Here is a 51,861-nt window from a genome sequence, read left to right as displayed (position 1 = left end):
ATTAAGAAGAAAATCTAAGCCAGTAATAGGGCTTAAATATTAATATACGAGGAGGTTTAATAATGTCTGAAACTATTGGTAGTCGTATTAAAGAGGTTCGTAAATCTTTAAAAATGAAACAAAATGAACTTGCAGATGCTGTCGGTGTAAACTACACAATGATTTCGCTATATGAATCAAATAAACGTGAACCTAGTAGGGAAACGGTAGAAAATATAGCTCGTGTTACAAACGTTTCCGCTGATTATATTATGGGGCTTTCAAAGCATAAAACTTTTGATGAAGAAACATCAAAAAAAATAACAGATGATGTTGAAGATATCATGAAACGTATTAATCAGCTTCCTGCTGATAAACGAAGCAAAATTATAAATATGATCAATGATCTATAAAAAAAGAACTTGGCAGATTAACTTCCACCAAGTTCTTTTTTTATTTTGATTATTTTTTCAATTGCATCTTGATCTCCTTTATATGCAAGTTCAACTAACTCACTTATTTTTTCTTTAACATCTACTCCTACTGTTTTTAGCATCAAAACCCCTCCTTTTTATATTGGTAAAAATTTACGGTTGTTTTTTTGTACATGCACATATAATCAACCAAGCCTAGAAAGCACGAAAGACGTCGCCATTTGGCAACGTCTCCCATTTATTCCTATTAAACTCAAGATCCTCCGGGTTCTGAGCTCATATATTGTACATATTCGTTATTTGTTTGCTTACTAACAGCTTGGTCTTTCTCCAATACCCCTGTGTTTAATACTAGTGCGAACGCACCGACAACACTTAACAATAGTATACCAACTTTTCTCATACTCTCTCGACCTCTCCCTGCTTATTTTTTAACAATTGAATTGTACGTCGTACCGCTTTAGCATAATGGTAGTTTGCAACCCGCTCAAAGCGTATAAGAGCCTTTTCCAAGCCCTCTAAATCTTCATTTATCCTAGCAATGTAGTAATCAGTAAACGGTGAACTACCACGTTCTTTAACTAAATTATATATCATTTCTAACCCTTTTTCCTTATCTTCATACAATCCTATATAGTAACCTAATTCTGAAGTATCAATGTAATCGAAATTAATTTTGTCTAAATTAAAACCAAATTCGATATATAAGTAATTTAGCGTAGTATTAAAAGCTTTATACTTTCTGCTTTCGCGAGATACTCCATGTTTATCTAGGTAGGCGATACTATCCGAAATCCACTTCTCAGCAAGGAATTTGTCATCAAACATATAACTTTCGCCAATGCAACACATACTAGTCGTATAAATTAGTGGGACATTGTTAGCCTCTTTTAGTAACTTTTCACATTTTTGACGACATAATTCTAAATTATCATCAAACAAATTAACATATGCCATCCTTTCATCGAAAAACATTGTTAACCAATTGTTTATAAAGTTATCATGAACCTCAATTAGATTTTTTTCCACCTTATCCATATACGGATTCATCGCTCTTATATTGAAGGTGTCATGCATAGACAAAGCGTATAATATATTGATTACTACTTGGAGTTCTGCATCACTTGAGAATAACTGTTCATCCATATCTTCAATTAATGGTTGTCCTTTTTTTATGTTTTGATTACGTTTATTGAATAACTCATACACTCGAATATATTTATTTAATAAACGATCTCCTTGATGGATTTTCACCAAATCTGCTATTACATCATACTCACCAGTACCTTGACAATAAACCAAAGATTTACGAACATTAAGATCATTTTGAGAAAGTTTAATAAATTTCCGTATCACTTCTTGCCGTTCTTCTAAATTTTCATAGACAACATCCATAATTTTCATAAATGCGTCTAATTTCATTTCAGCTGTTTTACCAGTTACAATTCCGTCAGTAATAACAGAACGATCCACACCGACTTTCTTTGCCAATGGACGAACCTTAAATCCTTTATCATCCATATCTTGCTTTATCTTCTTCATTAGTTCTTTCATCAAATTGTGCTTAAATTCTTTTTGTAGATGTTTTTTAGAATTTTTTATCGTCCTTTCTTTTAACTCCTTCACAAACTTACTTCCCCCTTCTCCGAACATAAACTTTCCATCCTAACAATTTTTTCAATAAGGAACATTGCGTAAATGTGATATACTAAGATGGACTCATACGAGGCAAGTGTTTCCTAAGTGCTAGTTAGGGAACGGTTCGAGAGGAGGTGTGAGAGTCCCTCTCAAACACGCTTCTATGGGTCTCTATTTATGTTCAATAATATTATTTTGTTAATTTCATAAACTTTCGAAACTGCAAATTCTCTTCCATAATTGGATATACGCACCCAATATAACACAATTATCTTTAAAATAATTATCTTTTTTGATTTTTTCAACAATTGTTTCTCTAAAATGACAATTGTTTCCCATTCCCCCATTGTTTTGCTATTATATTTTAATTTTAAGGGTGAAAAACCAGCCATTATGAAAAATTAAAACCCATCCAATCATTGATTTCTGTCTATTCCCCAAAAATCCCCTTCTATTTTTTATCAATATTAACGGATAGCACTATATGATAATATAAAAGTATCCTTTCTGTTTTAATCAATATGATGGTTTAATAATAATTGAGTTCCCTTACTCTTCTGTTATTAAAAGTAAGATGGTTTAATTTCGTAGACATCCTTATTTGGATGTCTTTTTTTGTGTTTTATAGAAACTGCAATAATGCAATTTTGCATAATCACAAAAAAATACACCATGTACATAATAGAAGTAGTACAATAAAAAATGTGGATACATTCTATAAAGCAGATTCTCTTATTATTAAGAGCGTAATATGTCAATTGCACTAGTGACATAGCGTTTATCTAAATATTTACCTCGCTTCTTTTTTATTGTGTGTGCTAACAATCTGGATTTAAAGATGATTCTGTTTTATAGGGTGTGTTTACATCCCAATAAAAGAGGTACACCTCTATTTATTTAAAGAAATATTAAGCTGAAAGAAACGGCCCTTTCATATTGATTGTGCCTTTTCTTTTTTTATACACGCTGATATACTATCCATACAAGGACCTTTAGCTCAGTTGGTCAGAGCAGACGGCTCATAACCGTCCGGTCATAGGTTCAAATCCTATAAGGTCCATTTGGTTTTTAAACGTCATATGTTATAATCGAATTTCCATCACAAAACGTCTTAGTTGCTTCAAACTTCTAAGACTAGAATCCGTTGCATATTGTAGCGGATTCTTTTTATTGGACTGACTCCTTTTATTAACAAATGGCATAACATAAAATTAGCCGTTTACCAATTGTTATTTCTTCAAACTTAAATCCATTATTAAGATGTTCTCATTGGGACATCTTTTCTTTTGGTAACAAACAAGCTATAATCTATTCAATAAATTGAATTATCACTCTTTATATAAAGGAGGAACCCCTATGGTGATCTATAAAGATGACAAACGAGGTACATATTTCTTCGTAGTAAGAGTCCGTCAGTTTGATGGGACAACCAAGCAAGTAAAACGTCGTGGGTTTAAAACAAAAAAAGAAGCACGTGAAGCAGAAGCTAAAATGTTAGTTGAAAAAGAATCAAACTCCAATCTAACTTTTGAGCACGTTGCAGATAGTTATTTTAATTGGTATACGCAAAGGAGGAAACAATCTTCAATAAATACCATAAAAAATGCCATCTACAATCATTTAATGAAAGAATTTGGAAAAATGAAAATTGACTGTATCACACCTAGACATGTAATGGACTATCAAAACAAAATGATCAATGAATATTCTGCGGAATATTTAAAAAAATTCCACACTACACTCTCAGCAATATTTAATTTTGGAATAAAATTTCATGGTTTAACAACCAATCCAGCAAGAATTGCTGGAAATTTTCAAAAAGAATCAAAGAAAAGAATTAACTTTTGGGAATTCGAAGAATTTAAACAGTTTATCAGTGTGGTAGATGAGCCCATGTATAAAGCATTCTTTTCAACTCTTTATTATAGTGGAGCAAGAAAAGGCGAACTACTAGCTTTAACTTGGGAAGATATAAATTTCGAAGAAAAGACCATTAACATTCACAAAACTAAATACAATCGTCAAGTTACAGAACCAAAAACTAAAGCTTCTAATCGAATTATTATGTTACCTAACTTTGTAATGAATTTATTAAGAGGTATAAAAAAAGATGCTGCACTAACAGCACCAGTTAAAAATGATTATGTTGTTTTTGGTGAATTCTATGATAGTCTCGCCACAACTTCATTACATAAAAAATTCAACAACTATCTAAAGATTGCTATGGTTAAAGAGATTGTAATGCATGAGTTTAGACATTCTCATGCTTCTTATCTAATAAATAAAGGTGTTAGCCCGCTGGTTGTAGCCCAGCGATTAGGGCATTCTGATGTAGCAACAACTTTAAATACTTATAGCCATTTGTATCCTTCGAAGCAAGCAGAAGTAGTTGCGTTTATGGAAAAAGATTTGCTATAATTGTTACCAAACCGTTACCGATTAACTATAAACCGTTGATATTATAACTTTAGAAAAGACCCTGTTCGTCAATTCCTTTTCTATCTGTCTTATTTCACGCCTAATTTTTCTTTCACTTTCGCTGGAAGCTCGTCTTTCTTTACTTCTTCCCAAGCTGATACACCTTTTTTATCTGAGTGATATACGCGTAGGAATGCTTCTTTACGAAGATTTTTTTGAGCTGTAAATTCTAATTCTTTCTCTTTACCGTCTTTATCAAAGCCAGTCAACTTATATTCATAATCTTTAAATTTTTGACCATTATCAGCTTTACTATGAACTTCTTTTCCATCTACTGTAATTTGAACGTAGTACTCATCTTTACCCATACGGTTTAAATCACAACCAACTAACAAGCTTGCGAATACAACTAAAATACTAAATAGTGCAATGTATCTTTTCATTTCCTTCACCTCATATGTTTTTTCTTATATTCTTATCTTAAAGCCCAGAGCTTAAAGAAGAAATTCAAAAACATGACATGAACATTACACTTTTGTAAGATAATAATTATTTCTTCACTTTAGAAATTGTCATTCCATCACCAATTGGAACGAGTACAGATTCTAAATGCGGGTGGTTTGCTATCATTTCATTAAACTTCTTCATAACTTCTGTATAACGTTTTTGTTTCACACTCTCATCAGCTACACTACCGCCAATAACGTCTTTCACGCCAATTTCGCCACTTATCACGTAATTTCCTTATACCGTTTATTACGCCTTCTATTATGCCCTCAATTATAATCTCTATTACAAGATATCTTACTAAATTAATAATAGGTTTAATTACGTATCTCCTTATGAATTCAAGAATATCCTCCACCATATTTCCCTCCTTTTTTCAAAAAGGAAACTGCTACTCCTCCGCGTCCTTTTACGTCCAATTACAATTGCTGCCCTACTGCGGTATATATCAACAAAAATAATACGACAACAACATCCACAATAACGCTATTGAATTTGGAAGAAACTTCGGTAAATACTAATACTATAACATGGCTAAGAGAATTATTTTTCCACCTATATTCGGAGATGCTCCCAAAAACTTTATAAAATCAAAGACAACTTTACTACAACTCTTCCCGTAACTAATTTATTATCGTGGTAAACCGTCTTCCACTACATCCGTAACAGTTCCATTCGGTTCAAAGATTACACGTAATGATCCTTCTCCACCATAACCAGTATAGTCATATACTGAATAAGATTTATATTTCTCAATCACATGTGGCTGTCCAATTGTAGCTTTTACCTGATTCGCGGGCATACCTTTTTTTATTTTCAAATATTGATTGTAACTTACTGCTGCCGAATTGTTATTTACATCTTTATACCACGGTACACGATCGTTTTTTTCTTCATATTCCTTTACAGGCTCTTCAATACGTTTCGTAGATACCCGATTCTCCTTACCTTTATCTTTATCTGTATCCTTTATAGCAGTACGTTCAATATTCACAACGTAACCATATGTATTTAATTCAACCATAATTTCATATGTACCATCCGTATCTTTTTCAGTATAAAATACGCGTTTTTCATTGTTATTATAATGTTTTATATTCTCACCACCGTAGTCAATCGTATTAAGAATATCCGTATACGTCATACCTTCCTCAATTTTTTGAGATTCATCATGAGAAATATAACGCTTCTGTGATGATGAAGCGTCCTCATTTTTAATACTTTCACGTTTACTCGTAGTCATAGGTGTTTTCTTCTGATCTTTTAGTACGTCACCTTCCGCCTTCGCTGGTTGCTTTGCTCCTACTTTTGTTAATACGTCTGTATCGCTAGAACAAGCTCCCAAAATCGATACTGTAGTCAACGCCATCCCTACTATAAGCACTCTCTTAAATGACTTCACTCTAATCCCCCCGGTATTTTTTAATATCTAGTAATCAACGTATTTTAATTAATACGGAACTATTCAGTTCTATACAATTTGCTATAGCCTTCTCTCTCATACACCTTTTTTATATAAAGTGAAACTTTAATCAGCCCTCACCAATCATCTTCGTTACAAATATTAACATTAAATATAACTAATAAATAGTATATTTCTGCTATTCATTTACATTTCTGTTGCATAATATTTTCCGAAACGAACAATATGAAACTCGAATTAACAATACTTATCATGAATTACATATATAATAATATTAAAATTTAATTTAAAAGTCACTTTGCATGTATTTTCTGTTTTAACGCCAAAAGAAAAGACCTTTCTAACGATTTTATTCTATCGTTAAAAAGGTCTTTCCTATTTTGGCTAAAAACTTAGCACTCTTCTGGCCTACCAGCATTCGTCGCTGTACGGAAAGATGATCCAAATCTGCATGATGCGATTGCGTTTAGATAATCAATCGTGAATTATGCGTTCAATTTAAAGCAGGTTAAAAAATAATAATTCCTTATTCAATTAACATATGCATTAGTTTAACAGCCTAATGCTGCTGTACCAAATGATAGTTTAGTTTTCAATATGTGAAAAGGGATTTCTAAATGATGAATTGAATATATATTTATTGTTTACGCGTTTTTGAGAGGTTCCTTTATGGGAGATAAGCTTTACTATATTCCTGTACTTCGCACAGTTCTATAATAACTAATAGTGATGCTGTGACGTGATTTTCTATTAGTGAGATAAAGTATTTTTCAATTCATTTATTATAAATTGCAACTCTCGTCCTCCAGAATTATTTCTTTTGGGTGAAAGTTTTTTTATGATATAAGTTTCATTCTGTCTTAATTTAAAGTTTTCGGGAGGAGAAATGATATGAACCCTATTTTATTAGATGTTCCGTTACAAATAGAAACAGACAGACTCATTCTTCGAGCACCACTTCAAGCTGGTGAAGGGGATATAGTACAACAAGCTATTAAAGATTCCATTAATGAATTAAAGCAATGGTTGTCTTTATTTCAGTCCATTCCTACTGTTGAAGAAACGGAAATTCTTCTGAGAAATGCACATATAGATTTTTTGAAAAGAGAAAGCTTTCGCTATCTTATCTATCATAAAGAGACGAATGATTTTGTTGGAACAGCTAGCCTTCATCGAATTGATTGGAAGGTTTCTAAATGTGAAATTGGATACTGGATTAACACGCAATTTAGTGGCAGTGGATATATGACAGAAACAGTAAGTGCGTTAACAAACCTTGGATTTCAGTTATTCAAATTTAGAAGGATTGAAATACGATGTGAATGTAATAACACGAAAAGTCGTGCACTCCCTGAAAAACTAGGCTTTGAACTTGAAGAGATATTACGTAATGAAGATTTTTCAGCTGACGGCAAACAACTAACTGATACTTGCATCTATGCAAAAATAAAGTGAAATATTGATTAGCCTTGGTAATCGGGCTTTTACGGCAAAAGAAAAGACCTCCTTAACGATTTTATTCCATCGCTAAAAAGGTCTTTTTCTATTTCGGCTAAAAACTTAGCACTCTTCTGGCTTACCAGCATTCGTCGCTGTACGGAAAGATGATCCACATCCGCATGATGCGATTGCGTTTGGATTGTCGATTGTGAATCCGCCACCAAGCATAGATTGTTTATAATCAATTTTTACTCCTTTAACAATTGGAGCACTTTCTGTATCGATAACAAATTCAACACCGAAAAACTCAAGAACTGTGTCGTCTTCTTTTGGTTCTACTTCAAATCCTAAGCCGTAAGAAAGGCCAGTACATCCGCCGCCATGTACAGCAAGGCGCACGTACTTCTCTCCATCTTCAGCATCTTTTAACATATCTTTAATTTGAAAAGCTGCTTGTTCTGTTACTTCAATCATGAAATACACCATCCTTTCTGTTCTCATTCTATTATACATCTTTACGCTTCTATCTTGTACTCATACACTCCGCGGCAAATTACTTCCGCAGGTCCTTTCATTAACACGTTTCCTTCTTCTGTCCACGCAATCATTAAATCGCCGCCAGCTAAATGAACGGTAATTTCTTTACCACGTTCCATCTTCCCATTCAAAATAGCAGCTACAACGGCAGCGCATGCCCCTGTTCCGCAAGCTTGCGTTACACCTGAACCACGTTCCCAAACGCGGAAATTCATTTCTTCATCGTTTAAAATCTCGATAAATTCAACATTCACTCGCTCTGGGAACATTTCATGTGTCTCAAGAACTGGACCAAGTGTTGTAAGAGGTGCCTTCTCTACATCCTCAACAAAAATAACCGCGTGCGGGTTCCCCATTGAAACAGCCGTAAATGCATAACGATGATTATTATATAAGAAGTTTTCACGAATAAATGGTGTTTCACCTTCACCGAGCATCGGTATTTCTGCACGTGTTAGACGCGGTGCTCCCATATCAATTTTCGCTAATGTCACGAAACCATCTTCTACTGTTACTTCAGCCGTTACAATACCAGCTAACGTTTCAATTGTGAAAACTGTTTCTTCTACTAGTTTATGCTCATACGCATATTTCGCTACGCAGCGCAAACCATTACCACAGCTCTTTCCTTCTGATCCGTCATTATTAAACATACGCATTTTCACCGGAGCTACATCAGACGGACAAATTAAAATCATTCCGTCTGCTCCAATACCAGTATTAATATTTGAAACCTTTTCCGCCACAAGAGCTAAATCTTCTTCAGGAATTTGTTCTTCAAACATATTTACATATATATAACTATTGCCAAGACCATGCATTTTTGTAAAAGAAAATTGGCTCATTTATATTCACTCCAAAAATAATTTATTATTTTAAGTATAGAATGCATGCTTTTAGAACACAATATGAATGTCCCCCGTTTCTCATATTTGACAACGTTTGGCGATGAGCCACTCTTACACACATTGTGTAAGAAAAAAGCCCTTCTAAAAAGGGCCTTTTTTTATTTATCTATAGTATTAAACTACCCTCGAAAATAACGTTTTATCTAAAATAAAATGAAAAAGGCGTTGCTCATTCGCAACACCTTAAAACATTGGATTTTCATCCAAATACTCATATACGTTATTAACAAGCTCTTCTACTGTTGCACCTTGTACAACTTCACCATTTACAAGTGCAAACGGTCCTTCAAAACAAATACCACAATACCCTAGACAACCATACTCCATTACATCTAAATTTGGATCTTTTTCTAATTTTTCTAGAGCTGCTTGTGAACCACTTGCAAGGTTACCTACACAAAATTCAATTAATGGTTTAATCAAAATTCTCCCCCCTGTACTACAAAACAAATTACCTTCTGACTTCATCTATAAGAAGAAAACTAAGCTGTCTCTTGTTGTTTTCGTTATACATCCTAAACTATTTAGTTACTTCACTATTTCACTTCAAAGTAGATGATTTTATTTTATATAACATGCTACTTGCAATGAAATAGTAACTAAAAAGGTAAAACAGTTTACTTTACTTTTCTTCTTATTGTACAACAGAGTATTCATTCATGCATTGTTATTTGTTCACAAATTCGATATAATTTGATTGAGTAAAGTCAAAATATTTTATTAATATAAAATTTTATGATTAGGGGATATTTCAACAGAAAAGGGGTAATCCATCATGAAACACCTCGTAATACTAGGTGGCGGCTACGGTGGAATGAGAATTCTACAAAGGCTACTTCCAAGCAACCAACTTCCAGATGATGTACAAGTGACATTAATCGACAAAGTACCATATCATTGCTTCAAAACTGAATATTATGCATTAGTTGCGGGTACTATTTCAGAAACGCATATTCGTATACCGTTTCCTGAGCACCCACGCCTCAATATTCAATACGGCACAATAACAAATATTGATCTCGAAGAAAAAGCGGTTCATCTCGATGGCGGCGAAGCAATCCAATATGATGATTTAATTATCGGACTTGGCTGTGAAGATAAATATCATAACGTTCCTGGGGCGAAGGAATATACACATAGTCTACAATCAATTGAACAAACACGTAAAACATATGAACAATTAAATAGTCTAGAACCAAATGCAACAGTAGCTGTCGTTGGTGCTGGCTTAAGTGGTGTAGAAGTTGCAAGTGAACTTCGCGAAAGCCGTTCTGATTTAAAAATCTATTTATTTGATCGAAAAGATAGAATTTTATTCCCGTATCCAGAGAAATTAAGTAGATACGTAGAAGAATGGTTCGTAAAACATAAAGTTAATATTATAAGAAACTCTAACATTACAAAAGTGGAACCAAATATTGTGTATAACCACGATGAACCACTTGAATGTGATGCAATCGTCTGGACAGCTGGTATTCAAGCAAATGAAGTTGTTCGAAACCTTCCAGTTGAACAAGATGGTAGCGGACGGGTTGTCTTAACGAAATATCACAATATTCCAAACAACGAGCACGTTTACGTTGTAGGAGATTGCGCAGCACTTCCACATGCACCATCTGCCCAACTTGCTGAAGGTCAAGGAGAACAAATTGTCCAAATATTATTAAAACGTTGGAATAATGAACCACTCCCTGATGAACTACCTGTTATTAAATTAAAAGGTGTTCTAGGATCTCTTGGTAAGAAGCATGGATTCGGTTTACTCGCAAATCAACCGTTAATGGGACGTGTACCGAGATTATTAAAATCCGGGCTTCTTTGGATGTACAAATATCATAAAGGTTAATACTTTACAGGCTGTCTACTATGTAGGCAGCTTCTTTGCATCAGTTTTTAAAAATTATCAGACACATCTTTCTCAATATGTATAATGATTTATTTTTCATTTTTATATTAAAAACTATTGATAAACAGTGTATGCTATTTGTAAGTTGTTTTATTATTTCCTTGAAGACCGAATTCATTCGGTCTTATTTTTTATGTTATAAATACTTTTGTAGGAGGCATTACATTCCACTTATGAACTTATCGAAACTAAACAATCGAATAGAAGCGAAAAAGAAAGAGTTAATCTATCTCGTTGAACGATACGGATTCACTCATGATAAAGTGATTTCTTTCAGCCAAGAATTAGATCGTTTACTTAACTTATTAATAAAACTCAAGACGAAGAAAAAACGTTGTTCGTTATAACCATTTCCCCCTCTTTTTTTGATACGATATAACTAGAATCAGAAAGGAGCGATTTATGTTTATATTAAAAGAGGTTATATATAAAGATATACTACACATTCCTTATTTACAGATTCAAAAAGAAAAGATCACTTGCATTATCGGTGAAAGCGGAAGCGGAAAAAGCACATTGCTTCGCATGTTAAACGATTTACAATCTCCAACATCTGGCACAATTGAATATAACGGAAAGTTAATTTCTGATTATCCGTCTATTCAATTACGTCGTGACGTAGTTATGCTTGGGCAAACTCCACCTCTTTTTGATGGAACCGTTAAAGAAAATCTATTAATGGGACTTCGTCTTTCTGAAAAACCATTTCCAAATGATGATGCCCTGCGGAGCGCACTACAAACCGTTAGCTTAGACAAGCAATTAAAAGATAGCGCCTCCTCATTATCCGGCGGTGAAAAACAAAGACTTGCCTTTGCACGTATCGTACTTATGGATCCGCCTGTCTATTTATTAGATGAACCAACTTCAGCATTAGACAGTGATACAGAACGCCGCGTTATGAAACAATTTACTGAACTAGCACGAAAAAAGAAAAAAACAATTATCTTCATCACACACTCACAACAACTTCCAGAAGAAATTGCAGACGACATTATTGAGATTAGTAAAGCAAACGGTGCAACTAGAAAGGAAGTGCTCTCTGTTGAAGGGCGTTATTGAACTCCAAATTTGGCAACTTGCAGCTGCCTATATTTTTATTCTTATTTTAATTGGACTTGTAAAATTAAAAGGAATACCTCGCGAAAAACAAATCGCGCTCGCAACATTCCGTATGACCATTCAGCTCGTACTTGTTGCATATGTCCTTACATACGTATTTGAAAACAGTAATCCATTTTATACAATTGCTCTCATTACTTCTATTACTACCTTTGCAATTTTTAATATTTATAAACGAGTTAACATCCCGATGTCTAAAGAATTAAAACGAGTAGCCGCCCTTTCCATGGTCGCCGGATCAATTGGGCCACTTCTACTATTTATCTTCGTTATTATCGGTCATGACCCTTGGTATGCTCCGCAATATATCGTCCCTATTACAGGAATGTTAGTTGGGAATGCCATGACTGGTGTTTCTCTCGGCGCAAATACGTTCTTAAACAATATGAAGTCGCAAAGAGGTCAAATTGAAGGTGCACTTATGCTCGGAGCAACACCGAAAGAAGCTGCTGCTCCGCTCATTCGAGACGCTTTTGATTCTGCTATTTTACCAACAATTAATTCTATGGTCGGAATGGGGATTATAAGCTTACCAGGCATGATGACTGGTCAAATATTATCCGGTGTATCACCATTCACAGCCATTCAATATCAAATCGCCATCATACTCGGTATTTCTGGAAGTACTGCCTTTGCTGTCATTATCTTTTTACAGCTTGGATATAAAACGTTCTTTAATAAGCGATGTCAGTTGAAAGAAATTGAATATGGTGCACGGTGAATCGTGCGTAGTTCACGATGAATGAAATTATATTAACGATTTTTTCAATATATCTATCATAACTTGCAATATATCAACGATTTTTCAAATATATCTATCATAACTCAGAATATATCAACGATTTTGTACGAAATATCGATTTACCGACAAAAAGTGACATAATAAAAAGAGGAGGCTATTCGCCTCCTCTTTTTATTGTCTTACGCCTTCTTAACGAACTGTGATTTTAACTTCATAGCTCCGAAACCGTCGATTTTACAATCGATATCGTGATCGCCATCAACTAGACGGATACTTTTTACTTTCGTACCGATCTTCACAACTGAAGAAGTTCCTTTTACTTTTAAGTCTTTAATAACAGTAACTGCATCGCCATCTTGAAGAACGTTTCCGTTCGCATCTTTTACAACTTTTGCACCATCATTATTTTCAGCTTCTGCGTCTTGGCCCCACTCATGAGCACATTCTGGACATACGAAAAGAACGCCATCCTCATACGTATATTCTGAATTACATTTTGGACAATTTGGTAAAGTAGCCATAAATTCATTTCCTCCGTTCATTATTTATACGTAAAAATCAAAATTGATGTTTACATCTCGATAAATAAAATTTGTATAGCATTTCTTTATAGTGCCATAGTCTCACGTTATTGACAAGCCTACCTCAAATTCTCATTTTTTATTGTATTTTACAAAATTTCAATTCGTATGCCTTTTTTCTATTTGTTCTTCTACTAATTTTAAAAATCTTCGTTGTGCATTTTTACTTTTTACGAGCAATCGAACTCTTAACTTACTTTGTAAATATGAGCGAACTTTGTAGTTCGTAATAAATAAATTTCGATACTTTTCGTCTTCATATATGATTCGAAACCATTCATACTGCTGCAAGTAAAGTATGTTAGCATCAATCTTTTTCGTGTGTAAACCCGTACTTAAACTAATAGATCCTATTAGAGCTTCTATTAATGCTGAAATTATTTCTCTTCCCCTAATAAATAAAAGAAGAACCTTCACAAGATTCTTCTTTTCAAAATGAACGAGTTCCCTCTAGAAACCCCAATTATTTTCTTCAATGTAAATTTGATATTCTTCTACTTCTTCTTCACTTAACTTCTTATTATTTTCATATACCTCTTGCCACTCGAAATAATCTTCATCGAAATAAACAGCAAATTTAATTTTCACGTTTTTCTTCTCTGTATAATCATAACCAGTAAACTCTACTACATCATAATCTTTTTCTTTCTTCACAAACTTCCAGGTTGGATTATCAGTCATAATCTCTAAAGTAACCCCTTCACCAGTTGAACGAACAACGTTTTTAATATTCGGCTCAGTTGGTAAAAGAGAAAGTCCGAGCATAGCTCCGCCAAACACAATCCCGACTATAACTTGTAAACCAATCATACCAGCTACACTAACGCCGCCCTTTGATTGTAAGAAATACGCCTTCTCATGATCAGACGCATCTTCTCCCTTACGAAAAACACGAACAGCATGCTTATAATATAAACGGTTTCCTTGCCATCCAGTAAATATCATCATTCCTAATTGAAGAGCTAAACTAAATGTTACATAAATCCCCTCTGGAATATCTATAAAAGGGGTTATAACTATACTAGGTATAGCCAATAACGCAAATATAATAAATAACTTATACATTTTACGATAAGCTAACCAAAAGGTTGGGAAGAAAAAGGCTACCCAATTCCACGTATTCCCTTGCGCAGGGTTTTCTACTTTACCCCACTTAAAATCATAATAAGCTGTATTCTTTTGAACAACTTTATGTAATTCTTGTGGAGAAATCGTTTCTTGTAAAACAGTGTCCTTCACGTACATCATCCTTTTCTTATTTCTATATACATTTATTGTATATGCACAAAATAAAGGAATCTAACAAAAAGTACACATATTTCATAAAAATGAACGGAAATCGAATATATTCCGACAATTATCCGTTTCTTATTTCATTTTACTTTTAAATATATTAGAATACTTATGAATGATACGTTTAATACACTAAGTTAATCATTTTGTATATTTGATAATAAAAATGTTTCACATGAAACTATTTATATTTTGTATTACCTTGCCTCTACACAATGAGTGTAAAGCCCTTTCTACTTACTACAAAATACGAAAGACGCCCTTTTCAAAAAGGCGTCTTTTTATAGTTGAAAATTCAATAATAAATAAAACGAATTATTTAATAAATGAATCCCAATTGGAACGAGTAAATTCTTCGTTTTCTTATATGTGTATGCTAAACATATACCCATACCAAAAATATATAAAATACTACCTACTGTAAGGGGATGGCCAAAAGTAAATATGAAAGCACTTATAACGGCACTAGTAAGTGCAGAAAAGCGCTGGGATAATTTCGTAAAAAACATCCCCCGAAATAAAAGTTCTTCCCAAATCGGTGCAAAAATGGTGAGCACAACTACGTATAAAATGATTTCACTTTTAGTAGGCTTTATTACTATACTAGACTCGTCCACACCAATCCCATGTGGTAAAACTAAATTTAATATTGCAAGATATATAAGCATTACAATCGCTGTCATTACTATCATTACATAGTGTTTAAAATTATTGAATTGTAATGATTTTATTAAATGTAAGCAGCAATTTCTTGCCGGTGCATACATTACGATAATCATACAAAACGTGAAAGGTGGAATAAGATGATCTACATACCATGGATATAAGGAAGAATCATATAAAAGGTTCAAAAAACCAATTCCATGCATGACCCCAAAAATAATTACTAGAATGCTAATTACTTGGCGCATACTCATTTGTTCATTCTTTTCTTCATATGTAGCTAATTCTATATTCATCCTACCCCCTCCAGTATAATTAAACCTTTTAAACCATTATATACCAAATTCAACATAAAAAAAGACAATACACCCCACTGTATTGTCCATTTTCTTCCCTACCATTTCTCTCTACACGTCTCAATTAAATGCAGTAAGTACCTCTTCGTCATATCTGCTCTTCTCCACCTTGAGAGCATTCGCTTTTCTTTTGGATTGTGCCGTATTCTCGCTACTTCTTTTAATAAGAGCTCCCATTCTTCCGCTGAACGTTCTGACAAGTATTGCAATCCTCTATCTTTTGAAACGATTGTTTTATAATCTAGTGTATATAAAATGCGTCCCATCGTAACGACAGCTGATTCTACCCACTCTTCTATAAAAAATAAATATGGCTTCTTCACCTTTTCACTCCAGTACTGTTCTACGTTGTATTTCATCGTATTTACTACATCATTCCATTGTATTTGCAGCGGAAGATCTTCTGCTTCTTTTCCTGTAACTGTAATGCCTTGATTTTTCAACGTCCACCATGTGACCGCATTAATGTCCCAATGACCAACATTAGCTTTACCATCTGCACAATACACGTACTCGTTCATTTCATCATTGTATTTCCCTAAGTCAGCAAGCGGAATATACATACCGTCCATTCTTTTACCTAGCGTATTATCACTAAGTTTCTTATGTAGTTCCACAAGCTGCTGTTTTTCGGCTTCATTCACGGAATCACTTATCACTGTAACAAAATCAACATCGCTCGTTTCTGCATAAAATGCACCAAGTGCGATGGAGCCGTAAATATATACCCCTACTATTTTTTCATCTAAAAAAATTTCTTTTAATTCTACTGTGTACCGCTCCATTAACTGTTGTACTTCCGTTGGTAACGCATGCTTCACTCCATTTTTCATATCTATCCCTCCAATAAAAAAAGCCTTTGCAAATTCGCAAAGACTTCTTGTTTTATAAATATTTCTCGATTTCTTCATAAACATCCTTCAAACGAGGATTTCCTTCTCCAACAATTTCTCCATTTACAAGAACGACCGGATAAAATAAATCTTCTTCCACTACGCGCTCTGCGAATGCTTTTTTATCTGCATCTTCTTGTTCTTCTTGGAAATCAATATACTCGAAATTAAATTTATTTTCTTGTCCTTCATATTTACGACCAATTGCCGCTTGTAACCATTCAAACGTTTCTGTTGAAGATGGCATTCCGACGCAGCTCGCACAAATTACTTTCGTCCCATACACTTGAACATTAACCATTTCTTCTCCCCCACTTCTTGTTCCAACAGTATATTCAGATGTCTTATTACATAAGCACATCATTTTACAATCTTATCCCATACCCCTATACTGAAAAAACACGATACAATATTTCGACAATAAAACAAGAAGAGAAAAAATAGATTTTCCCCTCTATCTTGATTATAATAAAACTGATGAAAGGAGTCGATAAAAATGGAAAACCCACATATGCAAGAACAAGTATTAGAAGTATTAGATAAATTACGTCCATTCTTACTTCGCGATGGCGGAGACGTTGAATTAGTAGACATTGAAGAAGGTATCGTAAAACTACGCCTTATGGGTGCATGCGGAAGCTGCCCAAGTTCTACAATCACACTAAAAGCTGGTATCGAGCGCGCGTTACTTGAAGAAGTACCAGGCGTTATCGAAGTAGAACAAGTATTTTAATTAAAAGCGGAAGCGGCTCGTTCAGAACAGGAGGTCATTGGAGCTCCTGACGAAGAGGCGCTTTTTGCCTCACAGGAAGGCGCGAAATGGCCGACTGTTCTAGCCGCTGGAGCTAGATATTAATCTAAAAGCGGAAGCGGCTCGTTCAGAATCGCCTTCTAAAAGGAGACCAAATTTGGTCTCCTTTTTTTATTCAAATCACATTTATCCGTTAACATCATAAAACAAAATTGGAAATCCCTCTCAAAAAATGCGATAATTAATACTATATAGTGAATCGTTCACACATATACAGTAAAAAAACATAGGGGGACGACAAATGCCAAAAATGGGGAACACTTTTGTAACAATTCAAGAACTAGAAAAGAAAAAAGAGTATTTATTAGGCCTTTCATCCGTTATACCAACATGGAATACAAGCTATCAATTTTTATTTAAAGAAATCCAGCAAGAATTATTGGGTAAAGTAAATGAAAAGCTCGAAAGGCATCAATTCGTTTTAAATATATGTACAGATCAGCAGGTAGGGGCATAATGTATTACATAAAATTGTGGTATATAAAAAAGAGACCTCACTCGGTCTCTTTTTTATATTTTTAAGATAGCCAATCTAATTTTCTAATCCCGAGCTTATCTACTGGTAAACGAAGTGAGCCATAAAAATGCTTCATAAATTGCTCTGAGCGGTTCACATCGTGTAAAATGGCTTCTAAGCGATCTCTATATATGCTTTTTTGTTCTTCGTTTCCAGTTTGGTAATATCGTTCGACCGTTTCAAAATAGTGAAGCGGGAACAGGAGCCTTGCAAATAATAAGCGCCAACCAAATGAGGACAGCGAGTAATTTCGTTCATAATCTGTAACAAATTGAACAATTGTTTGATCCCAGTCTTTCTTTTTTTCAATCATCATATAGCGAATCCATTCTGCTATATCTCGAGTTGGGTGATCATACACCCAATCAAAAGGGAGTTTGAGACGCTTCGTTTGATGCCATAATAAAGGTGTGAATCGTTCTTGGCAAATTGTCGCTGCATCCGTTAGTTGCGGCGTATCATCCATTTCTGTATCAACAACATATTGAATGGCATTTTCTGCAACTCCTAAGTAATACGGGAAGGATTCAATAAACAATTGATCGAATACGTCTGTAGGGTGGTTCATCACTTGCGATTGCCAAAACTTTTCTAACTGATCGAGTCTCTTTTCCCATAACGCTTTCCATTCACCAATGCGGCTTAATTGCTCGATTTCTTCTGGAAAGAATGCACCTCGTTTATGGAATATAGAAAGTTCATTTCCTAATGACATAGCATGTCGTTCTAACGTGCGCATACCTTTTAATAAGCAATAATTTTGTTCTTCTATCTCACTTACATAGTAGCCGTGTATAGTCGGAACGAAAGTCGCTACAGTTATATCCCCTTGCTGGTTCATATAATCACTGAGCTTTTTCATCTCTACAAGTACTTCTTCCTCCATTTCTCCAATTGGAACAAGTACATAAATTTTGTTGCGAATCCAAAAGCTTTTATAGGGGCCAAGGGGGATTAATTCTTTAACATGCATGTGATAATGCTCATAAATATGCTGAATCATCGCAGTCGCCACCTATGGTTTTTCTTTATATATATGAGCTTGTGCTCGCCTTTCATTCCTATGCACATGATAAAGCAACGAAACGTATACAAATACTAAAAAGAAAAAAAGGTGATAAACATGAAAGAATCAAATCAACTACAAGAAAGAGCATTACAACTATTACAAGAACGCGGTGTAACAATTGACGATATTGCTGAACTTGTTCATTTTCTTCAAAAAAAATACCATCCAAATTTAGAGATGTCAGAATGCCGTTACAATGTAGAACGTGTACTATCAAAACGTGAAGTACAAAACGCACTGATTACAGGTATCGAACTTGATGTCCTTGCTGAAAAGGGAATGCTAAGTGAACCGTTACAAGATATTGTAAAACGTGATGAAGGCTTATACGGAATTGATGAAGTTATCGCACTTTCTATCGTGAACGTGTACGGCTCTATCGGTTTCACAAACTTTGGATATATTGATAAATTAAAACCTGGTATTTTAGAATACTTAAATGATAAATCAACTGGAAAGGTGCACACGTTCCTTGATGATATCGTTGGCGGAATCGCTGCCGCTGCATCAAGTCGTTTAGCGCACCGAGCTGAGCACTCAGAATAATAATGTTTTCTAGGCCGTCAGTTTCATGCTGACGGTCTTTCGTATTCCATAAGCATAAATTCTCTTCCGCGGCTCAAAAAAATAAGCCCTTGCTTAAATCCGATATTTTTATATAACGTAATCGCTCTTGTATTAAATGTTGCTACACTTAATCGAAACATGTTTGCGTTAAACTCTTTCGTGGCAAACGCTATTCCAGCTTGGAAAAATTCTTTCCCCATTCCTTTCCCAGTTAACGCCGGCTTCATACCAAGTCCGATATCAATCGCTTCTTCTCCACCATATAAATTAGCATCTCTGCCACCTGGTACTTGTGCATTTTCTCCAAAACAAAAATAGCCGATGAACTCTCCTTGATCATCACAACAGCCATAATACGTTCCATCTAATAGCTCTTCTATTACTTCTTTCTCGCCTGAAAAACTATATAAACTATATGGTTCCTCGTACGTCCACGTATTTATCTCATTTGCTTCTTCCTCTGTTAACTTATGTATATCCACATTCTCTTTCCTCCTATTATATTTCTATTAACAATATTCGATATTCATCTTATAATTCATCTTTCTCAATATATTTTTTAATTTATCGCTTCATTTTTATGGAAGATTTTTCTTATTATGTTACGATTAAACAGAATCATTACAAATAAGGTGGTGACAATTTGAATTACTTTTCTTACCTCTCCTTAGAAGAACGGCAAAATTTTTTCTATAAAGAACCTCTTAGTTTTTCAAAAAATATAGGGAAAGAACAACTAGCTTACGCACTAGGCGCCACACTATATACTCCTGGCACGAAAGAAACGATTGCGGAAGATATAATTAGAAAGAAACATGTGGATGCTACCTCAATTATTCTTTGTCTAGAGGACGCTATCAGCGATGAGGAAGTAAAACTTGCAGAGCAAAACATCGTCGTTCAAATACAGCAAATCGCTAACTTAGTCAGTGCCAACATACTAAATCAAGCAGACATCCCGCTTCTTTTTATTAGAGTTCGACAGCCAAGTCAACTGAAGACAATTGTTACTGAATTAGGTAGTGCTGTTCATTGTTTATGTGGTTTTGTCTTTCCAAAATTCACACCGATTAACGGAAAGACTTATATCGATCAGCTTGCATATATAAACGAGGTATACTCATTATCGCTATATGGCATGCCGATTTTAGAATCCCCCGAAATTATGTATAAGGAAACACGGGCAGAATCATTATTACAAATAAAGGATTTACTAGATTCTTATCACGATTACATCTTAAATGTACGTATTGGTGCTACTGATTTTTCAAGTATATTTAGTATTCGGCGTAATAAATACACACCTATCTATCATATTACTGTTGTTCGTGATTGTATTTCGGACATTATTAACGTTTTCTCAAGGGCAACAAATGAATATATTATTTCAGGATGTGTATGGGAATATTTTTCTAATGATTATAAAGAAGGGCTCATCCAAGAGGTATCACTCGACCATGCAAATGGATTAATCGGTAAGACAGTTATTCACCCATCTCATATTAAAGTTGTACAGGCAATGCACATTGTCACAATGGAAGATTATTTAGATGCGAGATCAATTTTAAAAAATGCAGATACGTATAATGGAGTGCTAAAAAGCAGTTTTTCTAACAAAATGAATGAAGTAAAACCTCATTATGGCTGGGCTCGCAAAACCATTTTAAAATCTAATATTTACGGGGTGCTACATGAAAACAAACAATTCACCGATCTCCTTATTACAAACGCAAAGCAACACGTATAACGTTTTAAATAATATACAAGTCCATGTAGAAGTACGTGATAATCCATATAATTTAGCGCTAGACAAGCTTTTTCAAATGGCTGCGAGAATAAATAAGAAACGTAGTTTTTTATTTGTGAGTACAATCCTTGGAAAGCATCTTCCTATTAAACCTGCAGTCTCCCTATCAAGTGGAGTTGCTCTCGCTGCAAGATATATGGAAATACTACATAATATTTCTCATCCATTTCAAAAAGAAATTTTAAATCTCATTTCATTAGAAATTGATGAAATCCCAGAGGAAGTATTTCGTTATCAATATCCTCTGCAAGAAGAAGTTTTGTTCATCGGATTCGCTGAAACAGCGACAGCACTTGGTCATTCTATGTTTCAATGCTTTCAAAATGCAAAGTATGTGCATACAACTAGGGAATCGATACCCCACCTAGAATCTGTCATTACATTTGAGGAAGAACATTCTCATGCAACATCGCACCGTTGTTATGTAGATGAAAGCTTTTTTCAAAATAACAATCCAATTGTTCTCGTAGATGATGAGATGACAACAGGAAAAACAGCATTAAATATTATTAGATCTATTCAAAATAAATTCCCAAGAGGAGAATATATAATTGCTTCTTTATTAGACTGGCGTTCTCATACTAATAGAAAACAATTTAAACAATTAGAAGAAGAACTTCAAATTAAGATTCATGTTATTTCTTTATTAGAAGGCAGTATTCATACAACTGGCCAACCATTAAATATTGCAAAAACAGATATTCAAATTAAAGAAATAAAACCTGATTTCAAAAAGCATATCCTTACCTGCCCAAAATCACCCTATACATCAAATTATATAAAATATACTGGGCGATTTGGCATTTCAGCATATGAACAAAAGCACATTTATTCTTTCGCTCAAGAAGCAGGAAAAGCTTTAAAAAGAGAAAGAGTTGGAAAACGAACACTCTGTCTCGGAACGGGTGAATTTATGTATATCCCAATGAAAATTGCTGCTGAAATGGGTGAAAATATTTTATATCAATCTACAACAAGAAGCCCTATCCATCCTGTTTCAAATGATGTGAACTATGCCATTCATAATCATTTCTCATATCCAAGTCCTGAAGATTCTACTATTACAAATTACTTTTATAATATTTCACCTCATGATTACGATGAAGTATTTGTTTTTATTGAGCGTGATTTAGGAGAAAAAGCCCTGTTTCCTCTTCTACAGCAGTTACAAACAGTTATTCCCTTTATTCATATCGTCTCATTTTCAAATAGTATAGAAAAGGAAGGTTGATAATTATGGTAAAAGTAAATTCTCATATTAGTAGTTACAATCCAAATGATGCTATTTTTCTATTAAAAGATATTAGTGATTTAATGAAAGAAAGTTCCACGGAAACTAGAGAACAAGCAATTCAAGCTGGCACACATTATTCCGAAATGTTACCAATGGAATATAAGCCATCTAAAGCGTATATGGATTTATTCTTTTCTTCCCTGCAACAATACAAACACAAACTAGCCATCGCTGTTGGAGTTGTCGCCGAACAGATTATACAAACTAAAGGAACTAACCTTGTCCTCGTTTCATTAGCTCGTGCTGGTACACCTATTGGCATTCTTATCAAACGCTACATACGCTATCAATACAACCTTGATGTACCTCACTATTGTATTTCAATTGTTCGCGGACGCGGTATTGATGAAAATGCACTCCATTATATTTTAGAACATCACCCTAAAGAAACAATTCAATTCATTGATGGATGGACTGGGAAAGGTGCAATAAAAAAAGAATTAGAATATGCAGTACACACATTTAACGAACGAAATAATACACACATTTCTCATTGTATGGCTGTGCTTGCTGATCCCGGTTACTGTACTTCAATTTACGGTACACGTGAAGATTTTCTTATTCCTAGCGCTTGCTTAAATGCAACAGTCTCTGGACTAATTAGCCGCACTGTACTAAATGACACCTATATCGGTCCAAATGATTTTCATGGTGTTAAATATTATAAAGAGCTAGAACAAGAAGACTTATCAAATTTCTTCGTTGATGAGGTAACAGATTTATTCCCTTCTGTTCATTCTCATATAGATAATCAATTACGTTATATTACTTCAACTTACACTGATCCATCTTGGCAAGGATTAAAAGATATACAGTCTATCCAAAATCACTTTAAAATTGACGATATTAACTTAATTAAGCCAGGAGTCGGTGAAACAACTCGCGTATTACTCCGGAGAATACCGTGGAAAATTTTAATACGCCAGCAAAACAATCCCGATTTAAAGCATATTTTACTTCTCGCTAAAGAAAAGAATGTCCCTATTGAAATCTATGAGAATATGGCTTATTCATGTTGCGGGCTCATTAAGCCTCTTAGGAAGGAAACAATATGATTTTCGCCAGTGATCTTGATCAAACGCTTATTTATTCCCGGAAATCGTTTCGTGCCCCTATAGAAGATGAATCAATTCAACTCATTGAAACTTTAGATGGAAAAGAAATTTCTTTCATATCACATAAAACCATTTCACTACTAAAAAAATTACAACTGCACTCACATTTCATCCCAGTTACAACAAGAACTATTGAGCAGTTTCAGCGTATTGCTTTATTCCAAAACGAAATCATTCCCGAATACGCCATTACAAGTAACGGCGGCAATATCCTTCATAACGGGAAACAAGATGGTACTTGGAACAGGACAGTAAAAGAAAGACTATCGGTTGAATGTATAGAGAGAAACGACATACTAAAGGAATTTGGACAAATAGCTCATAAAGATTGGGTTATATCACAAAAAACAGCTGATGATCTATTCCATTATTGCATTATTAAACGGGAGAACATTCCTTATGATGAATTATCATCCTTCACTTCCTGGTTAGACAAACAAGGCTGGAATCATTCACTTCAAGGTAGAAAGCTATACTTTGTACCAAAACCAATTAATAAATGGGACGCCGTGCAATATATAAAAGAAATTTTGCAAATAGATACGATTATTACAGCTGGGGATTCTTTACTTGATTTATGCATGCTTGAAAAGGCGAACCATGCCTTCGCACCACTTCATGGTGAGTTAGGGGCAATGCATGATAACTTACAACCCCATATTTTAAAAACAGACGCAATCGGCATATATGCCGCAGAAGAAATCGTAAATAAATCACTTCAAATTATTCACAGTTCATTACCTACCTCATGATCATAATATGCACAATTGCATACGCACCGCGATTAAACAGATGGTACAATTTATTTGAATCGCTGTTGCTACACTTCTTGATTAAAGAAAAGGCGTTAACACGGAAATTAGCGTCTTATCAACCTCAAGCAATTGGCACATTTTGTCATCTTAAAAGACACTCGAACGAGTGTCTTTTTTTCTATATCCAACAAGGACTTACTCATTTCAAAGTATAAATACATAAAATAATGTAAATCATTACACGCATGAATCACTTTCTAAAAGTTATAAAGTAGATTCAAAATAAAAAAAGCACTCTTAACTAGAGTGCTTTTTACTTTCAAACAAGGAGGCTACATATATGGATAGTACTCTCGTATTTAACTTTGGCATTGGTATTGTTATCATTTTATTCGTCTTCTTTGTACTTTGTATGAGCGGGGTATAAAAAGGCGATTTTCGAGCGTCTTTTTATACATACATATGTATTACTTGACTTCTATAAAAGTAGTAACCATAGTAGTTACAGATATACAAATAGCTATTCACATATCCACAAATAGGAGGAAGAACAATGAAACATGTAATCGTTTATGCACACCCAAATACAGAAAGCTTCAACCATGCGATTTTAGAAACGGTAAAACGTGAATTAGAAGAAAAAGGTCATGAAGTACGCGTTCGCGATCTATACGAATTAAACTTCAATCCAGTATTAAGCGCTTCCGATTTCATCTCATTTTCTCAAGGAAACACACCCGAAGATATTAAAGAAGAACAAGAGCATATCTCTTGGGCTGATAGCATTACATTCATTTATCCAGTGTGGTGGGCGGGACTTCCTGCTATTTTAAAAGGATACGTTGACCGTGTGTTTAGCCATGGATTTGCTTATGCTTACGTTGAAAACGGCATTGAAAAGTTATTAAGCGGTAAAAAAGGATTGTTATTATCTACAATGGGCAATACGAAAGAGGCATACACAGCAGGCGGCATGTTTGATGCAATGAAGAAAACAGCGGATGTTGGTATTTTTGAATTCACAGGTATTGAAACACTTGAGCATACATTCTATACAAGTGTCCCTTCTGTGGATAATGATGTGCGTAAACAATATCTTGAAGAAGTAAAAGACGTTGTGAATCGTGCATTCTAATAAAATTATATCAGCGATTTTCTAAATATATCGGCGTAACTCAGATTATATCGGCGATTTTTCAAATATATCGACTTACCGACAAAAATCGACACTAGTCACAACGAAATAAAAAAAGCTGTTCCAAAGTTTGGAACAGCTTTTTTCATTACATCTTCTCAATCCACTCCGTCAAGTTATGCACAACTTGCGTCGGTTGAACTTCGTATTCTGTTAACTTCTCCACAGTTGTGACTCCAGTGTGGACAAGAAGCGTATGCATACCAGCATTTACTCCTGCTAAAATGTCTGTATCATAGTTATCCCCAACCATTAATGCTTCATCTTTTCCTATACCAAGAACTTTTAAAGCTTGTTCCATAATGATTGATTCTGGTTTTCCGATAAAGATTGGATCCACACCTGTCGATACTGCTACAACCGATGTTAATGAACCGTTACCTGGTAATAACCCGCGCTCAGTTGGGATGGCAATGTCCCCATTTGTGGAAATAAACGTTGCACCGTTACGCACAGCAAGGCACGCTTTTGCTAACTTTTCATATGTGATGTCACGATCTAAACCAACAACAACGAAATCAGGATTTTCATCCACAAGTTCAAATCCTTTTTCCACAAGTGCATCGTGTAAGCCTTCTTCACCAATCATATATACAGTTGCATCTTGTTTACGTTCATAAATGAAGTTCGCAGTCGCCATACTCGTTGTGAATACTTGCTCTGCTTTCGCTGGAATATCGAAACGAACAAGTTTTTCTGCCACTTGTTCTGGTTTACGCGTTGAGTTATTCGTAACGAATAAATAAGGAATGCCGCGCTCTCCTAAAGCTTTTACGAAGTCGCTCGCTTCTTCAATTTGTTCTTCTCCGCGATACATCGTACCGTCTAAGTCAATTAAGTAACCTTTATACATCATTATGTCTCTCCTTCTATGCTAACGTTCTCACCTATCATACCACTCTTATATTACCCGCTTTTTCCAAAGAAAAAAACGCTTTACCTTAAAGCGCCCCATAACGTTCATTTTTTCTCTTTTATTTGGTAAGAACAACTACAATCGCCCTCGCACATGTTTGCTAGCGTTTTCACATCTGCGTTCGTAAATAAACGCTTATACATCTCTTTTTCATCTTCACATACTTGCGGGAATCTCTCTGCAATTTCTTTTAACGGACAGTTTTGTTTTTCAATTACGAAAGAGTTCTCTCCATCTCTCTTTATTTGAACCATATAACCATTTTTCTCTTGCATAGCTGCTATCTCTTGCACTTTATATGCTAAATTCTTTTGATTACTTACTCTCTTTTGCAACTGTTCTTCCATTCGCTTCGTTCTCTCTTTTAAAACGTAACGAAGTATTTTTTCATCGCCCATTCGAGCTAAATCTTCTAGCATATCAATCGCAAATTGCTTATACTCTTTCGGGAATGTATCTTCTCCCTTTTCACTTAATCCATACAAATAAGTTGGTCTTCCGACATGTTGCCTTACCATCTTAGAATAAATGAGTCCGTCTTTCTCAAGATTACTTAAATGTCTTCTGATTGCCATTTCTGTAATCTCTAAAACGTCAGCTAGTTCAGCTACTGTGTGCTCTCCCTTTACTTTCAACAATTGTACAATCTCGTCTTTCGTAGTACGTGCTTCCCCCATACTTCACCCTTCTCCCTTTTCTTTCTCACATACAATATAAGATCCCCAAAAGGTATTCTCTGGGGATCTTATAAGCATAATTATTCTGGTACAAATGCAGATACAGGTCCTAATTCCTTTTCTAAATAACTGCGAATATTTGCTGGGTACTTTTCCACCACTGCAATATGTTTTTGAATCGTCTTATATAATTCATCATGATTCATTTGAATATAATCTTGCGTAAGCATTTTTCGAAGAAGGATAATTTCTTTCATCCCTTGGCCATCTTCTTCACTTATCACTCGCTCGTCCATTAAAATATCAATAATATCTTCATAGCTTCCTGGATCGCGCATAATAAATCCATCGATCATCGCATTTCCTACATCTAATACAGTATCAATAATAAGATGGGCTATGCGCTCTAATGCGTAAAATTCAAACTCGGTTTCATATATCTTTTTCTCTTGAAATGTACTTGTTGCTCGTTCTAAACATACTAGCATTTGTTCTATTTTCTTTCTGTCTACAAAATACATGAATGTCACCTACCTGGAAATTAAAGCATTTACATTTTAATTGTAACGCTTTCTTCTGAAAAAATCGACAATTTTTCGAATTCACCTTTTCTCCGTTATTTGTTATAGTTATATTTGTATGATTTTTGAAATTGGAGGAATGGAATCTTGGAACGTGAACTCGCACTAGAAATTGTCCGTGTAACAGAAGCAGCAGCCTTAGCATCCGCACAGTGGATGGGCCGCGGAAAGAAAAATGAAGCAGATGATGCAGCAACTACAGCAATGCGTGATATGTTCGATTCAGTAAACATGGCAGGTACAGTTGTAATTGGTGAAGGAGAACTTGATGAAGCACCGATGTTGTATATTGGTGAAGAACTAGGAACAGGTAACGGTCCGGAAGTAGACATCGCCGTTGATCCATTAGAAGGTACAAACATCGTTGCAAAAGGTCTTGCAAATGCAATGGCAGTTATTGCAATCGCAGACAAAGGGAACCTTCTTCATGCTCCTGATATGTACATGGAAAAAATCGCGGTTGGTCCAAAAGCAGCTGGTAAAATTAGCTTAGATGATCCAATTGAAAAAACAATTGAAATTGTAGCAGAAGCTAACAATAAAAAGATTCGTGACCTAACGGTTATCGTTCAAGAACGTGAACGTCATCAAGATATTATTGACCGTGTTCGTGCAAAAGGTGCACGCGTAAAATTATTTGGTGACGGTGATGTTGGTGCGTCAATCGCAACAGCACTACCTGGAACGGGTATCGACTTATTCGTAGGTATTGGCGGAGCTCCAGAAGGTGTTATTTCTGCAGCAGCATTAAAGTGCCTTGAAGGTGAAATGCAAGCTCGCTTAGTTCCAATGAACGAAGAAGAAGAAGCTCGTTGTCGTGAAATGGGATTAGAAGACCCTCGTCAACTTCTTATGTTAGATGACTTAGTATCTGGGGATGATGCAATCTTCTCAGCAACTGGTGTATCTGCTGGTGAGTTATTAGACGGTGTTAAATTCCTTGGCGGAGATTTAGCTGAAACATACTCTATCGTAATGCGTTACAAAACAAGAACAGTACGATTCATTAAAACGCATCACCATTTAGATCATAAACCACACTTAAACTTAGATATTTAATAAAGGAGCCATGTGTATGGAAGAACGTTTCTTTCTGTACGACGACACTGTCGCTACAAAAACTCGTTTCGTTAGCTTTATGGGAGAAAATGAGCGTCATGATTTAGCGCTTTTATACTCCGATCGTCATTACGGTAAAACAATTGTACTTGATATGCAAAGTAATAAATTTGCAATTATCGGTGCTGACGATTTAAACGAACCAGGCTACTTAGAGCACGCATTTTCTATGACTGAAGAAATTGCAGAAGAATTACGCTCATTTTTATTTGAACTTATATAATTTATCGTATGCACCAGCTATTTTAGCTGGTGTTTTTCCGCTATAAGAGTTTCGAATTTTCAATCTTTTGTGTTATAATTAAGAATAAATCTATTTGGATAGAAAGGACGTTATCTACGTATGCCAACAACTACTTTGTAATGGACCAGCAATTGGATAGCATTACTCTCAAAAAAGCACCGTGCTTTTTCAAGGGAGTAGTCTGCCCATTCCCATTACAAAGGAACGTATTGCATCTGTAGTATGATGTTTACGGAGGTTCCTCTTTGGGGAACCTCCTTTTATTTTTGTCTTTTTCTCATGTCTTCATACTACAAGACATCCAAATAGCTGTATTACGTTTCTTTGCCACTACTATAAGAGGTGAAGGAAAATGCAGAAAGTACAACTTTCTTGGAGTTTATATGAAAATCAGCAACACACAATCGAAAAATATTGTAAAAATTGCGGACGTACTACCCTATTTACTGATACGAATATTCGTAGGCATAACGCCAATGGAAAAAACATATACCGCTTTGCCATTTATAAATGTTCGAAAGATCATACGTGGAATCAAAAACTGCATATTTATAAATCATTTACTGATCACGTTGAAACGATTGATATGACTCAGCAAGATCAACCAGAAACAACTACTACCATTTCCATTACGCAACATAAAGAAAGTGGCATAGCCGAAATCACGATCGTATTAGATATCGTTTTCGGTTCCCACCGCATTGATAAAGCCTTATCCACATATATTTCCGACTGGAGCCGTACACGCATTGTGGATAAAATTAAAAATGGGGATATTCAATTAAATGGACAACAAATGAAACCAAATGCAATACTTTCTGAAGGCGATTCTATTTCAATTTGTTTATAAGGGGGAGTTTCATGCTAAATGTGAGAAAAGGTACGATGAATTTATTAGACGAATTAGATGCAATGTATACAGAATGTAAAAAAGCACTCTTACAAAAGAAAATTTATCAATGGGATGATTCATATCCGACTCGAGAACATATTTCCTATCACTTAGAACAAGGTGAACTCTATTGCCTATTTGAGCATGATTCGCTTGTTGGTGCTGTTGTATTGAACGAATGGCAATCTCCCGAATACGCGCTTATTGATTGGTCAGAAACAGATGGATGTTTTCTTATCGTCCACTCTTTCGTCATCCATCCTTTCGCCCAAGGAAAAGGATATAGCAAAGTACTTTTATCCTTTTGGGAAAGTGAAGCGAAACGAAAAAACTATACCGGCATACGATTAGATGCTTTCACTGGCAATCCTGTTTCATTACGTTTGTATGAAAAGAATCATTATATTTGCCGAGGTGCTGTTTACTTTTCAAGTAAACAGCCTCCTCACAATTGGTATAACTGCTATGAAAAAATCCTCTTACAATCGTAAGAGGATTTTTTTACTTCTTCACTTTTCGTAATACAAAATGTGCACAACCGAAGTTACAGTACTCGTATAAATACTCCGTTAACGTACTAATTTTCGTATCATACGTCGCACGTTGGTTACTATCATCAAAGAATCCTCGCAGTCTAAGTTGCTCATATCCCCAGTCTCCAACGATATAATCATATTTATTTAAAATTTCTGCATAGCGCTCTTTAAATGCTTCTTCACTAAAACCGTCACGAAAGTTTTTAATTACTTCGTACTGAACATTATTAATGCTCACCGTAGCATGAATCTCTTGCTCTTGCTTTTGCTCCATCATTAACTTCCTCTCTAAGCATTCTTCTTTTTATCGTATCACAAAGCATAACAACCAACAATTTCAAATACAAAAAATTGCAAATTAGTACATGCTATGGAGAAGGAGGTGATACATCGTGAAAAAACAAATTTTACTTTCCCTTCTCACTCTTTCCTTATTTGCAGGCTGCCAATCAGCGAACAAAGCTGAAATGGAACGTGAAGAAGGAAGCCGTGTTCTTGTTTCCAATAAAAACGACATGTATCATACGGAAAATACAAATACAAGACTCACAAGAGTCGGTTATTCTTCTAAACAAAAGCATGAAGTATCTAACAAACAAGTAGGGGCCATTAATCGCGAGAAAGTCGCTGAAATGATTACAAGCATGACAGTCAAACTTCCTGACGTTACAAACGCTGCTACACTCGTTACCGATGATGAAGTATTTGTTGTATACCGTGCAAACACAACGGATCCAAAACTCGTAGCGGATCAAGTATATAGAGCTGCTTTGTCCATCGTCCCTCGCTATTATAAAGCATATGTATCAACAGACCAAAAGTTGATTTCCCAAATTCAAGGTCTTCAATCTGGCGCATTAAATGATACAGAATATACGCAAAGCCTCGATATGCTAAAACGTGAAATGAGTAAAAATCCTCATTTGAACAATACGGGGGATCAGACTTTAAATAATATGATTAAAAAGTAAAACAGGTGGAGAGAACCTCCACCTGTTTTACTTTTTATTTTTTATTACGATCCGCATAAATCTCCATCGCATCACACATAAACTGCGCTAACCCCTCGCCAAACTTATCGATATTTTTCGTGAAGCGCTCATCAGCGACGTACATTTGACCGAGTCCCTTAAAAGCGTCTAATGAATAGTGACTAAAGTTTTGCAAGTAATCGTACCATACTTTGATAGCTGCCTGCGCCTCTTTAGAATCTGGTGCATCATGTCTAAGCGTTGCTAAATTTCTATAAATAGCATTAAACTCCTCTTGGTTCTCTTTTGACATACCTTTTGCATATTCGTTCGCTTTATCTACAGCTGCATCTCCCCATTTTTCACGTGCTTCTTCTTCATATGGGTTATGGCTGAAATCGAATCCTTCAAATTTCTCTTTATTCGTCATTTCAATCTCTCCTTTTGTATGCTGAATTGTTTTATCAATCGTCGCAATCACCTTATCTAATCTGGCACGCTTTTCAAGAAGCATCTTCTTATGAAGCTGTAGTGCCTCTTCGCGATCAAATGATGGACTCATGATAATCTCTTTAATTTTCTTCAAAGGGAAGCCAAGCTCTTTAAAAAACAAAATTTGCTGCAATGTCTCTAAATTCTCATTGGAATACAGACGATATCCAGACTCTGTCGTCTCGTCTGGGGTTAACAACCCAATTTCATCGTAATGATGCAGTGTGCGCACACTAATTCCAACTAAATCAGCTACTTCTTTTACTCTCATTGTCATTTGTATCTCCCCCTTAGTACATACGATAAAGTATGACGCAACGTTAGAGTCAATAAGTAAATTCATTTTCTTTCTAAAAGTTTCATCTCTCCCCTATTTCATGCATAATAGATATGTACATATATTAGAAAGCGGTGAAAGTATGGTTTCAAATACTGTAATTGCCAGCATCATTTTTCAACTCATTGTCTCGATTCTGGTCCCAATTATCGTACTCGTTTATTTCCGTAAAAAATATAATATTAATTGGAAAGTAGTCGGCGTTGGTGTTCTTATCTTTATCGGATTCACCCAAATTCTTGAAACACCATTCCACCTATTTATGCGCGGTAATCCAACAATCGCTCCATTTTTAGAAAATCCGTTTGTCTTCGCAATTTATGGCGGATTGACTGCTGGTATTTTTGAAGAATTAGGACGCTTCGTTGCCTTCTTCTTCTTACTAAAAAAATATCTAGAATATAAAGATGGCTTCGCTTATGGAATTGGTCACGGCGGAATTGAATCTATTTTAATTGGCGGTTTTTCTGCATTACAAGCATTAATTTTTGCTAATTCTATTAACGATGGTAGCTTCTCTCGACTGATTGAACAAAAACCCGAGCTCAGTATTTTACAGGACATGTTAATTCAGCAACCTGCCTACTTATACTTCCTTGGTAGCTTAGAAAGAATTATGGCACTCGTGCTTCAAATCGCCTTTACAATGCTTGTTTTATACGCAGTAAAACAGAAGAAATACATCTTCCTAGTATACGCTATACTATTCCACGCATTTGTAGACTTTTTCGCGGCACTTTACCAAACAAAAACAATCAACATCTTCGTTGCCGAAGGAATTACACTTCTGTGTACAATTGGCGCTGTCGTTCTTATTCGCAAAATGAAAGAGAAATTAATGAGTGTACCGGAGTAAAAAATAAACCACCAAAATTGGTGGTTTATTTTTTATATGGATGATAACTTTTGCCCTCTTGCAGCTCCCTCTTTGTTTCTGCATCTATAACGATGTACTTATGAAACGCTTCTACTTCATTTTGAGTAAAAGAAGCGAAAAAATAAACTTGGCGATCAGGGTGAACAAAAAAATCTTGAAGCACCACTCTACTTCGACAACCGACAGCTGTTTTTTGCAGGAAAGAAAATTCCTCATCAGCCACTTCTTTAAATGAAATTTTTTTACGAACACTATATGCTGCATTTTTGTACTCTTTATAAATTTTCTTATCTAACTGTTTATAAAAAACATCCCCACTCACAAATGACTTATTTTGATTGCTTGGATAATTTAGTTTTCGGTTGGATTCTGCATATGTTGTGGACAATTGCGCAAGAAAACAAATAATGAATACGATACATATCATTTTTTTCATCATTGCACCTCAATTTTTTATTATCCACATTACTTTTCCACATATTTAAATCCATATGCTGTTTCCAATAAAAAGGAATTATTTCCACATTTGTCGAAGTATATAGCGTCAACTTGAAAGATGGGGATGAATTATGAAGAAAATTATTTTAATACGACATTGTTCAGCAACTGGGCAGGAATGTGATGCTGAATTAACGACCGATGGAAAAGACCAAGCAAATACCCTTGCTACATTCCTCTTAGAAAATACTCTACAAATCGATTATATTATTTCAAGCCCATTTGTCCGAGCTATCGATTCCATTCGGCCCTATGCACTCCAAGCTAACTTATCTATCCAAGAAGATGAACGATTAACTGAACGCATATTGAGTAACGTTCCAATGAATGATTGGATGCAAAAACTAGAATCCACTTTTACGAATATAGATATTGCCTTTTCAGGCGGAGAGTCAACAAAACAAGCAACAGACCGTGCCATATCGCTTATTCAAGACGTTTTACAATTAAACCATACGACAACACTACTTGTTACACATGGCAATTTACTTACGCTCATTTTAAAGCATTTTGATCATACGATTGGCTTTAATGAATGGAGAACTTTAACGAATCCTGATATTTACGAAATTACAATCGACGAACAATGTATCATAACACGCTTATGGGAAGCATTGTCCAAGTAATATCCCTTTCCAAAACATTCAGTTGACGCCACGAGAAGAGACTGTTCTAACAATAGAAAGGGGTATCATTTCATATGTACGAAGACGTACTTGCTTTACTACATAAAACAAATGTTTCTTATGAAAAATTCGAACACGAACCAGTACTCGATTATGAGACGGATCGGATCGTACGCGAGAGACTTGGCTTACAAGGCACTCCAAGTAAAAGCTTATTTTTAAAATCAAAGTCTGGAGATTATTACGTATTTTTTACGTTAGAGGGCACAAGGCTCAACCGGGGAGAGATGAAAGAACTAACAGGAGAACGCTTATCTCTCTGTTCTCCTGATGAACTACGAGACAAAACTGGTTGTACGCCGGGATGTGTGGCTCCTTTCGGATATTCACACGATGTAACAATTATTGTGGATAACGCTATTTATACGTACGATAAAATTTTAATTACACCTGGTGTACCTGAATTTACAATTGAATTATCCACAGAAGAATTAAAAAAGATTTTATTAACATGTACAAATACCGTTTTAGAGTACAAACAAAAAGAGAGCTGATCGTTAGCTCTCTTTTTTCATTATTTAGCTTCTGCTGTTTTTTCTTTTGCAGAACGTACTTGCTCGTCCGCATGGTAAGAAGAACGCACAAGTGGGCCAGCTTCACAGTGGCTAAATCCTTTGCTAAGTGCAATTTCTTTAAGCTCTGCAAATTCTGCTGGTGGATAATATTTAATAACTGGTAAATGCTTCTTAGATGGTTGTAAATATTGTCCAAGAGTTAAAATATCCACATTGTTTGCACGTAAGTCATCCATTGCTTCAATTAAATCTTCTCTTGTTTCACCTAAGCCGACCATAATGCTCGATTTAGTTGGAATATCAGGCTGCATTTCTTTTGCTCGACGTAAAAACTCTAATGAACGGTCATACTTTGCTCTAGCGCGAACTCGGTTAGATAATCGACGTACTGTTTCAATGTTATGGTTTAAAATATCTGGTTTTGCATCCATTAACATTTTTAAGTTTTCTTCTACCCCAGCCATATCAGATGGTAATACTTCGATAGACGTGAATGGGTTTTTACGACGTACTGCTCGTACTGTTTCAGCAAAAACAGCTGCTCCGCCGTCCTTTAAATCATCACGTGCAACCGCTGTTATAACAACGTGCTTTAAGCCCATTTGTACTACTGAATCTGCTACGCGTTCTGGTTCTTGTAAATCAAGCTCAGTTGGTAAGCCTGTTTTAACCGCACAAAAACGACAAGCACGTGTACAAACCGCACCTAAAATCATAAATGTTGCTGTTTTTCTTACAGCCCAGCATTCATGAATATTCGGACATTTTGCCTCTTCACAAACGGTATGAAGATTCTTAGAACGCATCATTTTCTTTAAGCCTGTATAGTTTTCATTCGTGTTTAACTTAATTTTCAACCATTCGGGCTTGCGCTTATATTCTGTTTGTTTTGTCATGGTTATCAACTCCGCACAATATGAAATAGTTTACCGTGTTCGCTTCTTTCAATGTAACATATCTATTCTAACGTATGAAAGCGATTTGCTCAAATGAAGATTCTAAGATTTTTTCCAATCGTTCCCTATAATGAAATACTCCGTATATCCCACACTAAAAAGAGTGATGTTGTGAAAGGAGTCTATTTCATGCTTCGAAAAATTTCTCTTTTGCTTTCTATTTGTTTTCTTCTACACCAAAACATCGCTTACGGTGAAGATAATCAGCAAAGCATATACGAAAAGCGCATGGCACTATATAAAGAAACCGAGCAATCTTCAGGCATTCCATGGTATTACTTAGCTGCAATGGATCAATATGAAAGAAATATACGGAGCGTAAGAAAAGATATTCCAAAAAAACCAGATGCCATCATTTCCCTTTATTTCAAACCAGAAATATGGGCTGGACCTGTTAATAGTAACGATACTCTCCCCCATACAATTTCTCTATTTGGCGGAATAGGTTTAGATGGTGACAAAGATGGATTTGCAAATGCAAATAGCGACCGTGATCTTCTGCATACTGCAGCGACTATTTTAAGGAAACAAGGAACGTCAGAAGACCGTATTAAAATTATGCTTTGGGAATATTATAGACGTGCAAAAACAGTTGATTTAATTAGCGAGTACGCCCAAATTTATAAACATTATGGACGTATTAATTTAGAAGGAAATGCTTTTCCTCTTCCGATTCGTAGTGACCATAGCTACCGTAGTACTTTCGGCGCTGGAAGAAGTTTTGGCGGAAGACGAATTCATGAAGGAACCGATATTTTCGCCGGATATGGCGTGCCAGTAAGATCGACTTGCTATGGCATTATTGAAACAAAAGGCTGGAACCGCCTTGGTGGATGGCGCATTGGTATTCGTGACCTTCATAATAATTACCATTATTACGCTCATTTAGGCGGGTTCTCAAAAGAAATACAGCTTGGACAAATTGTTGAGCCAGGAAAAGTAATTGGATTTGTTGGTAGCACTGGTTATGGACCTCCTGGTACAGCCGGAAAATTCCCACCCCACTTACATTTTGGCATATATAAAGACAATGGCTATACAGAATGGGCCTTCGATCCATACATGCATTTAAGCCTTTGGGAACGCAAAGAACGAGCAAATACAAAAAGATAACCGTAGCTGCATTGCTACGGTTATTTTTTATCCAGTAAAAGCCCGGCTCAGCCGAGTTTTACTTTATATGCAACTAACTATCTGTTTTCTTTTTATCAGGTACAGCAACACTTCCGCTTCCATAATACGTAGGCACTTCCCCTTGAACGATACGCGTCGCAATCGGAACATTTTGTTTCACAGTTATCTCTTTCGTATGAAATGGAATAATTACTTGCAATGTTACTTCCATTTCCATAACAATTTGAATCGCTGTAGTATTAATTCCATGCGGCTCAATTTTTTGTTTAATATCTGTATTCACATGCCCAATTGGCGTGAAATGAATCGGAATATCTGGTCCTATATTACCAAGAAGTGTATTATCAGTTACACGCCCAAAAGGAACTGCCATAGTCGCCCCGTTTTTTTCAGAAATACCTAGCTCCTTCAACTTCCCTTGTTCTACTTGTTGCAAATATTTTTCTATGTACGTGGTCGTTGACGTTACGATTTCATTTACTTGCTTCGTATTTAAATTAATTGTGGATACTTTTCCGTTTTTATCATTCTGTACTTTCATTAATGAATCGACATCGAATCCTTCATTAATTCTATCCTTTACCGCCTTCGTCATAATTGCTGTCGCCATTTTATGTGTCTCTACTTCCCCATATTTAATTAAGGTCGGCTGAATACTATTATTCACAATCCACAACCCTTGCGTAAGTAATATAACAAAAAGAATAAACGACATAAGCAGTATATACCGAAAGGCAATAGGTCCCCTTCGAAACCGCGAGTTTTTCGAGCGAAATATACTCATAAAAAAACCTCCTTCTTATATCATTTCTATGCAAGAAGGAGGGACGATATATGCTTATCTCATTTTTAATAATGCTTCTTTTCCAATCGTTCCTACTGGAATGCCTAACGCTTCAGCTCCAGTCGTTACCGATTCTAGTGGCGCTTCAAGAAGTTGTTCAATCGTTCTTACACCAACCGCACGGCCAGCAATAATTCCTCGATCACCTAATTTCTCATTTAAAAGACCTACATCTAATGCACCACACATAATATATCCTTTATCGCTCATTACAGCTAGCAAATTCGTCTTTGGAAGTTTCACGCTAACCGCAATAAACGTATAATTATCAATTATAATTGGCTCCACATTAACCATAGTTCACACTCCTCTCTTTCTTATCTGTATGACAAGAGAAAAATGAGTGTTACAAGTTAACTAGCCTATAGTTTAACGGAAGTTGTATGAGTTATTAACATATCCGTTAACACATCTCTAAGTAGTTCTGGCATATAATATTGTTTGCCAGAAAGTGTGGATAGCTCTGGGTATAAGTATCCAAACGTAAACATATCGATTGTTCCTACCGTATATATACGGTCTAACTCCAGCGATTCGCCGTTAATCAATACATCTTCTAATAAAATTTTATTGCCAGGAATCGTATCTGGAATGACTTCTACACCAGCATAAATCATTTTCCCCATCACTTTCCCCCGAAATCCGAATCCTTTCACCTCAAGATTCTCCATGTTCGGTTTACGTGCTTTCAAAATAACTTCTCTTAATATCTTTCCTGGAACTTTCAAAGCACACGGATTAATTGGATGTGGACAAATTCTGTGAATATCTCCGCGCGTTACAACACCCTCTTCTAGCCCTTCAAGAAGTACACCGGCGTTCACCATGCCAATCTCTGCATCGCACCATGTTTTCAGCGCACTTGCTAACATATGAGAAAACGGCGTCTCCTGAAACCAATCAACCGGTAATGACTCTTTTAAATGAACGACAGGCTCTGCCATTATATGCTTACTTTCTTCCTGCAGTATTTCAATTGTGGATAACGGATCGCTATAAGCACCTAACCGTTCCGTCTTAATCGCTCTACCGTCCTTTTCCAACAACTTCTTCGTCTCTTTATCCACAGTAAGCTGAACGTGGCCAACGTAACGTCCCCACTTTTCACAACAGCAAAGTAAAGTATTGTTCAGTAGAACACCACGCTCAAATAAATGATGCGTATGTGCACCTAAAATAACATCTATATCATAATGCTCTGCCATATACTCATCCATACTTTTTCCAAGGTGAGATAGGACAACGGTAATATGCGCCTCATCTTTCACTTCTTCTAAAATAGACTCTAAATGGATAAGCGGATCTTCAATATGCCAATCGAGCATATGATAAAACTCTAGATAAGCTACCGTTAATCCGATAAAAGCAATGATAATCCCATCTGTCGTCGTATGTAATTTATAAGGCTTCGCCCACGCTGGACGTACCCCTTCTTTTTCAAATAAATTCGCAACGAGCACCTCAAATCCAGCATCATCATATAGACGATTCAAATGCTCCTTCGCTAACGTAATGCCTTCATTATTTCCGATCGTTACATAATCATATAACGCCTCATTTAAAAGCTTCGTATTCCCAAGGCCATTTGTCGCTTCCGAAATACTATGAAAACGATCCACATGATCACCGATATCAACCGTCAAAACAGTCTCTCCCGCTTCCTGTCTTCGCTTTTTCTCCCCTAGAACAAACCGAGAAATTTGCGGCCAATTTTCAAAATGACTATGTATATCGTTTGTATGATAAAGGTGGATGATTGTTTCTTTATTTGTATTCAGAGAAAAAACCTCCTCTCAGTTCCTTACTGCCATTTACGCTATGCGCACACAATAATCCTGTAAATACTTTTCGTCTTTTCTTGCTATTTTACATTGTACTCGCATTGTGAGAAAAAGCAAAAGATTGTCCTTTTCATATGAGAAACTTTTGCTAATGCAGGAAAGAATTCCAGATAGTGGAGGGAGGGGTGGATTTGTCAAAAAGTTTAATAGAGAATTCAGTGAGTGGTTGTTCAAGTGGATTTGTCAGTATCTTTGTCTTAAACCTAGTCGTTCTCTGTTCTTATAAAATGTTTGGGGTATGTGAGGATTTTCTTTTGTCTTATCTTGTCGACAAATCGATATTCCTTGTCGAAACGTTGATATATTCCCATTTATGATCGATATATTTGAAAAATCGTTGATATATTTAGCTGAACACCCACCCGGGTATCCTCTCCCAAGCCAAGACAAATCCGCAAAACAAAAAAGCGCCCTGCACAGCAGGGCGCTTCTACTTTATCTATTAACCAATAGAACCTTCCATCTCAAACTTGATTAGACGGTTCATTTCAACTGCGTATTCCATTGGAAGTTCGCGAGTGAATGGCTCGATGAAGCCCATTACGATCATTTCTGTAGCTTCTTGCTCAGAAATACCGCGGCTCATTAGGTAGAATAATTGTTCTTCTGATACTTTCGATACTTTCGCTTCGTGCTCAAGTGAAACGTAATCGTTTTTGATTTCGTTGTAAGGAATTGTATCAGATGTAGATTGGTTATCCATGATTAACGTGTCACACTCGATGTTAGAGCGAGAGTTTTTCGCTTTTGGTCCGAAGTGTACGATACCACGGTAAGTTACTTTACCACCATGCTTCGCAATCGATTTAGAAACGATTGTTGAAGACGTGTTTGGTGCTAAGTGAATCATTTTCGCACCAGCATCTTGGTGTTGGCCTTTACCAGCAATCGCGATTGATAATGTTAAACCACGAGCGCCTTCGCCTTTTAAGATAACTGCTGGGTATTTCATCGTTAATTTAGAACCGATGTTACCATCAATCCATTCCATCGTTGCGTTTTCTTCACAAACCGCACGTTTTGTAACTAGGTTGTATACGTTGTTCGCCCAGTTTTGGATTGTTGTATAACGGCAATACGCATCTTTTTTAATGATGATTTCTACTACCGCACTGTGAAGTGAGTTAGTAGTGTAAACAGGTGCTGTACAACCTTCTACGTAGTGTACGTGTGCGCCTTCGTCTACGATGATAAGCGTACGCTCGAATTGTCCCATATTTTCAGAGTTAATACGGAAATACGCTTGAAGTGGTGTATCAACTTTAATACCTTTTGGAACGTAGATGAATGATCCACCAGACCAAACTGCAGAGTTTAATGCAGAGAATTTGTTGTCTGTTGGTGGAATTACTTTTCCGAAATGCTCACGGAAAATATCTTCGTTCTCTTTTAATGCGCTATCTGTATCTTTGAAGACGATTCCTAGAGCTTCTAGGTCTTCTTTCATGTTGTGGTATACAACTTCAGATTCGTACTGTGCAGATACACCAGCTAAATATTTTTGCTCAGCTTCTGGAATACCTAATTTATCAAATGTTGCTTTAATTTCATCAGGTACTTCATCCCAAGACTTCTCAGATTTCTCAGATGGTTTTACGTAGTACGTAATTTCATCGAAATCTAAGTCGTTTAAGTCGCCGCCCCATTGTGGCATTGGCATTTCATAGAACTTATCCAGTGATTTTAAACGGAAGTCTAACATCCACTGTGGTTCTTCTTTCATACGTGAAATCTCTTCAACGATCTCTTTTGTTAAACCGCGTCCAGCACGGAAAATCGAAACGTCTTTGTCTTTGAAACCATATTTGTAATCGCCGATATCTGGCAGTTGCTTCGCCATGTTGGTGTGTCCCTCCTTAGATAACCTCATTTTTAGGAACCTTTAACATTACTTATCTTCGTTTAAGCCCTTTTCTAACGCTTTCCACGCTAATGTTGCACATTTAATACGTGCAGGGAACTTGCATACGCCTTGTAATGCTTCAATATCTCCTAAATCGATGCTGTCATCGTACTCTTTTCCTAGCATCATGTCAGAGAAAATTTTCGAAAGCTGAAGTGCTTCTTCAATTTTCTTACCTTTTACTGCTTGTGTCATCATTGAAGCTGAAGACATTGAGATTGAACATCCTTCGCCTTCAAACTTCGCCTCTTGCACAATACCTTCTTCTACTTTCATCGTAAGTTGAATACGATCGCCGCAAGTTGGATTGTTCAAGTTAACGGTAACACTATCTTCTAACACGCCATGGTTACGAGGATTTTTGTAATGATCCATAATAACTTGACGATATAACGTATCTAAATTATTAAATGACATTTGTGAAATACTCCTTTGTCTTGATTAGCGATTCAACAAATGTATCAATTTCTTCTTTTGTATTATATAAATAGAAGCTCGCACGTGCTGTTGAAGAAGCTTTTAGCCACTTCATAAGCGGTTGTGCACAGTGATGTCCTGCGCGAACTGCAATGCCTTCTACATCTAATACAGTCGCTACATCGTGAGGATGTACGTCTTCAATATTAAATGTAACAAGACCAGCGCGATGCTTTGGACCATAAATTGTAACGCCATCTACTTCTGATAGTCTTTCTAAAGCGTATTGCGCTAATTCATGCTCATGCTTTTCAATATTATCAAGACCGATTTCTTCTAGGAAATCAATTGCCGCACCAAGTCCGATTGCATTACCGATAATCGGTGTACCCGCTTCAAACTTCCACGGAAGCTCTTTCCAAGTAGATTCTTGTAAATCTACGAAATCAATCATTTCACCACCAAATTCAATTGGCTCCATATTGTTTAGCAATTCTTTCTTACCATATAATACGCCGATACCTGTAGGTCCGCACATCTTATGAGCAGATAATGCGTAAAAATCACAGTTTAAATCTTGTACATCCACTTTCATGTGAGGTGTACTTTGTGCACCATCAACGACCATAATTGCTCCGTTTTCGTGTGCGATTGCTCCGATTTCTTTTACAGGGTTAATCGTTCCAAGTACGTTTGATACTTGCATAATAGAAACGATTTTTGTATTCGGTGTAACAGTTTGACGAACATCTTCTAAAGAAATTGTACCGTCTGGTTGAAGCGGAAGGTATTTCAAAGTTGCACCAGTTTTCTTCGCAACTTGTTGCCACGGAATGATGTTACTATGGTGTTCCATGTAAGAAATAACGATTTCATCGCCTTCTTTTACATTTTCAAGGCCATAGCTAGCCGCTACTGTATTTAATGCAGTTGTCGTTCCGCGCGTGAAAATAATCTCTTCCATTGATTTCGCGTTAATAAACTTGCGAACTTTCTCACGTGCACCTTCATACGCGTCGGTAGCTTTTGTACCGAGCGTATGAACACCGCGATGCACGTTAGAATTATATTCTTTATAGTAACGTTCTAACGTTTCAATGACTTGAATTGGTTTTTGAGAAGTTGCTGCACTATCGAAATAAACAAGTTGTTTGCCGTTCACTTTTTGATCAAGAATTGGAAACTGTTTGCGTATTTCATGAATATTCATTAGCGAACTTTCCTTTCAATTACCTCAACAAGCTGTGCTTTTACTCCTTCAATTGGAAGCTCATTTACTACAGGTGCTAAGAATCCATGGATGACTAAACGTTCTGCTTCGCGTTTTGGAATACCACGGCTCATCAAGTAGTATAATTGGTACGGATCTACGCGGCCTACTGAAGCTGCGTGACCTGCCATAACATCATCTTCATCAATTAAAAGAATTGGGTTCGCATCACCGCGAGCTTTTTCGTCTAGCATAAGAACGCGAGAAGATTGTTGTGCATTTGATTTAGATGCACCGTGTTCAATCTTACCAATTCCATTAAAGATAGATGTTGCACTATCTTTTTGTACACCGTGTTTTAAAATCCAACCTTCAGAGTGTTTACCGAAGTGAACAACTTTAGTTGTAAAGTTTTGTGTTTGGTTACCACGGCCAATTGTTACTGTTTTCGTATCAGCATATGAACCGTCGCCCATTAAGTTCGTAACGTTCTCTGAAATTGTGTTTCCGTCATTCATAAGGCCTAGAGCCCAATCAATGCGGCCGTCGCGTCCAACAACACCGCGGCGGTTAACGTAAGTTGTTACGTCTTTTGCTAATAGATCAACCGCACCGAATTTCACTTGTGCGCCTTGTTCCACAATTACTTCTGCTACGATATTTGCAATACCTTTAGCATTTTCATTTGCAACATAGTTTTCTACATAAGTTGCAGTACTGTTCGCATCAGCTACGAATAATACGTGGTTATATACGTTAGCTTCTTCGCCGTCTACTAAGAATACAGCTTGAAGTGGAGTTTCAAGAACAACGTTTTTCGGAACATATACGAATGCACCGCCGTTGATTAATGCAGCATGAAGTGCAGTTAGACGATGCTCGTCTACTTTCACTCCGTCTTTCATTAAATACTTTTGTAGTAATTCAGCATGCTCTGTTGCAGCTGTTACGATATCTGTGAAAATAACACCTTTGTCTTTTGCTTCGTCTGCTAAAGAAACGAACGCAGTTGTACCAGTACGTTGCACTAATACGCTGTTATTTTCATCGATTAAGTTTTTCACTGCTTCTGGAAGCTCTGTTAAAGAACTTACAGGCTCTTGCTTAGCAGCGTCGCCTTTTCCGATAAAGTCCCATTTTTCAATTTTCGTTTTATCAGGCGTTGGCATTGGAAGTTCTGTTGCTTGTGCAAGAGCTTGTAAGCGGAACTCAGTCAACCAAGCAGCTTCGTTTACTTCGCTTGCGCGTTGACGGATTGTTTCTTGATCGAAAGGTAATGTACCGATTGTCATGTTTATGCTCCTCTCTTACGCTTCTTGCTCTGTTGTTTCGTCTTCAATACCTAATTCTTTTTTAATCCAGTCGTAACCTTCAGCTTCTAGACGTTGTGCAAGCTCAGGGCCACCAGATTTAACGATACGACCGTTCATCATAACGTGAACGAAGTCTGGAGTGATGTAGTTTAATAAGCGTTGGTAATGCGTAATCATTAGGCAACCGAACTCTTCGCCGCGCATTTGGTTAATACCTTTAGATACAACTTTTAATGCATCGATATCAAGACCTGAGTCGATTTCATCTAAGATTGCGATTTTTGGCTCAATCATCATTAATTGAAGAATTTCGTTACGCTTTTTCTCTCCACCAGAGAAACCTTCGTTTAAGTAACGTTGTGCCATTTCTGGATCCATTTCTAGGAATTCCATGTTTTTATCTAATGTACGGATAAATTTCATAAGAGAAATTTCATCGCCTTCTTCACGACGTGCGTTAATTGCAGAACGTAAGAAGTCAGCGTTTGTTACTCCGCTAATTTCACTTGGATATTGCATTGCTAGGAATAGACCCGCTTGTGCGCGCTCGTCTACTTCCATTTCTAATACATCTTCACCGTCAATGATGATGCTACCTTCTGTTACTTCATACTTTGGGTGACCCATAATTGCAGAAGATAAAGTTGATTTACCTGTTCCGTTAGGTCCCATAATTGCGTGGATTTCTCCACCTTTTACTTCAAGGTTTACACCCTTTAAAATTTCTTTGCCGTCAATTGATACGTGTAAGTCTTTAACCGTTAATGTAGAACCAGCCATCTCAATACCTCCATTAATCCTATATATACATTTTAAAAATTCCTAAAACGTTCATATTCTCATTTTATTCTCATTCTAATTTTATATCAAATAAAATGATATCGCAAACGACGAAAAAAAGTAACCGTTTTTTCACAAATGTATATAAGTATTTCCTTTACATCTTTCTATGATACACCTTTCTTCTTATTTATATAAAGAAAAAAGGACTGGTAATTTCCCAGTCCTTTCCTTATATTTATTCACTTACCGGAAGTACAGCACCTTTATATTCTTTATTAATAAAATCTTGAATTTCTTTTGAATGTAACACTTCTACTAGCTCTTTAATTTCTTTTTTCTTCTCATCACCTTTACGAACTGCAATGATGTTTGCATACGGAGAGTCTGCTCCTTCAATCGCAATTGCATCCTTCGTTGGATTTAATTTTGCATCAATTGCATAGTTCGAATTAATGAATAAAGCATCTCCCTCATTATTTTCATACAACTTCGGTGAAAGTCCAGGTTCAACATCTGTTTTAAATTTTAAGTTTTTCGGATTTTCGACTACATCTTTTACTGTCGCCTTAACCACATCTACACCATCTTTAAGCTTAATCACGCCGCCTTTTTGTAACAATGCTAACATACGGCCACGCTCCGCTACGTTATTACTCATAATCACTGTCCCGCCATCTGGTAAGTCTTTTAAGCTTTTATATTTCTTAGAATAAATGCCCATTGGCTCTAAATGGATTTTTCCTGCGTTTACAATTTTATATCCTTTTTCTTGGATTTCTTTATCTAAGTAAGGAATGTGTTGGAAGTAGTTCGCATCAATTTCCTTATCCGCTAACGCTTTATTCGGCAACACATAATCTTGGAATTTTTTAATTTCTAATTTAATACCCTTTTTCTCTAATATCGGCTGTGCCTTTTCTAAAATAACAGCGTGTGGCACGTTAGAAGCTCCAACAACAAGCTTATTCTCATCTTTCCCTCCGCAAGCAGCTAATGTAAATACAGACAGCGCTGTAACAACTGACAATAGAATCTTTTTCATATGATGTCCCCTTCTCCCCAATAGTTATGTAGTTATGAAAAAGAGCTGGCATCAGACCAGCCCTTTTCAGCAATTATTCTTTTACAGGAACAACTGCCCCTTTATATTCTTTATTAATGAAGTCTTCAATTTCTTTAGAATGTAATACTTCTACAAGAGCTTTAATCTCTTTCTTATCTTTATCGCCTTTACGAACAGCTACTATGTTTGCGTACGGTGAATCATTTCCTTCAATTGCAATGGCATCTTTTTCTGGATTTAACTTTGCATCAATTGCATAGTTAGAGTTAATTAAAACAGCATCGCCTTCTTTATTGTTATACACTTGTGGCAATAAACCAGGCTCGATATCCGTTTTGAATTTTAGATTTTTCGGATTATCTGCAATATCTTTTGGAGTTGCTTTAACTGGATCTACCCCATCTTTAATTTTTAAAATGCCTTCTTTTTGTAAAATTGCTAAACCACGTCCATGGTCAGCCACAGAATTACTCATAATGATTGTTGCTCCGTCCGGAAGTTCTTTTAAGCTCTTATATTTTTGAGAATATACACCAATTGGCTCTAAATGAATTTTTCCTGCTACTTCAAAGTCATACTTTTTATCTTTAATTTCTTTTTCTAAATACGGAATGTGCTGGAAGTAGTTTGCATCTAAATCCTTATCCGCTAACGATTTATTTGGTAATACGTAGTCTTGGAATTTTTTAATTTCTAACTCGATTCCTTTTTTCTCAAGTAACGGTTTTGCCTTTTCTAAAATTTCAGCGTGCGGTACGTTAGAAGCACCAACAACAAGTTTCTTTTCATCTTTATCTTTCCCGCCACAAGCAGCTAAACCAAAAATTGAAGTTGAAATAAGTGCCGTAAGTAATAATTTTTTCATTTGAAACATCCTCCCGTTTTTTATTATCGTTTATCTATTCGAGTCGTTAAACTATCACCAATCCACTGAATTAAAAATACAACTAGTAATACACAAATTGTCGCAACGATTGTTACATCGTTATTCCCTCTCTGGAATCCTTCTAAGTAAGCAAGTGTTCCAAGACCACCAGCACCAACAACTCCCGCCATTGCTGTATAGCCTACTAAAGCAATTGTCGTAACCGTAATACCAGATACTAATGCTGGTAACGATTCTGGAATCAATACTTTTAAAATAATTGTGCTTGTTTTTGCTCCCATTGCTTTTGAAGCTTCAATTACACCTTTATCAATTTCGCGAAGTGCGATTTCAACCATTCTCGCATAGAATGGTGCCGCTCCAATAATTAAAGCCGGCAGCGCGGCACTTGCTCCAAGAATTGTTCCAAGAAGAATCTTTGTGAATGGGATTAATAAAATAATTAAAATGATGAACGGTATAGAACGGAATATATTTACGAATGCTCCAATCACCGTATTAATTGATTTGTTTTCCCATAAATTATCTTTCGCTGTCATGAAGAGTAACAATCCTAAAATTAGTCCTAAAACAAATGTCGCAAGAGCTGCGATTGCCGTCATATATAACGTTTCACCAGTTGCTTCTAACATTTGATTCCAATCAACATTTGCGAGTAACTTATCCATGTGCAATCACCTCCAGCTCTACTTGATCTTGATGAATTCCTTCTATTGCTTGCTGGATTGCTGTTTCCTCACCATTTAAATGAACAACTAAACTACCGTAAGAACCGTTATTCGTTTGTGCGATATTTCCTTGCAAAATGCTAACTTCTATATCACTGCGCTGCATCAATCGTTGAAGCACTGGTCTTTCTACAGCCTCACCGATAAACTGCAAACGAATCACTTTTCCATCTGGATATTTTTCAATTAAACTTTCAATCGTTTCATTTGTATCTTCAGAATCTGTTAACTGCTGTACAAATCGTTTCGTAATATCTTGCTTCGGATTACGGAATACATCAAGTACTGGACCCGTTTCTACAATCTTTCCTCTCTCCATTACTGCCACTCGATTACAAATCTTTCGAATTACGTGCATCTCATGTGTAATGAGTACAATTGTTAAACCAAGGCGCTTATTAATGTCTAATAGTAAATCCAAAATTTGATCTGTCGTTTCTGGATCAAGAGCTGACGTTGCTTCATCACATAAAAGTACTTGTGGGTTGTTAGCTAATGCTCTTGCAATCCCAACGCGTTGTTTTTGTCCCCCGCTCAGCTGAGATGGGTACGCGTCTCCTCTTCCTTCTAATCCAACAAGATGAATTAATTCATCAACACGTTTTCTTCTCTTCGTTTTATCAACACCTGCAATTTCAAGTGGAAACTCTATATTTTCACGTACAGTTCGTGACCAAAGTAAGTTGAAGTGCTGAAAAATCATTCCGATTTCTTGCCTTGCCTTACGAAGTTCACTTCCTGTAATTGCTGATATAACACGATTCGCAATTGTAATTTGGCCAGAAGTCGGTTTCTCTAACTGATTAAACAATCTGATTAAAGAACTTTTCCCAGCGCCGCTATATCCGATAACACCAAATATTTCGCCTTTTTCTATTTTTAAATTGGCGTTATCTACAGCAGTGACATCACCGCTTTTCGCCTTATATATTTTCCTTACATTCTCTAATAGAATCATGATGTTCACCCCTTTTTTGTTTAGGTCGACTCCGCAATTTTTTATTTTTAATGCGTGTAGTCCACTGTTATCATTACTTTTATTATTTGAATGTCCTCCACATTCAAACAATAAAAAAACCTTTCTGCTTTAGAGAAGCAGAAAGGTTTATATGCGTATATAACAACATTATCCCTCTCTCTCATCTCTCAAAGCATTCGCTTTGCAGGAATTGGCACCATTTCAACATAAGTTGACGGTTGCCGGGCTTCACAGGGCACAGTCCCTCCACCTCTCTTGATAAGAGAAATCAGATTCAATTTTCGTCTGATTTGAAATTTATGAAATTGTCTATATTTTATGACTTGAATTGTATCAATATACACTCACCATGTCAACAGAAATTTTCGCAAAAAATGAAACTTCAGAATTTTAAGCACCTACTGACATCGGTTTACATATATGAAACATTGATTCAACTAATAACATCGTTTGGTACGTTCCCGAATATTGTACACGCCCATCGTTCATTAACATTTGCAATCGTACATTTCCATTCACCAATTGTTCTATATCCTTTTCGTCTAAGCAAATGATTTGTTCCGTTCCTCTTTCCTCTTGTAGCAGCTCTATATAATCTCTTGAAATTTGTAACGAACAACTTTCATCTCTAAAGCGGAAATTAACAGTTTTCTCCTCTCGTCTTAAAAGCGGCTCTAAATGATATTGACCATTAGCGTAATTTACAAATGATTGAAGCAAAGAATATAATTTCACCCTAAATCACATCCTTCATATCACTTTCTATTACATACCATTCCCTCTCAATAAAGAGCAATCCTGTTATTTTCGCTCGACAAATACTGTATCCATCCTGCATCTCGACATATTTCCCAAGAAATATGTCGAGGCGGCAAAAATTTTGCCGCCTACTTTAATTCCGTATATAGATATTCAACCGAATGAAATGCATATATCTTCTTCATCAGTGTCCCATTTTCAAAAACAAGTAAACAAGGTACACTTTCAATCCCATACTCTTTCGCTAAATGCGGAGCATAATTTAAATCTAACATCCCAATTTTGAGGCCTTCAATTGTCATCTCAACGACTGTTAACATCTTTTTTGCTAATTGGCATGTTCCACACATTGGAGTATATACATATAACACTGTTTTTTCTTCATTCTCTATTAGGGCTGTAGCTTCGGCTCCTGTCCAATCGATCACTTCTATCATTCCTTACCGTAAATATTCTGTATAAACGTCAATGTCGGCTCCCCATAATACATTTGCTAAGTGTGTAGATGGTGCAGTTGCCACTTCTCGGTACGAGCGATCAATATAGATATGCTCGGCTTGCGGAAATTCTTTTCGAAATTGTTTCCTTAACTTTTCTCCAGCATCATCAGCATCCACTAGCACATACACTTCCTTATCAAAAAACTGATCAACGAGCTCATCCATTTTCGACAAACCAATTGTACCATTTGTACAAACAATTTCCACTGGTTCACGAATAATAGATTCAATCTTTCTTCTATCTGATGTACCTTCTACAATAATGACTTTTTCCACATAAATCATATGTCATCACCCGATCACCATATACTATACAACCTTGAACTTAGTATATAGTATATTCGTTATTTTCATGTTGTTTCCTGTTTATTTTTGCAAAAGAAAAGCGAAACCGACTGTTTAGCCCTGTTGGCTAAGGTTCTTCCGTACAGAAGACGCTTTTTGTCTTCTCGTGCGGAAGGTTCTTAGACATGAAGGGCTAGGAGTTGGAGCTAGACAATGAAAAGCACAAGCGGCTAGACCTGCATAAAGATTAAACGAAAAAGTTTTTTCAAAAAACGTTCTCCTACACGATAATTAGTATATGATTCTACATTCATTATTTTACACAAAATAAAAAAGGACAGCACAAAGGCTGTCCTTTAGTCGACTATAATTAGTCTTGGTTTGTCATTTCTGCATATTTTTCTGCAGTTAATAACTTCTCAACTTGGCTTGCATCAGAAAGTTCAACTTTAACCATCCATGCACCCTCGTATGGAGATTCGTTAACAAGTTCTGGTTGGTCACTTAATTCTTCGTTTACTGCTACAACTTTACCGCTTACAGGTGCGTATAACTCAGAAACTGTTTTAACAGATTCTACGCTTCCGAATGGCTCGTCAGCTTCGATTGTTGCACCTACTTCAGGAAGTTCAACGAATACGATATCACCTAGCTCACCTTGTGCAAAGTGAGTGATACCGATAACAACTTCATTACCTTCAGTTTTTACCCATTCGTGTTCTTCAGAGTAACGTAAATTATTTGGAATGCTCATGACTGTACCTCCAGTGAATGTATTAATTATGTAAAAATACCTTATTGGTACTTTTTCCACACACTTTCAAACTGCTCTTCGTTAAAACCAAGTGTTACATTCGTTCCATCTGTTACAATTGGACGTTTGATCAACATGCCATCAGATGCTAAAAGCTCATACATTTCGTCTTCGCTTGCATCTTTCAACTTATCT

At 36.0% G+C, this 51,861-nt stretch carries 66 protein-coding genes, 1 tRNA gene, 1 pseudogene and 1 riboswitch (1 of these 69 running past the window's edge); of the genes and pseudogenes, 25 read left to right on the top strand and 43 right to left on the bottom strand.

Going from position 1 to position 51,861, the window contains the following annotated elements:
• Positions 1 to 62 precede the first annotated feature (62 nt).
• Positions 63 to 392, top strand: a complete 330-nt coding sequence (locus CQ064_RS13880) for a helix-turn-helix domain-containing protein (protein ID WP_000004989.1) — start codon at positions 63 to 65, stop codon at positions 390 to 392.
• A gap of 17 nt (positions 393 to 409) precedes the next feature.
• Here CQ064_RS13880 and CQ064_RS34065 read toward each other — a convergent pair whose 3' ends face one another.
• The 4 genes from CQ064_RS34065 to CQ064_RS34425 all read right to left on the bottom strand — a co-directional run bounded on the left by CQ064_RS34065 (position 410) and on the right by CQ064_RS34425 (position 2,443).
• Entirely contained in the window at positions 410 to 535 is a 126-nt protein-coding gene (locus CQ064_RS34065; protein ID WP_000921419.1) for a hypothetical protein, read from the bottom strand.
• Between the two features lie 131 nt (positions 536 to 666).
• Positions 667 to 816: a hypothetical protein gene (locus tag CQ064_RS33615; protein WP_001233256.1), complete on the bottom strand. Its 150-nt coding sequence runs from the start codon at positions 814 to 816 to the stop codon at positions 667 to 669.
• On the bottom strand, positions 813 to 2,066 hold the full coding sequence (locus tag CQ064_RS13875; protein ID WP_000466634.1) for an AimR family lysis-lysogeny pheromone receptor: 1,254 nt from the start codon (positions 2,064 to 2,066) through the stop codon (positions 813 to 815). Before CQ064_RS13875 ends, CQ064_RS33615 begins: the two co-directional genes overlap by 4 nt.
• Positions 2,067 to 2,212: 146 nt before the next feature.
• Entirely contained in the window at positions 2,213 to 2,443 is a 231-nt protein-coding gene (locus CQ064_RS34425; protein WP_000896921.1) for a hypothetical protein, read from the bottom strand.
• A gap of 594 nt (positions 2,444 to 3,037) precedes the next feature.
• Here CQ064_RS34425 and CQ064_RS13860 point away from each other — a divergent pair.
• Both CQ064_RS13860 and CQ064_RS13855 read left to right on the top strand, forming a co-directional pair.
• A tRNA-Ile gene (locus tag CQ064_RS13860) sits at positions 3,038 to 3,111 on the top strand.
• A 296-nt stretch (positions 3,112 to 3,407) separates the two neighbouring features.
• Positions 3,408 to 4,469: a tyrosine-type recombinase/integrase gene (locus CQ064_RS13855; protein ID WP_000237488.1), complete on the top strand. Its 1,062-nt coding sequence runs from the start codon at positions 3,408 to 3,410 to the stop codon at positions 4,467 to 4,469.
• An 89-nt stretch (positions 4,470 to 4,558) separates the two neighbouring features.
• Here CQ064_RS13855 and CQ064_RS13850 read toward each other — a convergent pair whose 3' ends face one another.
• From CQ064_RS13850 to CQ064_RS13835, 4 genes and pseudogenes are all read right to left on the bottom strand, one after another.
• A complete protein-coding gene (locus CQ064_RS13850) occupies positions 4,559 to 4,912 on the bottom strand; it encodes a YxeA family protein (RefSeq protein ID WP_000833148.1) in 354 nt (117 codons plus the stop codon).
• Positions 4,913 to 5,018: 106 nt separating this feature from the next.
• Positions 5,019 to 5,204: an O-methyltransferase gene (locus tag CQ064_RS13845; RefSeq protein WP_003272374.1), complete on the bottom strand. Its 186-nt coding sequence runs from the start codon at positions 5,202 to 5,204 to the stop codon at positions 5,019 to 5,021.
• 403 nt (positions 5,205 to 5,607) lie between these two features.
• Positions 5,608 to 6,378 (bottom strand): hypothetical protein, encoded by a 771-nt coding sequence (locus tag CQ064_RS13840; RefSeq protein ID WP_000834607.1) that lies wholly within the window; start codon positions 6,376 to 6,378, stop codon positions 5,608 to 5,610.
• A gap of 413 nt (positions 6,379 to 6,791) precedes the next feature.
• Positions 6,792 to 6,884: pseudogene (locus CQ064_RS13835) on the bottom strand (iron-sulfur cluster assembly accessory protein); the annotation flags it as partial.
• A gap of 406 nt (positions 6,885 to 7,290) precedes the next feature.
• On the opposite strand from CQ064_RS13835, the gene CQ064_RS13830 reads away from it, so the two are divergent.
• Positions 7,291 to 7,854 (top strand): GNAT family N-acetyltransferase, encoded by a 564-nt coding sequence (locus tag CQ064_RS13830; RefSeq protein WP_001068189.1) that lies wholly within the window; start codon positions 7,291 to 7,293, stop codon positions 7,852 to 7,854.
• 105 nt (positions 7,855 to 7,959) lie between these two features.
• Here the strand turns inward: CQ064_RS13830 and CQ064_RS13825 are convergent, their stop codons facing one another.
• The 3 genes from CQ064_RS13825 to CQ064_RS13815 form a co-directional block, all read right to left on the bottom strand.
• A complete protein-coding gene (locus CQ064_RS13825; RefSeq protein WP_000573830.1) occupies positions 7,960 to 8,313 on the bottom strand; it encodes a HesB/IscA family protein in 354 nt (117 codons plus the stop codon).
• 41 nt (positions 8,314 to 8,354) lie between these two features.
• On the bottom strand, positions 8,355 to 9,221 hold the full coding sequence (gene dapF / locus CQ064_RS13820; protein WP_000077392.1) for a diaminopimelate epimerase: 867 nt from the start codon (positions 9,219 to 9,221) through the stop codon (positions 8,355 to 8,357).
• 246 nt (positions 9,222 to 9,467) lie between these two features.
• The gene (locus tag CQ064_RS13815; RefSeq protein WP_000595026.1) at positions 9,468 to 9,707 is read right to left on the bottom strand and encodes a YuzB family protein; all 240 of its coding nucleotides are present in this window, start codon (positions 9,705 to 9,707) and stop codon (positions 9,468 to 9,470) included.
• 352 nt (positions 9,708 to 10,059) lie between these two features.
• Between CQ064_RS13815 and CQ064_RS13810 the strand changes: the two genes are divergently transcribed.
• The 4 genes from CQ064_RS13810 (at position 10,060) to CQ064_RS13795 (ending at position 13,033) form a co-directional block, all read left to right on the top strand.
• A complete protein-coding gene (locus CQ064_RS13810) occupies positions 10,060 to 11,130 on the top strand; it encodes an NAD(P)/FAD-dependent oxidoreductase (protein ID WP_000682065.1) in 1,071 nt (356 codons plus the stop codon).
• A gap of 233 nt (positions 11,131 to 11,363) precedes the next feature.
• Positions 11,364 to 11,537 (top strand): aspartyl-phosphate phosphatase Spo0E family protein, encoded by a 174-nt coding sequence (locus CQ064_RS33145; RefSeq protein ID WP_001054089.1) that lies wholly within the window; start codon positions 11,364 to 11,366, stop codon positions 11,535 to 11,537.
• Positions 11,538 to 11,592: 55 nt separating this feature from the next.
• Positions 11,593 to 12,252: an ABC transporter ATP-binding protein gene (locus CQ064_RS13800; protein WP_000470295.1), complete on the top strand. Its 660-nt coding sequence runs from the start codon at positions 11,593 to 11,595 to the stop codon at positions 12,250 to 12,252.
• The gene (locus tag CQ064_RS13795; RefSeq protein WP_000679257.1) at positions 12,236 to 13,033 is read left to right on the top strand and encodes an ABC transporter permease; all 798 of its coding nucleotides are present in this window, start codon (positions 12,236 to 12,238) and stop codon (positions 13,031 to 13,033) included. The genes CQ064_RS13800 and CQ064_RS13795 overlap by 17 nt, the downstream gene beginning before the upstream one ends.
• 200 nt (positions 13,034 to 13,233) lie before the next feature.
• On the opposite strand, the gene phnA is transcribed toward CQ064_RS13795, so the two are convergent.
• The 6 genes from phnA to CQ064_RS13760 all read right to left on the bottom strand — a co-directional run bounded on the left by phnA (position 13,234) and on the right by CQ064_RS13760 (position 17,141).
• Positions 13,234 to 13,575, bottom strand: coding sequence for an alkylphosphonate utilization operon protein PhnA (phnA, locus tag CQ064_RS13785; RefSeq protein ID WP_000212735.1), 342 nt, complete (start codon positions 13,573 to 13,575; stop codon positions 13,234 to 13,236).
• Positions 13,576 to 13,734: 159 nt separating this feature from the next.
• Entirely contained in the window at positions 13,735 to 14,016 is a 282-nt protein-coding gene (locus CQ064_RS13780) for a hypothetical protein (RefSeq protein ID WP_024927875.1), read from the bottom strand.
• Positions 14,017 to 14,085: 69 nt separating this feature from the next.
• Positions 14,086 to 14,883, bottom strand: coding sequence for a DUF2628 domain-containing protein (locus CQ064_RS13775; protein WP_003272364.1), 798 nt, complete (start codon positions 14,881 to 14,883; stop codon positions 14,086 to 14,088).
• A gap of 326 nt (positions 14,884 to 15,209) precedes the next feature.
• A complete protein-coding gene (locus CQ064_RS13770) occupies positions 15,210 to 15,887 on the bottom strand; it encodes a CPBP family intramembrane glutamic endopeptidase (RefSeq protein WP_001019404.1) in 678 nt (225 codons plus the stop codon).
• A 98-nt stretch (positions 15,888 to 15,985) separates the two neighbouring features.
• Positions 15,986 to 16,780 (bottom strand): nucleotidyltransferase domain-containing protein, encoded by a 795-nt coding sequence (locus tag CQ064_RS13765; RefSeq protein WP_003272363.1) that lies wholly within the window; start codon positions 16,778 to 16,780, stop codon positions 15,986 to 15,988.
• A 52-nt stretch (positions 16,781 to 16,832) separates the two neighbouring features.
• The gene (locus CQ064_RS13760; protein WP_000248588.1) at positions 16,833 to 17,141 is read right to left on the bottom strand and encodes a YuzD family protein; all 309 of its coding nucleotides are present in this window, start codon (positions 17,139 to 17,141) and stop codon (positions 16,833 to 16,835) included.
• Between the two features lie 195 nt (positions 17,142 to 17,336).
• Here CQ064_RS13760 and CQ064_RS13755 point away from each other — a divergent pair, with 195 nt between their 5' ends.
• Both CQ064_RS13755 and CQ064_RS13750 read left to right on the top strand, forming a co-directional pair.
• Positions 17,337 to 17,573: a NifU family protein gene (locus CQ064_RS13755; protein WP_000431159.1), complete on the top strand. Its 237-nt coding sequence runs from the start codon at positions 17,337 to 17,339 to the stop codon at positions 17,571 to 17,573.
• 319 nt (positions 17,574 to 17,892) lie between these two features.
• Complete coding sequence (locus tag CQ064_RS13750) at positions 17,893 to 18,108, top strand: hypothetical protein (RefSeq protein ID WP_001125507.1); 216 nt, start codon at positions 17,893 to 17,895, stop codon at positions 18,106 to 18,108.
• Positions 18,109 to 18,169: 61 nt separating this feature from the next.
• On the opposite strand, the gene yutH is transcribed toward CQ064_RS13750, so the two are convergent.
• Positions 18,170 to 19,171 (bottom strand): spore coat putative kinase YutH, encoded by a 1,002-nt coding sequence (gene yutH / locus CQ064_RS13745; protein WP_000614216.1) that lies wholly within the window; start codon positions 19,169 to 19,171, stop codon positions 18,170 to 18,172.
• Positions 19,172 to 19,291: 120 nt separating this feature from the next.
• Between yutH and CQ064_RS13740 the strand changes: the two genes are divergently transcribed.
• On the top strand, positions 19,292 to 19,783 hold the full coding sequence (locus CQ064_RS13740; RefSeq protein WP_000665103.1) for a phosphatidylglycerophosphatase A family protein: 492 nt from the start codon (positions 19,292 to 19,294) through the stop codon (positions 19,781 to 19,783).
• A 23-nt stretch (positions 19,784 to 19,806) separates the two neighbouring features.
• Here the strand turns inward: CQ064_RS13740 and CQ064_RS13735 are convergent, their stop codons facing one another.
• The gene (locus CQ064_RS13735) at positions 19,807 to 20,286 is read right to left on the bottom strand and encodes a GNAT family N-acetyltransferase (protein WP_000351152.1); all 480 of its coding nucleotides are present in this window, start codon (positions 20,284 to 20,286) and stop codon (positions 19,807 to 19,809) included.
• Between the two features lie 161 nt (positions 20,287 to 20,447).
• On the opposite strand from CQ064_RS13735, the gene CQ064_RS13730 reads away from it, so the two are divergent.
• From CQ064_RS13730 to CQ064_RS13710, 5 genes are all read left to right on the top strand, one after another.
• On the top strand, positions 20,448 to 21,551 hold the full coding sequence (locus tag CQ064_RS13730) for an HpcH/HpaI aldolase/citrate lyase family protein (protein ID WP_001106075.1): 1,104 nt from the start codon (positions 20,448 to 20,450) through the stop codon (positions 21,549 to 21,551).
• On the top strand, positions 21,496 to 22,842 hold the full coding sequence (locus tag CQ064_RS13725; protein WP_000856291.1) for a phosphoribosyltransferase family protein: 1,347 nt from the start codon (positions 21,496 to 21,498) through the stop codon (positions 22,840 to 22,842). The genes CQ064_RS13730 and CQ064_RS13725 overlap by 56 nt, the downstream gene beginning before the upstream one ends.
• Before the next feature lie 5 nt (positions 22,843 to 22,847).
• Entirely contained in the window at positions 22,848 to 23,960 is a 1,113-nt protein-coding gene (locus CQ064_RS13720; RefSeq protein ID WP_000241506.1) for a cysteine protease StiP family protein, read from the top strand.
• On the top strand, positions 23,957 to 24,772 hold the full coding sequence (locus tag CQ064_RS33140) for an HAD family hydrolase (protein WP_000575380.1): 816 nt from the start codon (positions 23,957 to 23,959) through the stop codon (positions 24,770 to 24,772). Before CQ064_RS13720 ends, CQ064_RS33140 begins: the two co-directional genes overlap by 4 nt.
• A gap of 556 nt (positions 24,773 to 25,328) precedes the next feature.
• Positions 25,329 to 25,910 carry an NAD(P)H-dependent oxidoreductase gene (locus CQ064_RS13710; protein ID WP_000683412.1) on the top strand — a complete coding sequence of 194 codons (582 nt, stop codon included), beginning with the start codon at positions 25,329 to 25,331 and terminating at the stop codon, positions 25,908 to 25,910.
• A 148-nt stretch (positions 25,911 to 26,058) separates the two neighbouring features.
• Here CQ064_RS13710 and CQ064_RS13705 read toward each other — a convergent pair whose 3' ends face one another.
• The 3 genes from CQ064_RS13705 to CQ064_RS13695 all read right to left on the bottom strand — a co-directional run bounded on the left by CQ064_RS13705 (position 26,059) and on the right by CQ064_RS13695 (position 28,084).
• Positions 26,059 to 26,823, bottom strand: coding sequence for a TIGR01457 family HAD-type hydrolase (locus CQ064_RS13705; protein ID WP_000276470.1), 765 nt, complete (start codon positions 26,821 to 26,823; stop codon positions 26,059 to 26,061).
• Between the two features lie 107 nt (positions 26,824 to 26,930).
• Positions 26,931 to 27,563 carry a helix-turn-helix transcriptional regulator gene (locus CQ064_RS13700; protein WP_000503347.1) on the bottom strand — a complete coding sequence of 211 codons (633 nt, stop codon included), beginning with the start codon at positions 27,561 to 27,563 and terminating at the stop codon, positions 26,931 to 26,933.
• Positions 27,564 to 27,643: 80 nt separating this feature from the next.
• On the bottom strand, positions 27,644 to 28,084 hold the full coding sequence (locus CQ064_RS13695) for a DUF86 domain-containing protein (RefSeq protein ID WP_000274010.1): 441 nt from the start codon (positions 28,082 to 28,084) through the stop codon (positions 27,644 to 27,646).
• 147 nt (positions 28,085 to 28,231) lie between these two features.
• Between CQ064_RS13695 and glpX the strand changes: the two genes are divergently transcribed.
• The 4 genes from glpX to CQ064_RS13670 all read left to right on the top strand — a co-directional run bounded on the left by glpX (position 28,232) and on the right by CQ064_RS13670 (position 30,890).
• Positions 28,232 to 29,203, top strand: a complete 972-nt coding sequence (gene glpX, locus CQ064_RS13690; protein WP_000439090.1) for a class II fructose-bisphosphatase — start codon at positions 28,232 to 28,234, stop codon at positions 29,201 to 29,203.
• 16 nt (positions 29,204 to 29,219) lie between these two features.
• A complete protein-coding gene (locus CQ064_RS13685) occupies positions 29,220 to 29,486 on the top strand; it encodes a DUF3055 domain-containing protein (RefSeq protein ID WP_000392611.1) in 267 nt (88 codons plus the stop codon).
• A 373-nt stretch (positions 29,487 to 29,859) separates the two neighbouring features.
• Positions 29,860 to 30,357: a hypothetical protein gene (locus CQ064_RS13675; RefSeq protein WP_001174587.1), complete on the top strand. Its 498-nt coding sequence runs from the start codon at positions 29,860 to 29,862 to the stop codon at positions 30,355 to 30,357.
• A gap of 11 nt (positions 30,358 to 30,368) precedes the next feature.
• Positions 30,369 to 30,890, top strand: a complete 522-nt coding sequence (locus CQ064_RS13670; protein WP_000935794.1) for a GNAT family N-acetyltransferase — start codon at positions 30,369 to 30,371, stop codon at positions 30,888 to 30,890.
• A 10-nt stretch (positions 30,891 to 30,900) separates the two neighbouring features.
• On the opposite strand, the gene CQ064_RS13665 is transcribed toward CQ064_RS13670, so the two are convergent.
• Positions 30,901 to 31,212: a YutD family protein gene (locus CQ064_RS13665; RefSeq protein ID WP_000970508.1), complete on the bottom strand. Its 312-nt coding sequence runs from the start codon at positions 31,210 to 31,212 to the stop codon at positions 30,901 to 30,903.
• A 115-nt stretch (positions 31,213 to 31,327) separates the two neighbouring features.
• Between CQ064_RS13665 and CQ064_RS13660 the strand changes: the two genes are divergently transcribed.
• The gene (locus tag CQ064_RS13660; protein WP_000744133.1) at positions 31,328 to 31,906 is read left to right on the top strand and encodes a YhcN/YlaJ family sporulation lipoprotein; all 579 of its coding nucleotides are present in this window, start codon (positions 31,328 to 31,330) and stop codon (positions 31,904 to 31,906) included.
• A 34-nt stretch (positions 31,907 to 31,940) separates the two neighbouring features.
• Here CQ064_RS13660 and CQ064_RS13655 read toward each other — a convergent pair whose 3' ends face one another.
• Complete coding sequence (locus tag CQ064_RS13655; RefSeq protein WP_000178777.1) at positions 31,941 to 32,675, bottom strand: MerR family transcriptional regulator; 735 nt, start codon at positions 32,673 to 32,675, stop codon at positions 31,941 to 31,943.
• A 100-nt stretch (positions 32,676 to 32,775) separates the two neighbouring features.
• On the opposite strand from CQ064_RS13655, the gene CQ064_RS13650 reads away from it, so the two are divergent.
• Entirely contained in the window at positions 32,776 to 33,591 is an 816-nt protein-coding gene (locus CQ064_RS13650) for a YhfC family intramembrane metalloprotease (protein WP_002094186.1), read from the top strand.
• Positions 33,592 to 33,616: 25 nt separating this feature from the next.
• Here CQ064_RS13650 and CQ064_RS13645 read toward each other — a convergent pair whose 3' ends face one another.
• The gene (locus CQ064_RS13645; protein WP_000738182.1) at positions 33,617 to 34,048 is read right to left on the bottom strand and encodes a hypothetical protein; all 432 of its coding nucleotides are present in this window, start codon (positions 34,046 to 34,048) and stop codon (positions 33,617 to 33,619) included.
• Positions 34,049 to 34,181: 133 nt separating this feature from the next.
• Here CQ064_RS13645 and CQ064_RS13640 point away from each other — a divergent pair, with 133 nt between their 5' ends.
• Both CQ064_RS13640 and CQ064_RS13635 read left to right on the top strand, forming a co-directional pair.
• The gene (locus CQ064_RS13640) at positions 34,182 to 34,736 is read left to right on the top strand and encodes a histidine phosphatase family protein (protein ID WP_000720577.1); all 555 of its coding nucleotides are present in this window, start codon (positions 34,182 to 34,184) and stop codon (positions 34,734 to 34,736) included.
• Between the two features lie 74 nt (positions 34,737 to 34,810).
• Positions 34,811 to 35,290, top strand: coding sequence for a YbaK/EbsC family protein (locus CQ064_RS13635; RefSeq protein ID WP_000272748.1), 480 nt, complete (start codon positions 34,811 to 34,813; stop codon positions 35,288 to 35,290).
• Between the two features lie 20 nt (positions 35,291 to 35,310).
• Here CQ064_RS13635 and lipA read toward each other — a convergent pair whose 3' ends face one another.
• The gene (gene lipA, locus CQ064_RS13630; protein WP_000166367.1) at positions 35,311 to 36,207 is read right to left on the bottom strand and encodes a lipoyl synthase; all 897 of its coding nucleotides are present in this window, start codon (positions 36,205 to 36,207) and stop codon (positions 35,311 to 35,313) included.
• A gap of 189 nt (positions 36,208 to 36,396) precedes the next feature.
• On the opposite strand from lipA, the gene CQ064_RS13625 reads away from it, so the two are divergent.
• Positions 36,397 to 37,380, top strand: coding sequence for a M23 family metallopeptidase (locus CQ064_RS13625; RefSeq protein WP_000944681.1), 984 nt, complete (start codon positions 36,397 to 36,399; stop codon positions 37,378 to 37,380).
• A 73-nt stretch (positions 37,381 to 37,453) separates the two neighbouring features.
• On the opposite strand, the gene yunB is transcribed toward CQ064_RS13625, so the two are convergent.
• The 17 genes from yunB to CQ064_RS13540 form a co-directional block, all read right to left on the bottom strand.
• Positions 37,454 to 38,185: a sporulation protein YunB gene (yunB, locus tag CQ064_RS13620; RefSeq protein WP_000021808.1), complete on the bottom strand. Its 732-nt coding sequence runs from the start codon at positions 38,183 to 38,185 to the stop codon at positions 37,454 to 37,456.
• Between the two features lie 54 nt (positions 38,186 to 38,239).
• Positions 38,240 to 38,542, bottom strand: coding sequence for a YunC family protein (locus tag CQ064_RS13615; protein WP_000248467.1), 303 nt, complete (start codon positions 38,540 to 38,542; stop codon positions 38,240 to 38,242).
• A gap of 65 nt (positions 38,543 to 38,607) precedes the next feature.
• On the bottom strand, positions 38,608 to 39,999 hold the full coding sequence (locus CQ064_RS13610) for a bifunctional metallophosphatase/5'-nucleotidase (protein WP_080546085.1): 1,392 nt from the start codon (positions 39,997 to 39,999) through the stop codon (positions 38,608 to 38,610).
• 529 nt (positions 40,000 to 40,528) lie between these two features.
• Complete coding sequence (gene sufB / locus CQ064_RS13605) at positions 40,529 to 41,926, bottom strand: Fe-S cluster assembly protein SufB (protein WP_001118824.1); 1,398 nt, start codon at positions 41,924 to 41,926, stop codon at positions 40,529 to 40,531.
• Positions 41,927 to 41,974: 48 nt separating this feature from the next.
• A complete protein-coding gene (sufU, locus tag CQ064_RS13600; RefSeq protein WP_000009523.1) occupies positions 41,975 to 42,406 on the bottom strand; it encodes a Fe-S cluster assembly sulfur transfer protein SufU in 432 nt (143 codons plus the stop codon).
• Entirely contained in the window at positions 42,396 to 43,616 is a 1,221-nt protein-coding gene (sufS, locus tag CQ064_RS13595) for a cysteine desulfurase SufS (RefSeq protein WP_001020767.1), read from the bottom strand. Before sufS ends, sufU begins: the two co-directional genes overlap by 11 nt.
• Entirely contained in the window at positions 43,616 to 44,908 is a 1,293-nt protein-coding gene (sufD, locus tag CQ064_RS13590) for a Fe-S cluster assembly protein SufD (protein ID WP_000152173.1), read from the bottom strand. The genes sufS and sufD overlap by 1 nt, the downstream gene beginning before the upstream one ends.
• Before the next feature lie 15 nt (positions 44,909 to 44,923).
• Entirely contained in the window at positions 44,924 to 45,709 is a 786-nt protein-coding gene (sufC, locus tag CQ064_RS13585; RefSeq protein WP_000929163.1) for a Fe-S cluster assembly ATPase SufC, read from the bottom strand.
• Between the two features lie 238 nt (positions 45,710 to 45,947).
• Positions 45,948 to 46,754 (bottom strand): methionine ABC transporter substrate-binding lipoprotein MetQ, encoded by an 807-nt coding sequence (gene metQ / locus CQ064_RS13580; protein WP_000722397.1) that lies wholly within the window; start codon positions 46,752 to 46,754, stop codon positions 45,948 to 45,950.
• Positions 46,755 to 46,827: 73 nt separating this feature from the next.
• Complete coding sequence (gene metQ, locus CQ064_RS13575) at positions 46,828 to 47,640, bottom strand: methionine ABC transporter substrate-binding lipoprotein MetQ (protein WP_000735081.1); 813 nt, start codon at positions 47,638 to 47,640, stop codon at positions 46,828 to 46,830.
• A gap of 23 nt (positions 47,641 to 47,663) precedes the next feature.
• Entirely contained in the window at positions 47,664 to 48,329 is a 666-nt protein-coding gene (locus CQ064_RS13570; RefSeq protein WP_000359401.1) for a methionine ABC transporter permease, read from the bottom strand.
• Entirely contained in the window at positions 48,322 to 49,347 is a 1,026-nt protein-coding gene (locus CQ064_RS13565) for a methionine ABC transporter ATP-binding protein (protein ID WP_000601791.1), read from the bottom strand. The genes CQ064_RS13570 and CQ064_RS13565 overlap by 8 nt, the downstream gene beginning before the upstream one ends.
• Before the next feature lie 178 nt (positions 49,348 to 49,525).
• Positions 49,526 to 49,633: riboswitch (SAM riboswitch) on the bottom strand.
• 125 nt (positions 49,634 to 49,758) lie between these two features.
• A complete protein-coding gene (locus CQ064_RS13560) occupies positions 49,759 to 50,103 on the bottom strand; it encodes a hypothetical protein (RefSeq protein ID WP_000781229.1) in 345 nt (114 codons plus the stop codon).
• Positions 50,104 to 50,255: 152 nt separating this feature from the next.
• On the bottom strand, positions 50,256 to 50,564 hold the full coding sequence (locus CQ064_RS13555) for a thioredoxin family protein (RefSeq protein ID WP_002025020.1): 309 nt from the start codon (positions 50,562 to 50,564) through the stop codon (positions 50,256 to 50,258).
• 3 nt (positions 50,565 to 50,567) lie between these two features.
• On the bottom strand, positions 50,568 to 50,912 hold the full coding sequence (locus tag CQ064_RS13550) for a toprim domain-containing protein (protein ID WP_000640870.1): 345 nt from the start codon (positions 50,910 to 50,912) through the stop codon (positions 50,568 to 50,570).
• Positions 50,913 to 51,282: 370 nt separating this feature from the next.
• Positions 51,283 to 51,666, bottom strand: a complete 384-nt coding sequence (gene gcvH, locus CQ064_RS13545; RefSeq protein WP_000026896.1) for a glycine cleavage system protein GcvH — start codon at positions 51,664 to 51,666, stop codon at positions 51,283 to 51,285.
• Positions 51,667 to 51,707: 41 nt separating this feature from the next.
• Positions 51,708 to 51,861, bottom strand: partial view of an arsenate reductase family protein gene (locus tag CQ064_RS13540; RefSeq protein WP_000218968.1) — the end only. Its footprint extends 212 nt past the window's final position; only the last 154 of its 366 coding nucleotides appear in the window; the start codon falls outside the window, past its right edge; the stop codon is at positions 51,708 to 51,710.

Origin of the sequence: Bacillus sp. MYb78, from assembly GCF_002975115.1 — a bacterium.
GTDB classification, from domain to species: domain Bacteria; phylum Bacillota; class Bacilli; order Bacillales; family Bacillaceae_G; genus Bacillus_A; species Bacillus_A cereus.
The sequence above is the reverse complement of the archived record's forward strand: the minus strand, read 5'-3'. Positions and strand labels throughout refer to the sequence as shown.

Bases quoted from the DNA above. Each gene is read 5' to 3' on its own strand.
- CQ064_RS13700 (WP_000503347.1), bottom strand. From the start codon at position 27,563: ATGGGGGAAGCACGTACTACGAAAGACGAGATTGTACAATTGTTGAAA.
- CQ064_RS13810 (WP_000682065.1), top strand. From the start codon at position 10,060: ATGAAACACCTCGTAATACTAGGTGGCGGCTACGGTGGAATGAGAATT.
- CQ064_RS13775 (WP_003272364.1), bottom strand. From the start codon at position 14,883: ATGATGTACGTGAAGGACACTGTTTTACAAGAAACGATTTCTCCACAA.
- CQ064_RS13570 (WP_000359401.1), bottom strand. From the start codon at position 48,329: ATGGATAAGTTACTCGCAAATGTTGATTGGAATCAAATGTTAGAAGCA.
- CQ064_RS13800 (WP_000470295.1), top strand. From the start codon at position 11,593: ATGTTTATATTAAAAGAGGTTATATATAAAGATATACTACACATTCCT.
- CQ064_RS34425 (WP_000896921.1), bottom strand. From the start codon at position 2,443: ATGGCTGGTTTTTCACCCTTAAAATTAAAATATAATAGCAAAACAATG.
- CQ064_RS13765 (WP_003272363.1), bottom strand. From the start codon at position 16,780: ATGAAAAATGGAGTGAAGCATGCGTTACCAACGGAAGTACAACAGTTA.
- CQ064_RS13645 (WP_000738182.1), bottom strand. From the start codon at position 34,048: ATGAAAAAAATGATATGTATCGTATTCATTATTTGTTTTCTTGCGCAA.
- metQ (WP_000722397.1), bottom strand. From the start codon at position 46,754: ATGAAAAAGATTCTATTGTCAGTTGTTACAGCGCTGTCTGTATTTACA.
- yunB (WP_000021808.1), bottom strand. From the start codon at position 38,185: ATGAGTATATTTCGCTCGAAAAACTCGCGGTTTCGAAGGGGACCTATT.
- CQ064_RS13875 (WP_000466634.1), bottom strand. From the start codon at position 2,066: ATGTTCGGAGAAGGGGGAAGTAAGTTTGTGAAGGAGTTAAAAGAAAGG.
- CQ064_RS13615 (WP_000248467.1), bottom strand. From the start codon at position 38,542: ATGGTTAATGTGGAGCCAATTATAATTGATAATTATACGTTTATTGCG.
- CQ064_RS13710 (WP_000683412.1), top strand. From the start codon at position 25,329: ATGAAACATGTAATCGTTTATGCACACCCAAATACAGAAAGCTTCAAC.
- CQ064_RS13725 (WP_000856291.1), top strand. From the start codon at position 21,496: ATGAAAACAAACAATTCACCGATCTCCTTATTACAAACGCAAAGCAAC.
- yutH (WP_000614216.1), bottom strand. From the start codon at position 19,171: ATGATTCAGCATATTTATGAGCATTATCACATGCATGTTAAAGAATTA.
- CQ064_RS13550 (WP_000640870.1), bottom strand. From the start codon at position 50,912: ATGATTTATGTGGAAAAAGTCATTATTGTAGAAGGTACATCAGATAGA.
- CQ064_RS13850 (WP_000833148.1), bottom strand. From the start codon at position 4,912: ATGAAAAGATACATTGCACTATTTAGTATTTTAGTTGTATTCGCAAGC.
- sufD (WP_000152173.1), bottom strand. From the start codon at position 44,908: ATGACAATCGGTACATTACCTTTCGATCAAGAAACAATCCGTCAACGC.
- CQ064_RS13705 (WP_000276470.1), bottom strand. From the start codon at position 26,823: ATGTATAAAGGTTACTTAATTGACTTAGACGGTACGATGTATCGCGGA.
- CQ064_RS13685 (WP_000392611.1), top strand. From the start codon at position 29,220: ATGGAAGAACGTTTCTTTCTGTACGACGACACTGTCGCTACAAAAACT.
- CQ064_RS13750 (WP_001125507.1), top strand. From the start codon at position 17,893: ATGCCAAAAATGGGGAACACTTTTGTAACAATTCAAGAACTAGAAAAG.
- gcvH (WP_000026896.1), bottom strand. From the start codon at position 51,666: ATGAGCATTCCAAATAATTTACGTTACTCTGAAGAACACGAATGGGTA.
- CQ064_RS13625 (WP_000944681.1), top strand. From the start codon at position 36,397: ATGCTTCGAAAAATTTCTCTTTTGCTTTCTATTTGTTTTCTTCTACAC.
- CQ064_RS13565 (WP_000601791.1), bottom strand. From the start codon at position 49,347: ATGATTCTATTAGAGAATGTAAGGAAAATATATAAGGCGAAAAGCGGT.
- CQ064_RS33145 (WP_001054089.1), top strand. From the start codon at position 11,364: ATGAACTTATCGAAACTAAACAATCGAATAGAAGCGAAAAAGAAAGAG.
- CQ064_RS13770 (WP_001019404.1), bottom strand. From the start codon at position 15,887: ATGAATATAGAATTAGCTACATATGAAGAAAAGAATGAACAAATGAGT.
- sufB (WP_001118824.1), bottom strand. From the start codon at position 41,926: ATGGCGAAGCAACTGCCAGATATCGGCGATTACAAATATGGTTTCAAA.
- CQ064_RS13855 (WP_000237488.1), top strand. From the start codon at position 3,408: ATGGTGATCTATAAAGATGACAAACGAGGTACATATTTCTTCGTAGTA.
- CQ064_RS13555 (WP_002025020.1), bottom strand. From the start codon at position 50,564: ATGATAGAAGTGATCGATTGGACAGGAGCCGAAGCTACAGCCCTAATA.
- CQ064_RS33140 (WP_000575380.1), top strand. From the start codon at position 23,957: ATGATTTTCGCCAGTGATCTTGATCAAACGCTTATTTATTCCCGGAAA.
- sufS (WP_001020767.1), bottom strand. From the start codon at position 43,616: ATGAATATTCATGAAATACGCAAACAGTTTCCAATTCTTGATCAAAAA.
- CQ064_RS13760 (WP_000248588.1), bottom strand. From the start codon at position 17,141: ATGGTTAATGTTCAAGTGTATGGGACGAAAGTAATTTGTGCGAGCTGC.
- sufU (WP_000009523.1), bottom strand. From the start codon at position 42,406: ATGTCATTTAATAATTTAGATACGTTATATCGTCAAGTTATTATGGAT.
- CQ064_RS13825 (WP_000573830.1), bottom strand. From the start codon at position 8,313: ATGATTGAAGTAACAGAACAAGCAGCTTTTCAAATTAAAGATATGTTA.
- CQ064_RS13665 (WP_000970508.1), bottom strand. From the start codon at position 31,212: ATGATGGAGCAAAAGCAAGAGCAAGAGATTCATGCTACGGTGAGCATT.
- metQ (WP_000735081.1), bottom strand. From the start codon at position 47,640: ATGAAAAAATTATTACTTACGGCACTTATTTCAACTTCAATTTTTGGT.
- CQ064_RS13650 (WP_002094186.1), top strand. From the start codon at position 32,776: ATGCATAATAGATATGTACATATATTAGAAAGCGGTGAAAGTATGGTT.
- CQ064_RS13675 (WP_001174587.1), top strand. From the start codon at position 29,860: ATGCAGAAAGTACAACTTTCTTGGAGTTTATATGAAAATCAGCAACAC.
- sufC (WP_000929163.1), bottom strand. From the start codon at position 45,709: ATGGCTGGTTCTACATTAACGGTTAAAGACTTACACGTATCAATTGAC.
- CQ064_RS13740 (WP_000665103.1), top strand. From the start codon at position 19,292: ATGAAAGAATCAAATCAACTACAAGAAAGAGCATTACAACTATTACAA.
- CQ064_RS13655 (WP_000178777.1), bottom strand. From the start codon at position 32,675: ATGACAATGAGAGTAAAAGAAGTAGCTGATTTAGTTGGAATTAGTGTG.
- CQ064_RS13640 (WP_000720577.1), top strand. From the start codon at position 34,182: ATGAAGAAAATTATTTTAATACGACATTGTTCAGCAACTGGGCAGGAA.
- phnA (WP_000212735.1), bottom strand. From the start codon at position 13,575: ATGGCTACTTTACCAAATTGTCCAAAATGTAATTCAGAATATACGTAT.
- CQ064_RS13830 (WP_001068189.1), top strand. From the start codon at position 7,291: ATGAACCCTATTTTATTAGATGTTCCGTTACAAATAGAAACAGACAGA.
- CQ064_RS13720 (WP_000241506.1), top strand. From the start codon at position 22,848: ATGGTAAAAGTAAATTCTCATATTAGTAGTTACAATCCAAATGATGCT.
- CQ064_RS13635 (WP_000272748.1), top strand. From the start codon at position 34,811: ATGTACGAAGACGTACTTGCTTTACTACATAAAACAAATGTTTCTTAT.
- CQ064_RS13695 (WP_000274010.1), bottom strand. From the start codon at position 28,084: ATGTATTTTGTAGACAGAAAGAAAATAGAACAAATGCTAGTATGTTTA.
- CQ064_RS34065 (WP_000921419.1), bottom strand. From the start codon at position 535: ATGCTAAAAACAGTAGGAGTAGATGTTAAAGAAAAAATAAGTGAGTTA.
- CQ064_RS13880 (WP_000004989.1), top strand. From the start codon at position 63: ATGTCTGAAACTATTGGTAGTCGTATTAAAGAGGTTCGTAAATCTTTA.
- CQ064_RS33615 (WP_001233256.1), bottom strand. From the start codon at position 816: ATGAGAAAAGTTGGTATACTATTGTTAAGTGTTGTCGGTGCGTTCGCA.
- CQ064_RS13755 (WP_000431159.1), top strand. From the start codon at position 17,337: ATGGAAAACCCACATATGCAAGAACAAGTATTAGAAGTATTAGATAAA.
- lipA (WP_000166367.1), bottom strand. From the start codon at position 36,207: ATGACAAAACAAACAGAATATAAGCGCAAGCCCGAATGGTTGAAAATT.
- dapF (WP_000077392.1), bottom strand. From the start codon at position 9,221: ATGAGCCAATTTTCTTTTACAAAAATGCATGGTCTTGGCAATAGTTAT.
- CQ064_RS13670 (WP_000935794.1), top strand. From the start codon at position 30,369: ATGCTAAATGTGAGAAAAGGTACGATGAATTTATTAGACGAATTAGAT.